The organism is Arthrobacter sp. E3, assembly GCF_017353415.1.
Taxonomy (GTDB): Bacteria; Actinomycetota; Actinomycetes; order Actinomycetales; family Micrococcaceae; genus Specibacter.
In genome coordinates this window covers 57,672-114,940 of sequence record NZ_JAFMPX010000004.1, presented here as the reverse complement: position 1 = coordinate 114,940, position 57,269 = coordinate 57,672, and the positions used below count along the sequence as shown (strand labels likewise).

General features: G+C 62.8%; 52 protein-coding genes, 1 tRNA gene and 1 pseudogene (2 of these 54 cut by a window edge). 35 read left to right on the top strand and 19 right to left on the bottom strand.

Translation table 11 applies throughout. The features are described from left to right. From JMA46_RS03350 to JMA46_RS03325, 6 genes are all read left to right on the top strand, one after another. On the top strand, positions 1 to 1,605 hold the 3' portion of the coding sequence (locus tag JMA46_RS03350) for an acyclic terpene utilization AtuA family protein (protein WP_207343879.1). 114 nt of this gene lie to the left of the window's left edge; 1,605 of the gene's 1,719 nt are visible here — the last part of the coding sequence; its start codon lies off the left edge, out of view; the stop codon is at positions 1,603 to 1,605. After that, positions 1,602 to 3,197 carry a carboxyl transferase domain-containing protein gene (locus JMA46_RS03345; protein ID WP_207343878.1) on the top strand — a complete coding sequence of 532 codons (1,596 nt, stop codon included), beginning with the start codon at positions 1,602 to 1,604 and terminating at the stop codon, positions 3,195 to 3,197. Before JMA46_RS03350 ends, JMA46_RS03345 begins: the two co-directional genes overlap by 4 nt. 16 nt (positions 3,198 to 3,213) lie before the next feature. After that, positions 3,214 to 5,238 (top strand): biotin carboxylase N-terminal domain-containing protein, encoded by a 2,025-nt coding sequence (locus JMA46_RS03340; protein WP_207343877.1) that lies wholly within the window; start codon positions 3,214 to 3,216, stop codon positions 5,236 to 5,238. 57 nt (positions 5,239 to 5,295) lie between these two features. Next, positions 5,296 to 6,453 (top strand): acyl-CoA dehydrogenase family protein, encoded by a 1,158-nt coding sequence (locus JMA46_RS03335; RefSeq protein WP_207343876.1) that lies wholly within the window; start codon positions 5,296 to 5,298, stop codon positions 6,451 to 6,453. Between the two features lies 1 nt (position 6,454). Next, a complete protein-coding gene (locus tag JMA46_RS03330) occupies positions 6,455 to 7,255 on the top strand; it encodes an enoyl-CoA hydratase family protein (RefSeq protein WP_207343875.1) in 801 nt (266 codons plus the stop codon). 89 nt (positions 7,256 to 7,344) lie between these two features. Beyond that, on the top strand, positions 7,345 to 8,235 hold the full coding sequence (locus JMA46_RS03325; protein WP_207343874.1) for an NAD(P)-dependent oxidoreductase: 891 nt from the start codon (positions 7,345 to 7,347) through the stop codon (positions 8,233 to 8,235). Between the two features lie 31 nt (positions 8,236 to 8,266). On the opposite strand, the gene JMA46_RS03320 is transcribed toward JMA46_RS03325, so the two are convergent. Together JMA46_RS03320 and JMA46_RS03315 are read right to left on the bottom strand one after the other, a co-directional pair. Continuing rightward, on the bottom strand, positions 8,267 to 8,992 hold the full coding sequence (locus tag JMA46_RS03320) for a TetR/AcrR family transcriptional regulator (protein WP_207343873.1): 726 nt from the start codon (positions 8,990 to 8,992) through the stop codon (positions 8,267 to 8,269). Next, a complete protein-coding gene (locus JMA46_RS03315; RefSeq protein ID WP_207343872.1) occupies positions 8,989 to 9,855 on the bottom strand; it encodes an enoyl-CoA hydratase-related protein in 867 nt (288 codons plus the stop codon). Before JMA46_RS03315 ends, JMA46_RS03320 begins: the two co-directional genes overlap by 4 nt. 194 nt (positions 9,856 to 10,049) lie before the next feature. Here JMA46_RS03315 and JMA46_RS03310 point away from each other — a divergent pair, with 194 nt between their 5' ends. The 11 genes from JMA46_RS03310 to JMA46_RS03260 all read left to right on the top strand — a co-directional run bounded on the left by JMA46_RS03310 (position 10,050) and on the right by JMA46_RS03260 (position 22,458). Continuing rightward, positions 10,050 to 11,303, top strand: coding sequence for an acetyl-CoA C-acetyltransferase (locus tag JMA46_RS03310; RefSeq protein ID WP_348770039.1), 1,254 nt, complete (start codon positions 10,050 to 10,052; stop codon positions 11,301 to 11,303). 4 nt (positions 11,304 to 11,307) lie between these two features. Beyond that, positions 11,308 to 13,476, top strand: a complete 2,169-nt coding sequence (locus JMA46_RS03305) for a 3-hydroxyacyl-CoA dehydrogenase NAD-binding domain-containing protein (protein WP_207343870.1) — start codon at positions 11,308 to 11,310, stop codon at positions 13,474 to 13,476. Continuing rightward, complete coding sequence (locus tag JMA46_RS03300; protein ID WP_348770038.1) at positions 13,476 to 14,339, top strand: crotonase/enoyl-CoA hydratase family protein; 864 nt, start codon at positions 13,476 to 13,478, stop codon at positions 14,337 to 14,339. Before JMA46_RS03305 ends, JMA46_RS03300 begins: the two co-directional genes overlap by 1 nt. A 54-nt stretch (positions 14,340 to 14,393) precedes the next feature. After that, positions 14,394 to 15,926: a long-chain fatty acid--CoA ligase gene (locus tag JMA46_RS03295; RefSeq protein ID WP_207343869.1), complete on the top strand. Its 1,533-nt coding sequence runs from the start codon at positions 14,394 to 14,396 to the stop codon at positions 15,924 to 15,926. 6 nt (positions 15,927 to 15,932) lie between these two features. Next, entirely contained in the window at positions 15,933 to 16,970 is a 1,038-nt protein-coding gene (locus JMA46_RS03290) for an MBL fold metallo-hydrolase (RefSeq protein ID WP_207343868.1), read from the top strand. 87 nt (positions 16,971 to 17,057) lie between these two features. After that, positions 17,058 to 18,011 (top strand): cytochrome b/b6 domain-containing protein, encoded by a 954-nt coding sequence (locus JMA46_RS03285; RefSeq protein WP_207343867.1) that lies wholly within the window; start codon positions 17,058 to 17,060, stop codon positions 18,009 to 18,011. Positions 18,012 to 18,087: 76 nt separating this feature from the next. After that, on the top strand, positions 18,088 to 19,224 hold the full coding sequence (locus tag JMA46_RS03280) for an acyl-CoA dehydrogenase family protein (protein ID WP_207343866.1): 1,137 nt from the start codon (positions 18,088 to 18,090) through the stop codon (positions 19,222 to 19,224). Between the two features lie 18 nt (positions 19,225 to 19,242). Then, positions 19,243 to 20,295 (top strand): enoyl-CoA hydratase/isomerase family protein, encoded by a 1,053-nt coding sequence (locus tag JMA46_RS03275; protein WP_207343865.1) that lies wholly within the window; start codon positions 19,243 to 19,245, stop codon positions 20,293 to 20,295. Between the two features lie 17 nt (positions 20,296 to 20,312). Continuing rightward, entirely contained in the window at positions 20,313 to 21,362 is a 1,050-nt protein-coding gene (gene mmsB / locus JMA46_RS03270) for a 3-hydroxyisobutyrate dehydrogenase (RefSeq protein ID WP_207343864.1), read from the top strand. Positions 21,363 to 21,428: 66 nt separating this feature from the next. Next, positions 21,429 to 22,205, top strand: a complete 777-nt coding sequence (locus tag JMA46_RS03265; RefSeq protein ID WP_207343863.1) for an enoyl-CoA hydratase — start codon at positions 21,429 to 21,431, stop codon at positions 22,203 to 22,205. 176 nt (positions 22,206 to 22,381) lie between these two features. Continuing rightward, positions 22,382 to 22,458, top strand: a tRNA-Met gene (locus JMA46_RS03260). Between the two features lie 91 nt (positions 22,459 to 22,549). Here the strand turns inward: JMA46_RS03260 and JMA46_RS03255 are convergent. The 6 genes from JMA46_RS03255 to JMA46_RS03230 all read right to left on the bottom strand — a co-directional run bounded on the left by JMA46_RS03255 (position 22,550) and on the right by JMA46_RS03230 (position 28,786). Beyond that, on the bottom strand, positions 22,550 to 23,614 hold the full coding sequence (locus JMA46_RS03255) for an ATP-binding cassette domain-containing protein (protein ID WP_207343862.1): 1,065 nt from the start codon (positions 23,612 to 23,614) through the stop codon (positions 22,550 to 22,552). Continuing rightward, on the bottom strand, positions 23,611 to 24,483 hold the full coding sequence (locus tag JMA46_RS03250; protein WP_207343861.1) for an ABC transporter permease: 873 nt from the start codon (positions 24,481 to 24,483) through the stop codon (positions 23,611 to 23,613). The genes JMA46_RS03255 and JMA46_RS03250 overlap by 4 nt, the downstream gene beginning before the upstream one ends. After that, positions 24,461 to 25,294 carry a molybdate ABC transporter substrate-binding protein gene (modA, locus tag JMA46_RS03245; protein WP_207343860.1) on the bottom strand — a complete coding sequence of 278 codons (834 nt, stop codon included), beginning with the start codon at positions 25,292 to 25,294 and terminating at the stop codon, positions 24,461 to 24,463. The genes JMA46_RS03250 and modA overlap by 23 nt, the downstream gene beginning before the upstream one ends. Beyond that, the gene (locus JMA46_RS03240; protein ID WP_207343859.1) at positions 25,291 to 25,701 is read right to left on the bottom strand and encodes a TOBE domain-containing protein; all 411 of its coding nucleotides are present in this window, start codon (positions 25,699 to 25,701) and stop codon (positions 25,291 to 25,293) included. Before JMA46_RS03240 ends, modA begins: the two co-directional genes overlap by 4 nt. A 140-nt stretch (positions 25,702 to 25,841) precedes the next feature. Beyond that, complete coding sequence (locus JMA46_RS03235; protein ID WP_207343858.1) at positions 25,842 to 26,618, bottom strand: PspA/IM30 family protein; 777 nt, start codon at positions 26,616 to 26,618, stop codon at positions 25,842 to 25,844. Between the two features lie 149 nt (positions 26,619 to 26,767). Then, positions 26,768 to 28,786, bottom strand: a complete 2,019-nt coding sequence (locus tag JMA46_RS03230; RefSeq protein WP_207343857.1) for a TPM domain-containing protein — start codon at positions 28,784 to 28,786, stop codon at positions 26,768 to 26,770. 278 nt (positions 28,787 to 29,064) lie between these two features. On the opposite strand from JMA46_RS03230, the gene JMA46_RS03225 reads away from it, so the two are divergent. From JMA46_RS03225 to JMA46_RS03205, 5 genes are all read left to right on the top strand, one after another. Then, entirely contained in the window at positions 29,065 to 30,723 is a 1,659-nt protein-coding gene (locus JMA46_RS03225) for a trypsin-like peptidase domain-containing protein (RefSeq protein ID WP_207343856.1), read from the top strand. Between the two features lie 258 nt (positions 30,724 to 30,981). Next, complete coding sequence (locus tag JMA46_RS03220) at positions 30,982 to 31,806, top strand: electron transfer flavoprotein subunit beta/FixA family protein (RefSeq protein ID WP_247647001.1); 825 nt, start codon at positions 30,982 to 30,984, stop codon at positions 31,804 to 31,806. A gap of 10 nt (positions 31,807 to 31,816) precedes the next feature. After that, complete coding sequence (locus tag JMA46_RS03215) at positions 31,817 to 32,785, top strand: electron transfer flavoprotein subunit alpha/FixB family protein (protein WP_207343855.1); 969 nt, start codon at positions 31,817 to 31,819, stop codon at positions 32,783 to 32,785. A 137-nt stretch (positions 32,786 to 32,922) separates the two neighbouring features. Beyond that, positions 32,923 to 33,039, top strand: coding sequence for a type IV toxin-antitoxin system AbiEi family antitoxin domain-containing protein (locus JMA46_RS17570; RefSeq protein ID WP_207343854.1), 117 nt, complete (start codon positions 32,923 to 32,925; stop codon positions 33,037 to 33,039). A 143-nt stretch (positions 33,040 to 33,182) separates the two neighbouring features. After that, positions 33,183 to 33,467, top strand: coding sequence for a hypothetical protein (locus tag JMA46_RS03205; protein WP_207343853.1), 285 nt, complete (start codon positions 33,183 to 33,185; stop codon positions 33,465 to 33,467). Between the two features lie 380 nt (positions 33,468 to 33,847). Here JMA46_RS03205 and JMA46_RS03200 read toward each other — a convergent pair whose 3' ends face one another. From JMA46_RS03200 to JMA46_RS03190, 3 genes are read right to left on the bottom strand one after another with little or no spacing between them, the layout of a single operon-like run. Beyond that, entirely contained in the window at positions 33,848 to 34,651 is an 804-nt protein-coding gene (locus JMA46_RS03200) for a class I SAM-dependent methyltransferase (protein ID WP_207343852.1), read from the bottom strand. A 52-nt stretch (positions 34,652 to 34,703) separates the two neighbouring features. Continuing rightward, positions 34,704 to 35,177 carry a tRNA (cytidine(34)-2'-O)-methyltransferase gene (locus JMA46_RS03195; RefSeq protein ID WP_207343851.1) on the bottom strand — a complete coding sequence of 158 codons (474 nt, stop codon included), beginning with the start codon at positions 35,175 to 35,177 and terminating at the stop codon, positions 34,704 to 34,706. A gap of 46 nt (positions 35,178 to 35,223) precedes the next feature. After that, positions 35,224 to 36,219 (bottom strand): DnaJ domain-containing protein, encoded by a 996-nt coding sequence (locus JMA46_RS03190; RefSeq protein WP_348770037.1) that lies wholly within the window; start codon positions 36,217 to 36,219, stop codon positions 35,224 to 35,226. Positions 36,220 to 36,372: 153 nt separating this feature from the next. On the opposite strand from JMA46_RS03190, the gene JMA46_RS03185 reads away from it, so the two are divergent. Together JMA46_RS03185 and JMA46_RS03180 are read left to right on the top strand one after the other, a co-directional pair. Further along, positions 36,373 to 37,296, top strand: coding sequence for a diacylglycerol kinase family protein (locus JMA46_RS03185; RefSeq protein ID WP_207343850.1), 924 nt, complete (start codon positions 36,373 to 36,375; stop codon positions 37,294 to 37,296). 32 nt (positions 37,297 to 37,328) lie between these two features. Next, positions 37,329 to 38,051 carry a hypothetical protein gene (locus JMA46_RS03180; protein WP_207343849.1) on the top strand — a complete coding sequence of 241 codons (723 nt, stop codon included), beginning with the start codon at positions 37,329 to 37,331 and terminating at the stop codon, positions 38,049 to 38,051. Here the strand turns inward: JMA46_RS03180 and JMA46_RS03175 are convergent. The 4 genes from JMA46_RS03175 to folE all read right to left on the bottom strand — a co-directional run bounded on the left by JMA46_RS03175 (position 38,048) and on the right by folE (position 41,761). Continuing rightward, positions 38,048 to 38,818, bottom strand: coding sequence for a pyrimidine reductase family protein (locus JMA46_RS03175; RefSeq protein ID WP_207343848.1), 771 nt, complete (start codon positions 38,816 to 38,818; stop codon positions 38,048 to 38,050). The genes JMA46_RS03180 and JMA46_RS03175 overlap by 4 nt on opposite strands. A 36-nt stretch (positions 38,819 to 38,854) precedes the next feature. Next, positions 38,855 to 39,814 carry a dihydropteroate synthase gene (gene folP, locus JMA46_RS03170; protein ID WP_207343847.1) on the bottom strand — a complete coding sequence of 320 codons (960 nt, stop codon included), beginning with the start codon at positions 39,812 to 39,814 and terminating at the stop codon, positions 38,855 to 38,857. An 8-nt stretch (positions 39,815 to 39,822) separates the two neighbouring features. After that, entirely contained in the window at positions 39,823 to 41,073 is a 1,251-nt protein-coding gene (locus JMA46_RS03165; protein WP_247646999.1) for an FAD-dependent oxidoreductase, read from the bottom strand. Between the two features lie 79 nt (positions 41,074 to 41,152). After that, entirely contained in the window at positions 41,153 to 41,761 is a 609-nt protein-coding gene (gene folE / locus JMA46_RS03160; protein ID WP_207343846.1) for a GTP cyclohydrolase I, read from the bottom strand. A 147-nt stretch (positions 41,762 to 41,908) separates the two neighbouring features. On the opposite strand from folE, the gene JMA46_RS03155 reads away from it, so the two are divergent. Beyond that, positions 41,909 to 42,652: a transcriptional regulator gene (locus JMA46_RS03155; RefSeq protein WP_207343845.1), complete on the top strand. Its 744-nt coding sequence runs from the start codon at positions 41,909 to 41,911 to the stop codon at positions 42,650 to 42,652. Positions 42,653 to 42,780: 128 nt separating this feature from the next. On the opposite strand, the pseudogene JMA46_RS03150 reads toward JMA46_RS03155, so the two are convergent. Together JMA46_RS03150 and JMA46_RS17080 are read right to left on the bottom strand one after the other, a co-directional pair. Then, positions 42,781 to 43,701: pseudogene (locus JMA46_RS03150) on the bottom strand (S8 family serine peptidase). A gap of 191 nt (positions 43,702 to 43,892) precedes the next feature. After that, positions 43,893 to 44,078 (bottom strand): hypothetical protein, encoded by a 186-nt coding sequence (locus JMA46_RS17080; protein WP_247646997.1) that lies wholly within the window; start codon positions 44,076 to 44,078, stop codon positions 43,893 to 43,895. A gap of 248 nt (positions 44,079 to 44,326) precedes the next feature. On the opposite strand from JMA46_RS17080, the gene JMA46_RS03145 reads away from it, so the two are divergent. The 10 genes from JMA46_RS03145 to JMA46_RS03100 all read left to right on the top strand — a co-directional run bounded on the left by JMA46_RS03145 (position 44,327) and on the right by JMA46_RS03100 (position 55,809). Next, the gene (locus JMA46_RS03145) at positions 44,327 to 45,547 is read left to right on the top strand and encodes an aminotransferase class V-fold PLP-dependent enzyme (protein ID WP_207343844.1); all 1,221 of its coding nucleotides are present in this window, start codon (positions 44,327 to 44,329) and stop codon (positions 45,545 to 45,547) included. A gap of 153 nt (positions 45,548 to 45,700) precedes the next feature. Beyond that, entirely contained in the window at positions 45,701 to 46,840 is a 1,140-nt protein-coding gene (mnmA, locus tag JMA46_RS03140; protein WP_207343843.1) for a tRNA 2-thiouridine(34) synthase MnmA, read from the top strand. Between the two features lie 72 nt (positions 46,841 to 46,912). Beyond that, the gene (locus JMA46_RS03135) at positions 46,913 to 47,530 is read left to right on the top strand and encodes a TIGR03086 family metal-binding protein (RefSeq protein ID WP_207343842.1); all 618 of its coding nucleotides are present in this window, start codon (positions 46,913 to 46,915) and stop codon (positions 47,528 to 47,530) included. 136 nt (positions 47,531 to 47,666) lie between these two features. Continuing rightward, positions 47,667 to 49,301, top strand: a complete 1,635-nt coding sequence (locus JMA46_RS03130) for an ABC transporter substrate-binding protein (RefSeq protein WP_207343841.1) — start codon at positions 47,667 to 47,669, stop codon at positions 49,299 to 49,301. Between the two features lie 121 nt (positions 49,302 to 49,422). Continuing rightward, a complete protein-coding gene (locus tag JMA46_RS03125) occupies positions 49,423 to 50,505 on the top strand; it encodes an ABC transporter permease (RefSeq protein ID WP_247647014.1) in 1,083 nt (360 codons plus the stop codon). 3 nt (positions 50,506 to 50,508) lie between these two features. Next, complete coding sequence (locus JMA46_RS03120; RefSeq protein WP_207343839.1) at positions 50,509 to 51,471, top strand: ABC transporter permease; 963 nt, start codon at positions 50,509 to 50,511, stop codon at positions 51,469 to 51,471. Next, on the top strand, positions 51,468 to 53,177 hold the full coding sequence (locus tag JMA46_RS03115) for an ABC transporter ATP-binding protein (RefSeq protein WP_207343838.1): 1,710 nt from the start codon (positions 51,468 to 51,470) through the stop codon (positions 53,175 to 53,177). Before JMA46_RS03120 ends, JMA46_RS03115 begins: the two co-directional genes overlap by 4 nt. Before the next feature lie 85 nt (positions 53,178 to 53,262). Beyond that, positions 53,263 to 53,754 carry a chorismate mutase gene (locus tag JMA46_RS03110; protein ID WP_207343837.1) on the top strand — a complete coding sequence of 164 codons (492 nt, stop codon included), beginning with the start codon at positions 53,263 to 53,265 and terminating at the stop codon, positions 53,752 to 53,754. Then, entirely contained in the window at positions 53,751 to 54,848 is a 1,098-nt protein-coding gene (locus tag JMA46_RS03105; RefSeq protein WP_207343836.1) for a hypothetical protein, read from the top strand. The genes JMA46_RS03110 and JMA46_RS03105 overlap by 4 nt, the downstream gene beginning before the upstream one ends. 106 nt (positions 54,849 to 54,954) lie before the next feature. Beyond that, complete coding sequence (locus JMA46_RS03100) at positions 54,955 to 55,809, top strand: SGNH/GDSL hydrolase family protein (protein WP_207343835.1); 855 nt, start codon at positions 54,955 to 54,957, stop codon at positions 55,807 to 55,809. A 36-nt stretch (positions 55,810 to 55,845) separates the two neighbouring features. Here the strand turns inward: JMA46_RS03100 and JMA46_RS03095 are convergent, their stop codons facing one another. After that, the gene (locus JMA46_RS03095; protein ID WP_207343834.1) at positions 55,846 to 57,138 is read right to left on the bottom strand and encodes a DUF58 domain-containing protein; all 1,293 of its coding nucleotides are present in this window, start codon (positions 57,136 to 57,138) and stop codon (positions 55,846 to 55,848) included. An 18-nt stretch (positions 57,139 to 57,156) separates the two neighbouring features. Then, a protein-coding gene (locus JMA46_RS03090; RefSeq protein ID WP_207343833.1) for a MoxR family ATPase crosses the window boundary here: on the bottom strand, positions 57,157 to 57,269 show its 3' portion. Its footprint extends 895 nt past the window's final position; the window shows 113 of its 1,008 coding nt (coding positions 896-1,008); its start codon lies beyond the right edge, outside the window; its stop codon occupies positions 57,157 to 57,159.

Here is a 57,269-nt window from a genome sequence, read left to right as displayed (position 1 = left end):
GAGCTGACAATGCTCATCCTGGCGCGTGACCGCGCCAAGGACCCCACCACTGGCTACGCCAAGACGTTCCTGGCAGAGATGCGCCAGAGCCTGGCGCTGGCACTGGAGAAAGGTGTGCGGATTGTTGTCAACGCCGGAGGGTTGAATCCTGCCGGCTTGGCTGCGAAGTTGCGCGAACTGGCAGAAACACTGGGCGTGGATGCCAAAATCGCGCATGTTTACGGTGACGACCTCTTGGAGCGGGCTCAGGAGCTGGGCTTTGGCACATCGGCAGAAAAGCCACTGTCCGCTAACGCCTACCTGGGCGGCTGGGGCATAGCAGCGGCACTGGATGCCGGTGCCGACGTCGTGGTGACGGGCCGGGTGAGCGATGCCTCGCTGGTGGTCGGCCCAGCAGCCTGGCACTTCGGCTGGCAGCGCACTGATTGGGACAAGATTGCCGGTGCCATGGCCGCCGGGCACGTCATCGAATGCGGGACACAGGCAACCGGAGGGAACTACGCGTTCTTCGATCGCTTGGCGGACATGCACCGCCCCGGCTTCCCCATCGCTGAGATCTCCGCCGACGGCTCCAGCGTCATCACCAAACACCCCGGGACCTCGGGCGCTGTCACCTGCGGCACTGTCACTGCGCAGTTGGTCTATGAAATAACCGGGGCCCGCTATGCCGGTCCCGACGCCGTGCTGCGCCTGGACTCCATTGACATTGCCGAAGATGGCCCCGACAGGGTGCGCCTGAGCGGTGTGCGGGGAGAAGCCCCACCGGACACGCTCAAGGTGTCCATCAACGAGCTGGGGGGTTTCCGCAATGAGGTCACGTTCGTGCTGACAGGGCTGGACATTGAGAAAAAGGCCTCCTTGGTCCAATCCCAGCTCGAAAACACCGTGCCCGAAGGGACCACCTGGACCCTGGCCCGCACCGACCACCCCGACTCCGAGCGCTGTGAGGAAGCCAGCGCGCTGCTGCACTGCGTGGCCCGCGGCCAGGACTCCAAGCTGGTCGGCCGTGCCTTCTCCAACGCTGCCGTGCAGATTGGCCTGGCCAGCTACCCCGGCTTCCACCTCACTGCCCCGCCCGGGGACGCAGTTCCCTACGGAGTCTACACACCCGGATGGGTAAACGCGGCCGAGGTTCCACACATCGTGGTGCGGCCAGACGGCAGCGAAATCCCACTGCCACCGTTGGCTGGAACGGTTGCCGCCGCCGTCGCACTGGCCGCAGTTGAGGAGCCTGAACTGCCTGCGTTCCCTGCACCAGGAACGGAGGCAGGCGCTGCGAGACGTGCCCCGCTGGGGCACATTGCGGCGGCTCGTAGCGGGGACAAGGGAGGCGACGCGAATGTGGGTGTGTGGGTGGACAACGCGCGAGCCTGGCCGTGGCTCGCCAACACCTTGACGGTGGGAAAAATTAAGGAGTTGCTGCCGGAGACTAGGGCGCTGGACGTGGAACGGCATGTCTTCCCGAAGCTGCACGCCGTCAACTTTGTTATCCATGGCCTGTTGGGTGAGGGTGTGGCATCCAACGCCCGTTTTGACGCGCAGGGCAAGGCCCTGGGTGAGTGGCTCCGTGCCCGCCATCTTGAGATTCCGGAGGAATTCCTGTGAGCGTTCTACACAGCATGATTGACCCGTTGAGCCCCGAATTCACCAGCAATGCGGTAGCCATGGCGCAGAAGCTGGCCGGCCTTGACGGGGACTACGCCAAAGTCCTGGAAAGTGGCGGGGAGAAAGCCGTGGCCCGTCACCGCAAGCGGGGCAAGATGCTGGCCCGGGAGCGGGTGGAAATGCTCCTTGACAGGGATGCGCCGTTCCTCGAGCTATCGCCCCTTGCCGCATGGGGCACTGCGTTCCATGTCGGTGCCAGCGTGGTGACGGGCATTGGTGTGGTGGAGGGCGTGGAGTGCATGATCGTCGCCCACGAACCGACGGTGAAGGGCGGCACCTCCAACCCGTACACCACGAAGAAGATCTTCCGGGCACTGGACATCGCCCGGGAAAACCGGCTGCCGGTGATCTCCCTCGTGGAATCGGGCGGTGCTGACCTGCCCACGCAGAGCGAAATCTTCATCCCTGGCGGGAAGCTCTTCCGCGACTTGACCCGGCTGTCCGCCGCGGGCATTCCCACCATTGCGCTGGTGTTTGGCAATTCGACGGCCGGAAGAGCCTACGTGCCCGGCATGAGCGACCACGTGGTCATGATCAAGGAACGCTCCAAGGTTTTCCTGGCCGGGCCCCCACTGGTCAAAATGGCTACCGGGGAGATCTCCGATGATGAATCCCTCGGCGGTGCCGACATGCACGCACGCATCTCCGGCCTGGCCGGCTATTACGCGGTGGATGAAATGGATGCGCTGCGGATTGGACGCCGGATTGTGGCCCGGCTCAACTGGGTCAAGACAGGGGCCGCGCCGGCTCCCGCCCAGGAGCCGCTGCTGGCTGAAGAAGACTTGATGGGAGTGGTGCCCGGGGACTTGAAAGTGCCCTTTGACCCACGCGAAGTGATTGCCAGGGTGGTGGACGGCAGTGACTTTGACGAGTTCAAGGCGCTGTACGGCACCTCCCTTGTCACCGGCTGGGCCAGAATCCACGGCTACCCCGTGGGCATCCTGGCGAACGCACGTGGTGTGCTGTTCTCCGCCGAATCCCAAAAAGCCGCCCAGTTCATCCAATTGGCCAATTCTGCGAACACCCCGCTGCTGTTCCTGCACAACACCACCGGTTACATGGTGGGTAAGGAATATGAGCAGGCAGGCATCATCAAGCACGGGTCCATGATGATCAATGCCGTCTCCAACTCCACCGTCCCGCACCTCTCGGTCCTGATGGGTGCTTCCTTCGGGGCGAGCCACTACGGTATGTGCGGACGTGCCTTCGACCCGCGCTTCCTGTTCGCCTGGCCCTCGGCTCGGTCCTCCGTCATGGGCGCCGCGCAACTGGCAGGCGTCATGTCAATCGTGGGCCGCGCCGCTGCAGCTGCCGCGGGGCGCGAATTTGACGAGGCTGCCGACGCCACCATGCGGGCCGCCATCGAGGGGCAGATCGAGGCGGAGTCCTTGCCGACCTTCCTCTCCGGCAAGTTGTACGACGACGGCATCATCGACCCCCGCGACACCCGCACTGTTTTGGGCTTGGCACTTTCGGCCATCGCCACCACCCCCATCAAGGGCGCCGAGGGCTTCGGCGTCTTCCGGATGTGAGCCAAGGATGACACTCATGGCACCAACCACCATTCACAAGGTCCTTGTGGCCAACCGCGGTGAAATTGCGCGGCGCGTGTTCCACAGCTGCCGCGAGCGCGGCATTGACACGGTAGCCGTGTATTCCACGCCCGACGCCGGAGCCCCCTTCGTGGCTGAAGCGGACACCGCGGTGCACCTGCCGGGCAGCAGTGCAGCGCAAACGTACCTGCGCGGGGACTTGATCATTGCAGCCGCCCTCCGTGCGGGGGCTGACGCCATCCACCCGGGCTACGGTTTCCTGTCGGAGAACGGTGGCTTTGCCCGTGCCGTGGAGGAGGCCGGGCTGCTCTGGATTGGCCCGTCCCCGGAAGCCATGGACGCCATGGGCTCGAAAATCGAGTCGAAATCACTGGTGGCCGCCGGTGGTGTGCCTGTCCTGACGAAGCTTGACCCCGCCACCGTGAGGGAGGCACAGCTTCCTGTTCTCATCAAGGCCTCGGCCGGCGGCGGGGGGCGCGGCATGCGCATAGTGCGGGCCGTGGCGGATCTGCCAGCGGAATTGGCCACCGCCCGCGCTGAAGCGGCGAGCGCCTTTGGCGACGACACCGTGTTTTGCGAACCCTACTTGGAGGCAGGCCATCACGTTGAGGTCCAGCTCATGGCAGACACGTACGGCACGGTGTGGGCGGTGGGGGAGCGTGAATGCTCCATTCAGCGCCGGCACCAAAAGGTCGTGGAGGAGGCACCCTCTCCGCTCGTGGAACGCACGCCCGGCATGCGTGAAAAACTGTTTGCCGCAGCCGTGGCCGCAGCGAAGGCCGTGAACTATGTGGGCGCCGGTACCGTGGAGTTCCTGGCCGATGAGTCGGGCCGCTTCTACTTCCTGGAAATGAACACGCGCCTGCAGGTGGAACACCCTGTCACCGAATGCACCACCGGCCTTGACCTGGTGGCCCTGCAACTGGACGTGGCCGCAGGTGCTGCGCTCGCCGACTGCGTCCCGGGCGGTGCTGAACGGGACGGGCTGGCACCCGCCCCGCATGGGGCTGCCATTGAGGTCCGGCTATATGCGGAGGACCCGGCCGCCGAGTGGGCGCCGCAGACAGGCATGGTGCGGGCCTTTGACTTTGACGGCTTAGCAGCGGCCTTTGCCCTGCCCGTCCGCGAGCGCGGCCTGCGCCTGGATTCCGCTGTGGAGGCTGGCTCCGCCGTGTCCATTCACTACGACCCCATGCTGGCCAAAGTCATTGCCTGGGCCCCCACCCGCACCGAGGCGGCACGGCTGCTGTCCCGGGCGCTGGTGCGGGCACGCATTCACGGAGTGCGTTCCAACCGAGACCTGCTGGTCAACATTTTGCGTCACAGCGCCTTTTTGGCGGGAGAGACGGACACCTCGTTCCTGGCCACGCACGGGCTTGACACGCTGGCCGCCCCCGTTGCCGGACCACAGGAAGAGCGCCTTGCCGCCCTTGCCGCAGCCTTGGCCGGAGCCGCCCTGCGCCGGCAACAAGCCGCGGTGTTGGGTGGGCTGCCCGGCGGGTGGCGGAACCTGCGCTCCCTGCCCCAACGCGCAACGCTTGCGGGCCCTGCGGGCGACCACGAGATCAGCTATGCCCTGACCCGGGCGGGACTGCAGGCGGAAGGTTTTGCGGGGGTCGTCGTCGTCCATCTGGATCCGGCAGTGGTCAGTCTGGATGTTGATGGGTTGGTCCGCACGTGGACGGTGGCGCACCATGACACGGCGACAGGGACTGTCCTTGAAGTCGACAGCGATGGCGGTGCCGTCACGTTTGCCGAGGTGGTGCGCTTCCCCGACCCCAGCTTGGCAGTGCCGGACGGCTCTCTGACGGCGCCCATGCCAGGGGCTGTCGTGGTGGTGCACGTTGCCGCCGGGGATCTCGTCACCGCCGGGCAGCCGCTGCTGGTGCTGGAAGCCATGAAGATGCTGCACACCATTAGCGCATCTGCCGACGGAACTGTTGTGGAACTGCTTGTTGCTGTGGGCGCCACAGTGAATGTGGGCACCGTGCTGGCCGTGGTGGAAGACACCAACGAATAGCCATGAAATTTGTAGTACTTTCAAGAACTTTCGGAATGATTCAAGAAGGAGCAGCACATGAAACACGTTGAAACAGAAGAGCAGCAGGCTTTGCGTTCCGCTGTGCGGGACATTGTGGGCCGGTACGGGGTTGAATACGCCAACAAGCACGCCCGTGCCGGTGAATCCATGACTGAACTGTGGCAGGAGATGGGGGAGGCAGGCTTTCTGGGTGTGGCAGTGCCCGAAGAATACGGAGGGGGCGGGTGCGGCATCTATGAACTGGCTGCGGTGTTGGAGGAAGCCTCGACCCTGGGTGCCTCGCTGATCATGATGGTGGTCTCCCCGGCCATCTGCGGCACCGTCATCGCCAAGTACGGCACGGACGAACAAAAGCAGCGCTGGCTGCCAGGTTTTGCCGACGGCTCCATAGTCATGGCCTTCGGCATCACCGAGCCCGATGCCGGCTCCAACACCCACAACATCTCCACTGTGGCCCGCCGCGACGGGGATGATTGGGTGCTAAACGGACGCAAGGTGTATGTGACCGGCGTGAATAACGCCGACTACGTGCTCATCGTGGCGCGCACTGTGGATGAACGCAGCGGCCGTCTGCGCCCGGCCATGTTTGTGTTGCCGCGGGAAACACCCGGCTTCGAATACCGGGAAGTAGACATGGACATCATCGAGAGTGAAAAGCAGTACCTGCTTTTCCTTGACGATGTGCGCCTACCCGCCGAAGCTCTGGTGGGAGGGGCGGACGCGCCCCTGGAAGCCTTGTTTGCGGGGCTGAACCCCGAGCGCATCATGACCGCGGCGATTGCTGTTGGCACGGGACGCTACGCCATCAACATAGCCGCCGAATATGTGAAGGAACGTTCCGTGTGGGGCCAGCCCATTGGCGCGCATCAGGGTATTTCCCACCCGCTGGCCAAGAGCCACATTGAAGTGGAACTGAGCCGGCTCATGATGCTGCACGCAGCGGCTCTCTACGACGCAGGGGAGGACAAGGCCGCAGGGGAGGCTGCCAACATGGCCAAGTACTCAGCCGCAGAAGCCAGCATCAACGCTCTCGACACGGCCATTCAATCCCTGGGTGGCAACGGTTTGAGCAAGGAATATGGGCTGGCTCAAATGCTGGGTCTTGCCCGCATCGGCAGAGTAGCCCCCGTCAGCCGCGAAATGGTGCTGAACTTCGTGGCCCAGCACTCCCTTGGCCTGCCGAAGAGTTACTGACATGGAGACCCGCAACGACGCCCAACCCAGCAAGCTGGTGCACTATGCGGTGGAGGACGGTATCGCCACCCTCACCCTTGACTCGCCAGCCAACCGCAACGCCTTGTCGCGGCAGCTTGTCGCCGAGCTCGTGGGGCACCTGCGGCAGGCCGCCGCGGAGGCCGCGGCCGGCGTCGTGCGCGGGATAGTGCTCAGCCACACAGGCAAGGTGTTTTGCGCCGGTGCCGACCTGTCCGAGGCGAGCGCCGCGCCGGAGACCGGTGGTGGCGTGGAGGCTGGTGCACAGGACCTGGTCCGGATTCTGCACACCATCTTGACGGTGCCGGTGCCCGTCATTGCAAGGGTCGACGGCGCCGCCCGGGCAGGCGGGCTGGGCATCCTGGGTGCGTGTGACATGGTGGTGGCCAGCACTGTGGCGAGTTTTGCCTTCTCGGAGGTGCGGATCGGCGTGGCCCCGGCCATCATCTCGCTGACCACCAGGGAACGGATGAGCAGCCGCTCGGTGTCCCGCTACTTCCTCACGGGGGAGAGCTTTGGGGCGGCCGAGGCACAAGCCTGTGGACTCATCACGTGCGCGGCGGAGACCCTGGGCGACGCCCTGGCTCCGTTGTTGGCGTCCATCCGCCTCGGCTCCCCGCAAGGACTGGCCGAAAGCAAGAAGATCGCCAACGCGTCCATGCTGGCCAGACTAGAGGCAGGTGCGCAGGAAATGACGGAGCTTTCCACACGGCTCTTCGGAACGGCGGAAGCGGCTGAGGGGATGCAAGCGTTCCAAGAAAGGCGCCCCCCGGCCTGGCACTAACTGACGCTCCTGCAGAACCGGGGCTGTTTCCACCGACGCAAAGTGGCCATTGCCTTATACGACTCAAACGAGACCCCCTGGGAGGGATCATGAACAAAGCATCAGAGAACACCGCATCCGAGAAATCAGCAGCTACCAGTGGCCAGAGCAGCCAGGCCAACTTGGCCGGGAAAACCCTCATCATGTCCGGAGGGTCGCGAGGCATTGGCCTGGCCATCGCAGAACGCGCCGCCCGCGACGGAGCAAATGTGGTTCTCGTCGCCAAGACGGACACCCCCGACCCCCGGTTAGAGGGCACCATCCACACTGCCGCAGCGGCCATCGAGGAAGCCGGGGGCAAAGTGCTGGCCGTGGTGGGTGATGTTCGCGACGATGACACCATCGCCGCCGCCGTGCAATCCGCCGTTGACACCTTTGGCGGGATAGACATTGTGGTCAACAACGCCAGTGTCATCTCCCTTGACGGGACGTTGAACGTGTCCGCAAAACGCTATGACCTCATGCAGGACGTCAATGTACGCGGCACGTTCATGCTCACCAAAGCCGCACTTCCGCACCTGCTGGAAGCTGCCAATCCGCACATCCTTTCGTTGTGTCCGCCGCTGAACCTCGCCCCGAAGTGGCTGGGCCCCAACCCGGCCTACACGCTGGCCAAGTACGGCATGACCCTGGCCACGCTCGGCTTTGCGGCGGAGTTCGCTGCGCAGGGAGTGGCAGCCAACGCGCTGTGGCCGCGCACCACGATCGCCACTGCCGCCGTCGCGAACCTCCTGGGTGGGCAGGAGATGATCCGGCGCTCGCGGCATGCCACCATCATGGCAGACGCCGCACACGCAATCCTCACCACGCCCAGCAGGGAACTCACCGGCCAGACCATCATCGACGAGAAGCTTTTGCGCGCCCGCGGGATGGTGGACTTCGCCGCCTATGCGGTGGATCCGACGGCGGAACTCATGGTGGACCTGTATGTGGACCCCTGATGCTCCGAGCCCTTCCAAGCGGGAAGCGTGGCTACGGCAATTGCAGGGCTTCCTTGGTGATGAACTGCAGCGTGCCGGTTAGCAGCGCGTGCGCCTGTGGGCGCGTGAGGGTCTGGCGCAGCAGCCACTCACGCGCCCCGCTGCGGGCCAAGTGCGCGTAAACCCGGAACATGGCGCGGATCTGCTCCCGGCTTTGTTTGCGCCCGGCCAGCCCGCAGGCCTGGATCAGTAGCTCAATGGTGTCATTTTCCGAAGCGATCAAGATTCTTTCCAGATCCGGGTCCCGACCCATACCGCCGGAGCCGAGTGCCAGCCATGAGGCCTCAGACTCCTCCAACGAGTCCAAAAAACCTTCCACGGCCAGTTCAATGCGCTCGTCCAGCGAACCTTCGGGCAGTTTGGCGATCGCCACTTCGGAAACCGTCGAGCTGATCCGGATGACCTCTAAATACAGTTGGCGCTTGTTGCCAAAGTAGTGGTTGACCAGCCCGCGCGCCACCCCGGCGGCCGCCGCAATGTCGGTCGCAGAGACGTCCTCGTAGGGGCGGGCATTGAAAAGTTTTTGCGCGCACACAAAGATTTGCCGGCGCCGTTCATCGGGGTTCAGCCGCTGTCTGCGCGGCTCGGTATCCACATTGCCAAGCACGACCTTATCCGGCACGGCACCACCGGTGGTCTCTATTCCATGTACGACGCCGGGGACCTCCTTGGCAGCGGAAGTCTGGTTTGGGTGCGGGGTCGGTTTGGGAGCGTTCATGGTGCCTCGTCTCCGTCAAGCCAGGGCAGCCACGGTGGCAGATCGGCTGGCACGGACAGGGGGAAGTGGGGTGGCCGCTTTTCCAAGAAGGAACGTACTCCTTCAACGGCGTCCCTGTGCCTGGGGATTTCAGCGATGAGCTGCGAGTCAAGGGCATGAACGGGAAGGGGCGAGTCAAGGGTGCTGAGCCGGTTGAGCATTTGCTTGATCACGGTCGTCGACACGGAAGCGGTGTTGGTGATGATGTCCCGGGCCAGTACGTACGCGGCGTCAAGGACGTCATCGGGTGCATGCAAGGACGTGACAAGCGAGGCGTCAAGCGCTTCCTGGGCACCAAAAACCCGCCCGGTCAGCATCCAGTCGGTGGCCCGGGGGATGCCCACAAGCCGAGGCAGGTACCAGATAGAACCACCCTCGGGGAAGACTCCGCGGCGGCTGAACGGGAACGCAAAACGCGAGTCGTGTGAGGCGAGCCGAAAGTCGCACGAGAGCGTGATGGTCAAACCGCCGCCCACCGCCACCCCACGCAGGGCCGCGATGACTGGTTTGTTCATGCCAAAGATGGTTTTCGAGCAGCGTCCGGCCGGCTCCTGCCACCCTTGGCCGACGTCGTCGTTAATGGACAGCTCAAAACCACCGCTGCGCAGGTCTGCGCCCACGGAGAAGTCGGGGCCCACGCTGGTGAACACCACCACGAACACCGAGGGGTCCGCGTCTGCGGCCTTAAAGGCTTTCTCCAGTTCATCGGCCATGGCGGGGGTGTAGCCGTTGCGGGCCTCCGGACGGTTCAGCGCAACTGTCGCAATGCCCTCTGCCACAGCATAGGTGATGGCTGAATCGGGGGTGGAATTCGCTGCTGCCATGGACATCGCCTTTGTGAACTGGATACCGGCTTGCATCAACCGTTGACACGCTGTCAATAATCCTGAATTATTGGCAGTATGTCAACAACTTCAATTTCTGTGGCATGGACCAGTGCTGGTCTGGGTGGTGTGGCAAGGATCTGCAAGTATCTGCACGCCCGTGTCGGAGGAATGACCATGGAAGGAAAGCTCACGTGAGCGCAAACTCTGTATCTGCGGAACCTGTTCCGGAAGCATCTGCACCGGAAGCCTTCGTCTACGACGCGATCCGTACCCCGCGCGGCCGTGGCAAGAAGGGCTCACTCCATGGCATCAAGCCCATTGACCTGGTGGTGGGACTGATCCAGGCCCTGCGTGAACGCCATCCGGGATTGGATGAAAACCTGATCGACGACCTGATCCTCGGCGTCGTTTCCCCCATCGGAGACCAAGGCGCCGTGATCGCCCGAACAGCCGTCATTGCAGCCGGGTTGCCCAACACCGTGGGCGGCATGCAGCTGAATCGGTTCTGTGCCTCAGGTCTGGAAGCGGTCAACGTGGCAGCCCAAAAGGTCCGCTCCGGCTGGGACCAGCTCATCATCGCCGGCGGTGTGGAATCCATGTCCCGCGTGCCCATCGGATCCGACGGCGGCGCATGGGCCATGGACCCGGCCACCAACTATGACACCTACTTCGTGCCGCAGGGCATTGGCGCGGACCTCATCGCCACCATGGAAGGCTTCAGCAGGGTCGACGTCGATGCCTTCGCCGTGCGCTCGCAGCGCCTGGCCGCGCAGGCCTGGGCACAGGGACGCTTCGCCAACTCGGTGATCCCCGTCAAGGATCAGAACGGGCTGGTGGTCCTTGACCATGACGAGCATATGCGTCCCGAATCCACCCCGGAGTCGCAGGCCACCTTGCGCCCGGCCTTTGCCGCCATGGGCGACGCCGGTGGCTTCGACGCCGTCGCGCTGCAAAAGTTCCATGCCGTGGAACGCATCGACCACGTCCACACGGCAGGCAACTCTTCCGGGATTGTCGACGGCGCCGCGCTGGTTTTGGTGGGCAGCGCTGCGATGGGCGAGAAGCTGGGCATGAAGCCGCGGGCCAGGATCGTGGCCACGGCAACCTCAGGCGCCGACCCCACCATCATGCTCACCGGGCCAACCCCTGCCACGGAAAAACTGCTCAAGAAGGCCGGCCTGAGCGTGGCCGACATTGACTTGTTTGAAATCAACGAAGCCTTTGCGTCCGTGGTGCTGAAGTACCAAAAAGACTTGGATATTCCGGAAGAAAAGCTCAACGTCAACGGCGGCGCGATCGCCATGGGGCACCCGCTGGGAGCCACGGGTGCCATGATTCTTGGCACCGTGCTGGATGAGCTGGAACGCACGGACAAGCGCAGGGCGGTCATCACTTTGTGCATTGGCGGCGGCATGGGCGTGGCAACTTTGATCGAGAGGGTCTAGGAACATGAGCGAGACAACGAACACCATCCGCTGGGAGCAGGACGCCGACGGGATTGTCACTTTGACCATGGATGACCCGAACCAGTCCGCCAACACCATGAACGCGGACTACAACGTCTCCATGCAGGCAGCTGTTGAACGGCTTGCCGCTGAGAAGGAGAACATCACCGGCGTCGTACTGACCTCGGCCAAGAAGACGTTCTTTGCTGGCGGGGATCTGAAGGACCTCATCGCGGCCACGAAGGCGGATGCTGCAAAGATCTTCGCATTGGGTCAAAACATCAAGGCCCAGTTGCGGACGTTGGAAACGCTCGGCCGGCCCGTGGTTGCGGCCATCAACGGTGCGGCACTGGGCGGTGGGTTGGAAATTGCACTGGCCTGCCACCACCGCATAGCCGCCGATGCCAAGGGATCAGTCATCGGTCTGCCGGAAGTCACCCTTGGCCTGCTGCCGGGCGGCGGTGGCATTGTGCGCACCGTCCGGCTGATGGGGGTGGCCGAGGCCACCATGAAGGTGCTGCTGCAGGGACAAAAATACAAGCCGCGCAAGGCATTGGAAGTCGGTCTGGTCCACGAGGTCGTTGACACTGTGGAGGAGCTTGTCCCGGCCGCCAAGGCGTGGATCAAGGCCAACCCCGACGCCGTCCAACCGTGGGATGTGCCCAAGTACAGGATTCCCGGCGGAACACCGTCAACCCCGGCCTTTGCGGCAAATCTGCCGGCCTTCCCCGCTAATCTTCGCAAGCAGCTAAGGGGTGCCAACTACCCGGCGCCGCGCGCAATCCTGGCGGCCGCCGTTGAAAGTTCCCAGGTGGACTTTGACACGGCCCTTGAGGTTGAGTCCCGCTACTTCGTGGAAGTCGTGACGGGGCAGGTTTCCACGAACATGACGAAGGCCTTCTTCTTTGACATGGGCCGCATCAGCGCTGGAGGCACCCGCCCGGCAGGATATGAAAAATACACGGCCAAGAAGGTGGCTGTGCTGGGTGCGGGCATGATGGGTGCCGGCATTGCCTACGTGTGTGCCAGCGGCGGCATGAACGTGGTGTTGAAAGACGTCTCCGTGCAAGCAGCCGAACGCGGCAAGAGCTACTCCAAGGCACTCACCGACAAGGCAGTGGCCCGGGGAAGCTCAAGCCAGGAGCAGGCAGATGCGCTGCTGGCTAAGATCACGCCCACAGCGGAGGCCGCAGACGTGGCCGGCTGTGACCTTGTCATTGAGGCCGTTTTCGAGAACGTGGAAGTCAAGCAGGCTGCGTTCAAGGAAATCCAGGACCTGGTGGAACAGGGCGCCGTGCTCGGCTCGAACACGTCCACCCTGCCCATCACCGAGCTGGCCAAGGGTGTGAAGAACCAGGAAAACTTCATCGGCCTGCACTTCTTCTCCCCGGTGGACAAGATGCCGCTGGTGGAAATCATCGCCGGGGCAAACACCTCCGATGAAACCCTGGCCAAGGCCTTCGACATTGCCCAGCAAATCCGCAAAACCCCCATTGTGGTCAACGACAGCCGCGGCTTCTTCACCAGCCGCGTCATTGGAACGTTCATCAACGAGGCCCTGGCCATGCTGGGCGAGGGCATCGCGGCCCCGTCCATCGAGCAGGCCGGGCTGCAGGCGGGCTACCCTGCCCCGCCGCTGCAGCTTGCGGACGAGCTGAACCTGTCCCTGCTGGCCAAGATCCACAAGGAGACCAAAGCCGGGCTCGAGTCTGACAACGGGGTGCAACAGTACCGCCACCACCCCGGCACCGACGTGGTGGATACCATAGTCGAAGACCTCCACCGCACCGGAAAGCTGGCCGGTGCCGGATTCTACAACTACACCGACGGCCACCGCACCGGGTTGTGGGAGGGGCTGCGTGAAACCTACGGCGGCACAAAGGAAATCCCCTTCACGGATATGAAAGAGCGCATGCTGTTCGCCGAAGCCCTGGAAACCGTCAAGTGCCTGGATGAGGGAGTACTGCGCAGCGTCGAAGAGGCCAATATTGGCTCCATTTTGGGCATCGGTTTCCCTGCCTGGACAGGCGGGGTGGTGCAGTACATGAACGGGTACGACGGCGGACTGGCTGGTTTTGTGGGCAGGTCTCGTGAGCTTGCGGGCAAGTATGGTGAGCACTTCCTGCCACCGGCTTCGCTCGTAGCCAAGGCCGAGAACGAGGACACGTTCTAGTGGCAGGCGCTGTTGCCGGGACGGCGTTCACCAGGGACTGGAATGCCTTCACCGTAGAACCGGCACCCATGGACGGGGTGACCGTCGTCAGTCTGGTGGGTCCGGGGCGCGGAAACATGATGGGGCTCGTCTTTTGGGCCGAACTCCCGCAGGTCTTCGCCGCCCTCGACGCCGATGAGTCCGTCCGTGCCGTGGTGCTCACGGGTGCGGGGACCAATTTCAGCACGGGCCTGGACGTGCAGGAGGTGCTCGGTAACTGGCTGGAGAAGCTCGGTCCTGGTGCCGCCGCGCAGGCTGCGGCACGCACTGAACTGCTCGGCGTCATAGCCAGTTTCCAAGCCGGGGTCACAGCCGTGGCGTCGTGCAGCAAGCCCGTCATTGCCGCTGTTTCCGGCTGGTGCATTGGCGGCGGTGTGGATTTGATCAGTGCCGCCGATGTCCGCCTGGCCAGCGCCGACGCCAAGTTCAGCGTCCGGGAGGCACGGCTGGCGATCGTGGCCGACGTGGGTAGCCTACAGCGACTGCGCGGCATCATCGGCGAAGGGCACCTGCGTGAGCTGGCGCTGACGGCGAAGGACATCACCGCTGAGCGGGCCGAAAGGATTGGCCTGGTCAATGACGTCCATCCCGACCAACGCAGCTTGGCGGACGCGGCCCTGGCGATGGCGGCGGAGATGGCGGCACTTTCCCCGCTGGCCGTTGCAGGGACGAAGGCGGTGCTCAACGAAGAGCGGGAAGAGCGCATTGCCCGCGGACTGCGGCATGTGGCGTTGTGGAATGCCTCATTCCTTCACAGCGAGGACTTGTTGGAGGCCGTGCAGGCCATGGGTGAACGCCGGCCCGCCGTCTTCAAGGGACGCTAGGCAATGATCCAGCAGCAGTGAAAAAGATGATGACCATACACGAAGGAGTGTTACATGTACCTCACCCAAGGCCTGCACAGATCCCTGCAGTCAGACCCCCAGGGGACTGCCACCATCTACAAAGACCGGGTCCGCAGCTACGTCGAGCACGCCGACCGCATCGCCCGGCTGGCCGGAGCCCTGCAAAATCTAGGTGTTGAGGCCGGGGACAGGGTGGGCATTGTGTCCATGAACAGTGACAGGTACGCCGAATACCTGTTGGCTGTGCCGTGGGCGGGTGCGGCTGTGAATCCCGTCAACATCAGATGGACCCCGGCGGAGATCGCCTATTCGATGAATGACTCGGACACGCGTGTGTTGTTTATCGACGACGCGTTCGTGCCCATGGCACCGATCCTGCTCGAGAAGTCGCCCGGATTGAAAATCCTCATTCATTGCGGCGACGGGCCCACCCCTGAGGGCATGCTTGCCTATGAGGAACTGGTGGCAGAGAACAAACCTGTGGCGGACGCCTACCGCAGCGGCGACGACCTGGCAGGGGTGTATTACACCGGCGGAACCACGGGCTTCCCCAAGGGTGTCATGCTCAGCCATATGAATTTTGTCAGCTCCGGCATGGGCACCGTTGCAAGCGGGGAACTGCTGAAGGCAGGATCCGTGCTGCTGCACGCGGCTCCCATGTTCCACCTGGCCGACTTGGCTGCATGGTGCGGGCTGACCATCCTAGGGGGCACCCACGTTATGGTGTCCTTCTTTGAACCGACCTCCGTGTTTAGGGCCATCGAGGAACACCAGCCCACGGATGTGCTCCTGGTTCCGACGATGATTCAAATCCTGACGGACCACCCCGACGCAGGAAACTACGACTTGTCCTCCATGAAGCGCATGCTGTACGGCGGCTCCTCCATTTCCGAAGGAGTGCTGAAGCGCACCAAGGAGCGCTTTCCCGGGGTGCGTCTGACCCAGGCCTACGGGCAGACCGAAGCCGCCCCCGTCATCACGCTGCTGCTGCCGGACGACCATGAAGGCGAGGCCATGCGCTCAGGCGGCCGGGCTGCCCCGCACTGCCAGGTGGCCATTCTGGACCTTGAAGGCAACGAAGTGCCCGTCGGAGAGGTGGGGGAGGTTTGCTGCAAGGGACCGAACGTCATGCTGGGGTATTGGAATAACCCGGAACAAAGCGCTGCCGCTCTGCGCGAGGGCTGGCTGCACACCGGAGACCTTGGCTACCTGGACACCAGAGGTTTTGTCTATGTCGTTGACAGACTCAAGGACATGATCGTCACGGGTGGGGAAAACGTGTACTGTGCCGAAGTGGAGAATGCGCTGAGCAAGCACGCCGCAGTTGCCTCCTCAGCCGTCATCGGGGTCCCGGACGAGAATTTCGGCGAGCGCGTGCATGCCGTTGTTGTGCTGGCCCCCGGGCAAACCGCCACCGCGGAGAGTCTGCAGACCTTTTGCCGCGAACACATCGCCGGCTACAAAGTACCGCGCAGTTTTGAGTTCCCTCCGGCGCTGCCCATGTCCGGGGCGGGCAAGATCCTCAAGCGTGAACTGCGCGAGAACTACACCGCAGCACAGAAATAGGACCCAATGATTACCATTACCGGTAGGGAACAGTTCAAGGCCTGGCAGGAGAAACTGCTGCCACCCGTCGAGGAGGTACGCCCGGGCGTGTTCTCCGTTCCCGTTCCCTTCATCAACAACCCCATGCGCTACACGCTGGCGTACGTGCTGGTGGGCGAGCAGGAAGTTGCCGTGGTGGACCCGGGCTGGGACTCGGACGAGGGGTGGGAGGCACTCAGGGCGGGGTTGGCAGCTGCGGGCCTCACGCCGTCGTCCGTTTCCGGGATAGTTGTCACGCACTTCCACCCCGACCACTTGGGCATGGCTGCACGGCTGCGAGCAGCATCCGGGGCATGGGTGGCGTTGGGTGAGCATGAGCCGCGGGCCGGGAGTTGGGGCAGTGAGCCGGACGCCCTTGTGGCTGCGGACAGAAAGCAATTTCAGGCTTGGGGCGTGCCTGCTGATTTCCTGGACGAGGTGACGTTTCACAACGACACATGGAATCAGATGGCCAATCTACAGGAGCCGGAACACCGCCTGGCCGACGGCGAGTTGCTCCCCGTTGCGGGGTTGCAGGTGCGGGTGCTGGCCACGCCGGGACACACGCCCGGACACATTTGCCTGGTGGACGAAGCCAACGGGCTGATTCTCACGGGTGACCACGTGCTGCCGAGGATCACCCCGCACATCAGCTTGGAGACCATTAACCAAGTGGACCCGTTGGGGGACTATCTCGCATCCCTGGAGGCCATGGGAGTTGGCGCGGATATGGAGGTGCTGCCCGCCCACGAGTACCGTTTCCGCGGACTGCCCGAACGCGTCGCGGAGCTGAAAGAGCACACGCTGACCCGTTCCGCCGAGGTTCTGGCAGTGCTGGAATCAGGCACGGCGGAAACTGTCTGGGACGTGTCCAGGAAGTTGACGTGGTCGCGCGGCTTTGTGTCTCTGCGTGGCTTTACGCTTCGCCTGGCGCTGGCTGAAACGGCCAGCCATCTGGTATATCTAGCTGCCCGGGGGACCGCCGTGGATATTGCGGTGCCACGCAGCCCTGCAGCCGTAGGATAGGCAACAGGGGAAAACGCAGTGAACTGCATCCCCGGCACCCGGACCGCGACGGTTCCGGGACGTTCTTCGAAAGAGGTTTTTTGAACCATGTCGACCCCCTTGAATAAGCAGGCCGCCGGCATCGGTGCACGCTGGAAGGCTTTGGGCCCGTGGGCACGGACCGGGGTAGCCGCCGCTGTCCTGGTCATTGTCCTGCTGGTGGCCGTCCTTGCCGCCCGGTGGCTGGTGTCCTTGGAGTCCATGCAGTCCTTTATGACGACGTACCCGGGGCAGTCTGAACTGCCTGAAACGGCGCCGGTGGGTATCCCTGCGTGGCTGGGTTGGCAGCATTTCCTGAACATGTTCTTCATTATCTTGATCATCCGTTCAGGCTGGCAGGTGCGCACCACCAAGCGCCCGCCGGCTCACTGGGTGCGCAACAACAAGGGCCTCATCAAAACGAAAAACGCCCCCACGAAAATCAGTCTTGACCTGTGGCTCCACTTGAGCCTGGATGCGCTGTGGGTGCTCAACGGCGCCATCTTCATCGTGGTGCTTTTCTTCACCGGCCAGTGGATGCGGATCGTGCCCACCAGCTGGGATGTTTTTCCCAACGCCATCTCCGCAGGGCTGCAATACCTTTCCCTTGACTGGCCCACCGACAACGGCTGGGTCAACTACAACGGCCTGCAGCTTCTGACGTACTTCATCACCGTCTTCATTGCGGCGCCGCTGGCCATCATCACGGGCCTTCGCATGTCGGGGGCCTGGCCCAAGAATGCCACCGCCTTGAACAGGATCTACCCCATCCAGGCTGCCAGGGCGCTACACTTCCCCGTCATGATCTACTTTGTGTTCTTCATCGTGGTCCACGTGACCTTGGTGCTGGCCACCGGTGCACTGCGCAACCTCAACCATATGTACGCCTCAAGCGACGCGGTGAACTGGTGGGGCTTTGGCATTTTTGCCTTGTCGCTGGTGGTCATGGCCGGGGCATGGTTTCTGGCCAGCCCACTGTTCCTTCGCCCCATCGCGTCACTGATGGGAAAGGTTACGAAATAAGCTGCGCCCCATGCTGGACCGGAGCACGGATGCCGGGCGGGGGACAAACAAGTAAACAAGCAAACCAGGAGGCATCGTGGAAAACCTGACACCGGACCAAGAGGCGGTGGTGGAGATGGTGCGCGACTTTGCCGCCGTCGAGCTTGCCCCGCACACTGCAGCGTGGGATGAGGAGAAGCACTTTCCCGTGGATGTCCTGGCCCGCGCCGGGGAACTGGGCATGGGCGGCATCTACGTAGCGGAGGACTTTGGCGGCTCAGCCCTGAGCCGCACGGACGCTGCCTTGATCTTTGAAGAGCTGGCCGCCGTGGACCCCAGCATTGCCGCCTACATCTCCATCCACAACATGGTGGCCTGGATGATTGACGCGTTCGGCAACGACGAACAGCGTGCCCGGTTGCTACCCGGGATCACCGCCATGACGGAGCTGTGCAGCTACTGCCTGTCCGAACCGGGCGTGGGCTCCGACGCAGCCGCCATTACCACCCGGGCCGTGGCCGACGGCGAGGACTACCTCATCAACGGCACGAAACAGTTCATCTCCGGTGCCGGCGCCTCGGCCTGGTATCTGGTGATGGTCCGCACCGCCGATTTAGGCAGCCGCGGCATCACCGCCGTCGTGGTTCCCCACGATGCTCCCGGGCTGTCCTTTGGCGCGAATGAAAAGAAGATGGGCTGGCGCGCCCAACCCACCCGCCAAGTGTTCTTTGACAACGTCCGCATCCCGCAGGCCAACCGGCTGGGTGCCGAGGGTGACGGGTTCGGCATCGCCATGAAGGGACTCAACGGCGGGCGGGTCAACATTGGTGCGTGCTCACTGGGTGGGGGCCGGGCTGCGCTGGAAAAGTCCATCGCCTACTTGAAGGAACGGCAGGCGTTCGGCGGCCCGCTCATTGAGAAACAGCACCTATTGTTTGAAATCGCACACATGGATACGGAACTGGAGCTTGCCCGGACCATGCTGCGCCGGGCTGCCCGGGCGTTGGATGACGGCGCCCCGGACACCGTCAAACTGTGTGCCATGGCCAAGTGGGTCGCCACGGATGCCGGATTCCATGTGGCCGACCAGGCACTGCAACTCCATGGCGGTTACGGCTACCTCAGCGAATACGGGCTGGAAAAGCTGGTCCGTGACTTACGTGTGCACCAAATTCTTGAGGGTAGCAATGAAATCATGCAACTGATCGTGGGTCGTCTGGCGGTGGAGCGCTAAGCAGTGTTTGATGGGTTCATGGAGAACAATGACGTCCTTGTCCAGCGCACGGGCCACCTGGGCCACCTGGTTTTGGACCGGCCCCGGGCCATGAATGCGCTCAATGCCGCAATGATCACCGCCGTCGCCGACGCGCTGGACACGTGGGAGGCGGACGACGGCGTTGAAACAGTTCTCATCTCAGGTGCTGGCGAGCGGGGCTTATGTGCCGGCGGCGACGTCGTCACGATCTACCACGATGCCGTGTCCGGTGAAGGAGACGCCAGCGAAGCGTTCTGGCGTGCTGAGTACCGCCTCAATGCCCGTATCAAACGCTATCCCAAGCCCATTGTGACCCTCATGGACGGGGTGGTGCTGGGTGGAGGCGTGGGAATCTCGGCCCATGCCTCGCATCGGGTGGTCACCGAACGGTCAAGGGTGGGCATGCCCGAAACCGGCATTGGCTACGTGCCCGACGTCGGTGGCACGCACCTGCTCTCCCGTGCACCCGGGGAACTGGGCACTCACGCTGCACTGACCGGGACCATGGTTAGCGGTGCGGACGCCATCGCCATGGGGCTGGCCGACCACTTCGTGGACTCGGAGTCACTTCCCGCGCTGGTAGCCGAACTGTCCGAGCGCAAGGCAGCGGCCGCCGTCGCACGTTGGGGACAGGAGCCGCCGGAGTCCGCCCTGGTACACCAGCGCTGGTGGATTGATGAGGCGTACGCTCCGGACTGCGCCGAAACCATCCTGGAACGGCTCGGACGCGTTGACGATCCGGCGGCGCAGGCGGCTGCGAAGACGATGGCCGGCAGGTCACCCACGGCGCTGACAGTGACGTTGGCGGCGCTGCGGCGGGCGCGGACTCTGCCGTCGCTGGAGGAAGGCTTGAATCAGGACTTGCGGGTTTCCTTGAGAGCGCTGCGCTGGCCCGACTTTGCCGAGGGCATCAGGGCACAGCTGGTGGACAAGGACAGGAATCCGGCCTGGTCGCCGGCCACGCTGGCGGAGGTTTCCGCCGATGTCGTGGCGGAGGCATTCGCCGGTTTGGGTGAGCGCGAACTGGCTTTGTCCGCGCCGCAGAAATGATGTGAACGGAAACGGCCATGGGCAGTTCAGCGACGAGCAGTTCAGAGACGGGCAGCGAAGCCAAAGGCAGCGACGCGAGAGGCAGTGAAGCAGCGGGCGGGACCGGGAGGAAGGTTGCCTTCATTGGTCTGGGTCACATGGGCGGGCCCATGGCCGCGAATTTGGTGGCGGCCGGTTATTCGGTAACGGGCTTTGACGTGGTGCCGGAAGCGCTCACGGCAGCACAGGCATCCGGTGTTGTGGTGGCGGAATCTGCAGCCGCAGCGGCGGACGGGGCCGACGTCATCATCACGATGCTCCCTGCTGGGAAGCATGTTTTTGCCGCGTTTGAAGGCGAGGGTCCCGGAGGAGGGGTGCTGGCTGCGGCCAAACCGGGGGCGCTGTTTTTGGAATGCTCCACGATTTCCGTCGAAGATGCCAGGGCAGCCCACTCACTGGTGGTCGCCAGCGGTCACCGCGGGCTTGACGCACCGGTCTCCGGTGGCGTGGTGGGTGCCGAGGCTGGAACGCTCACGTTCATGGTGGGTGGTGCAGAGGAAGACTTTGCCGCAGGCCTTCCGCTCTTTGACGTCATGGGAAAGCGCATCGTGCTGTGTGGCGGACCCGGCATGGGCCAGGCCGCGAAGGTCTGCAACAACATGATCCTGGGAGTCTCCATGATTGCCGTCAGCGAGGCATTCGTGCTGGCGGAGAAGCTGGGGCTCACCCACGCCGCCCTCTTCGATGTGGCAGCGAACGCCTCCGGGCAGTGCTGGTCGCTGACCACCAACTGTCCTGTCCCCGGCCCCGTGCCGGGCAGCCCGGCCAACCGTGACTACCAGCCAGGGTTTGCCGGGGCGTTAATGGCCAAGGACCTGGGGCTGGCAGTAGAGGCGCTGAACTCAACAGGAGTCGAGGCCGTGCTGGGCCGCTCCGCCGAAGAGATTTTCCGCGAGTTTGCCTTGCATGGCGGCGCCGGCACGGATTTCTCCGCCATCATCAATTCCATCCGGGACGCCTCTGACAGTGCGGGCCTAGCCAGTGCTGACCCAGACCACGCTGACACAGACGACGCTGACACCGATTAGGCGTCCGTCTTCCCGCATCCCGCCTTCTTCCACCTCTTCAACCCGCGAACGGAACATACCCCCACCATGACGCAGCCTTCCTTGATCCTGACCGAACAACGCGGCCGAGTCGGCCTCATCACGCTGAACCGGCCCGAGGCGCTGAATGCGCTCAGCGACGGCATGGGCCATGAAATTCTGGCCGCAGCCCAGGCTTTCGACGCGGATGCGGGAGTGGGTGCCATTGTCCTCACGGGCTCCTCGCGTGCCTTTGCCGCCGGTGCGGACATCAAGGAAATGGCACAGAAGTCGGCTGTGGAGATGTACTCCGCCAACTGGTTCTCCGTCTGGGATGAGCTGGCACGCGTCCGCACGCCTATGATCGCGGCCGTGGCCGGGCATGCGTTGGGTGGTGGCTGCGAGCTGGCCATGATCGCCGACTTCATCATTGCCGCGGACAACGCCAAGTTTGGCCAGCCCGAGATCAAGCTTGGCGTGATCCCTGGCATGGGTGGCTCTCAGCGGCTGACCCGGGCGATTGGCAAGGCCAAGGCCATGGAAATGGTGCTGACGGGCCGCGTCATGGGTGCCCTTGAAGCCGAACAGGCAGGGCTCGTGGCCCGGGTGGTTCCGCTTGACTCGCTGCTGGAAGATGCGTTGGACACAGCGGCAACCATCGCCTCCATGTCCAAGCCGGTGACCATGATCGCCAAGGAAGCCGTCAACGCAGCCTTCGAAACAACCCTAGCCGAGGGTATCCGGATGGAACGGCGCTCCATCTACGCCTGCTTCGCTACTGAGGACCAGAAAGAGGGCATGGCCGCCTTCACACAGAAGCGTCCGGCCGAATTCAAGCACCGCTAGCCGGGCACCTGGACGTGGGTTTTCCGCACAAACGTACCTTGGCTGCTTATACGGTGGAAAGAACGTCCGTTTATGCAGTCAAGGTGCGTTCCTGCACGGAACCTGCTGTTGGAGGCGTCCTGTAGGGTTCATCGATTTGGTGTTTGGTGGAATCAACTGTACTGTTGAGGACGCAACGCGGGGTGGAGCAGTTCGGTAGCTCGCCGGGCTCATAACCCGGAGGTCACAGGTTCAAATCCTGTCCCCGCAACCAGATGAGAGAAACCCTCGGCCAGACGGCCGGGGGTTTTTCGTTGTCCAAAGACAATCTTCCCGTCGCTAACCCGCCAGCTTCCGCCGGGTGTTCACGCCGGGTACAGCACCACTTCGGCGGCCTTGACCACAAAATACACTTCAGTGCCCGGCTGCAGGCCCAGTTCCGCCGCCGCTGCCGGGGAAATATCCGCAGACAGCGCACCGGCACGCACCCGGATCTGTTCGCCCTGGGGCTCCAACTCGCCCACGCTGACCTTGAAACAGTTGCGCGGACTGCCCTGCGGCGGTGCCAGGAACACAGACACGGCCGACGGCGCGAACGCAGCCATGCCTTCCAGCCCACCTGCCGGCTGAGGTGCTTCCGCGAACGCTGAAACGAGGCGGCCGGCGACCCGTCCGCCGTCGCGCATAAGCAGTGAGCCTGATTCCAAGACTCCCTGGAGGACGTTGAGCCCCGCCAGGGATGCGGCGAAGGCACTGCGCGGATGAGCCAGCACAGCTGCCGTGGGGCCGGACTCAACGATGCGCCCGCCGTCCATGACGATGATGCGGTCTGCCAGCAGAAGGGCATCGAGGACGCTGTGGGTGACGATGATGGCGCTGCGCCCCGCCAGCACACGTTTCAGCAGGCTGCGTAGAAATGGTGCACTGTTCACGTCGAGGGCTGCCATGGGTTCATCGAGCAGTAATAGCTCCGGTTCGGTGGCTAGGGCCCTGGCCAGCGCAACACGCTGTGCCTGGCCGCCGGAAAGCTGAGATGGGAGCCGGGTGGCCAACCCTGAGGCATCCACTTCCTGCAGCCAATGGGCAGCGGAGACCCGGCTGTCCGCCTTGCCCCGGCCCTGGCTGCGCGGACCAAAGGCGACGTTTTCCAGAACGTTCAGATGCGGGAACAGCAGCGGGTCCTGGGCCAGGACACCGAGCCCACGCTCATGCGGTGGCAGCCATTGTGCGCCGGGGGAGAGGCTGAAGAGGGCACGGCCCTGCAGAACCGCGCTGCCGGAGTCGGGCTTCAGCAAACCCGCCAACATTTGCACCACGGAGGACTTCCCTGCACCGTTCGGCCCCATGATGGCGAGTGTTTCGCCGGCGTCGAGGGTCAGCTCCAGCTTCACGTTGCGTGCTGCAATGGTGGCGTTGAACTCCAAAGTCATGGTGCAGCCTCCGGCGACATGAGTGCGCGCAGCGGGGACTTCGGTGCCCGGTATGTCAGTGCCACCACGAGCACGGCGACGGCTATGAGCAGGAATGACAGGGCGACGGCGGCCTCGGGGTCGGTTTCACGCTGCAAGTAGATTTCCAGCGGCAGGGTCCGGGTGACACCCTGCAAGCTGCCGGCAAATGTCAGCGTGGCGCCAAATTCGCCCAGGCAACGGGCGAAGGACAAGACTGCCACCGAAATGAGCCCGGGGAGCACCAACGGAAACGTGATCCGGCGCAGCACTGTGCCGGGGCGTGCACCGAGGGTGGCGGCAACGGCCTCATACTTTTGACCAGCCGTGCGCAGCGTGCCTTCCAGACTGAGCACCAAAAACGGCAGGGCCACAAAGGTCTGTGCCATGATCACGGCGGTGGTGGAGAAGGCAATGTTGATGCCCACCACCGTCAGCGACTTGCCGATCAAGCCCTCGCGGCCGAAGGTGTACAGCAGTGCCAAACCGCCCACCACTGGCGGCACCACAAGTGGGAGCAGGATCAGCGCCCGCAAAATACGCTGGCCAAAGAACTGCGCCCGGGCCAGCAGCAGTGCCAGTGGAACTCCAAAAACGATGCACAGGGCTGTGCTGGCCGCAGCTGTCTTCAGGCTCAATAGCAGTGCAGCCACAGAAGGCTCCGAGGTGATAAGCGCCCCAAACTGTCCCCAGTTGACCTGCGCCACCATCCCGGCCAGTGGAAGCAGGATGAACAAGGCCCCCACCGCCGCAACGAGGTAGACCCACCTCGGAACGCCGGTGTACTGCCATGTGCGTCCGTGCACACGGGCAGCCGGGCGGCTGGTTTTAGGGAGCACCAAAACCGGCATTCTGCAGCACCTTTTGTCCCTCGGTGCCAGTGACCAGGGCGATGAAGCCTTGTGCCAATTCCGGTACCTTCGTTGTGCTGATGACAGCTATCGGGTACTGGTTGACTGTGGGATTGGCCAAGTTCAGTGGAATGCTGATGACTTTATCCCCTGCCGTGGTCGCGTCGGTGACGTAAACGAGTCCGGCGTCAGCCTCGCCGGAGGTGACTTTGCCCAAAACGCTTGTCACCGACAGTTCCTCACTGACAGGTGACAAGGTGAGGCCTGCACCGGCGGCGTCCGCCTTAGTGGCGGCACCGCAGGGAACCTGGGGTGCGCACACCACCAGCTTTACGCCGGGCTTGGCGGCGTCGGCAAAGCTGGTGATGTTGGCAGGATTGTCCGGGGGCACTACGAGGGTGAGCACATTGCTGGCAAAGTCGACGGGGGAGTCCTTGGCCAAACCGGCAGCGCTGAGTTTTTTCATGTTCGCGTGGTCGGCCGAGGCAAACACATCGGCCGGGGCGCCCTGGGTGATTTGGGTGACAAGTGTGGAGGAGCCGTCGAAACTCAAGGACACCTTGACTTGGGGATTCTCCGCCTCAAATTCGTTGGCAAGCACAGTGAACGTCTTCTTTAGTGACGCTGCCGCGTAGACATTCAACGTGCCGGAGAGCTCGGCAGCTGCAGTTCCTGTTGTGTTCGGTTCGGCACCCGGGGCCGTCGCGGCCGGCCCGCAACCGGACAGGCTCAAAGCGAGCGCTGCGGTGCCGGCAGCAACGGCGCCAAGCCGCAGCCGTCTTGGGCGTATTGATGTGTTGAACAGTGTCATGAGTGGCTCCCGTCGCTGGGTACTTCGATGATGACGTTGGTGGATTTAACCACCGCGGTGGCCACCGACCCCGGTTCAAGCTTCAAGTCCCGGACGGCTTCACTGCTCATCAGTGACACCACCCGGAACGGACCACACTGCAACTCAACCTGCGCCATGACCTTGTCCATGACTATGGTGGTCACGAGCCCTACGAAGCGGTTCCGGGCCGAGCTGCCAACACGCGTTGGATCCTGGGGTGGTGCGGACTGTTTTTTGGCCAGCGCAGCCAGCTCAACGCCGTCGACCACCATGCGGCCTTGCTGGTCCTTTCTGCCATGCAGTGTTCCGTTCTCGAGCCAACGACGTACGGTGTCGCCGCTGACACCCAGAAAACGAGCTGCTTCAGATACGCGAATAAGTGCCATAGCCCCATGTTATATCCGCATCTGCGTAATTTTCGCTATATTTCATTCGTAGATGAGAAGTTTGAACGTGCAGTTCCGCGCGGACTTCACCAAAAAGTGCCCCGCACAGCAGCTGCTGCGCGGGGCACCCAATACTGAACTTACAGCTTGTCGAACTCGGTCTCATCCACGGTGTCGGGGGCGTTGATGGCGGCCTGCGCCGGGGCACTGCCGCTCTTCAAGGCAGCCAGCCGGGCTTCAATCTCGGTCTGTTCGCCCAAGTCTTCCAACGAGTTGAACTGTGCGTCCAGGCTGGAAGCGGCAAGTTCGTTCTGGCCGCGGACCTTCGCCTCTTCGCGGCGGATCTTCTCCTCAAAGCGGCTGACTTCGCTGGTGGAATCCATGATGTCGATGCTCTTGAGCGCGTCATGGACCTGGGTCTGGGCTTGGGCCGTCTTGGAACGGGCGATCAGCTCGTTGCGCTTGCTGGCCAACTCGTCCAGCTTGCCGTGCATCTGCTGCAAACCGGTCTTGAGCTTGTCGACAACATCGGTCTGCGCAGCGATTTGGGGTTCAGCAGAGCGGGCCTCGCTTTCGGAGGACATTTGGCGCTGCAGGGCAACTTTGGCCAGGTTGTCGAACTTCTGCCCGTCGGCGGAATTACCGGCAGCACGGAATTCGTCGGCCTTGCGGCTGGCAGCCAGTGCCTTGGAACCCCAATCCTGTGCGGACTTGATGTCCTCGTTGTAGTCATCCTCGAGCATGCGCAGGTTGCCGATGGTCTGCGCTACGGCCGATTCAGCTTCATTGATACTGGCCTTGTAATCACGCACCATCTGATCAAGCATCTTCTGTGGATCCTCGGCCTGGTCCAGCAGGGCGTTGATATTTGCCTTGGCCAACTGCGCGATCCGGCCAAAAATTGACTGCTTTGCCATTCTCTATCCCCTTATATTTGCTGGTTTTATCAGTACAAAATCTCGATGGGTGCTGCCAAGAACGTCCAGGAGTGCTGAACACCCTAGGGACCCCTCCCATTGTTGCCCTTGCCGACTTGCTTCGCAATCTTCGCCGGGCCAGTGACTGCCTAGAAGTTGCCGCCGCTGCCGCCGAAACCTCCACCGCCGCCACCGCCGCCTCCACCGAAGCCGCCGCCTCCACCGCCGCCGAAACCTCCACCGCCGCCAAAGCCTCCTCCGCCTCCTGAGAGCAGTCCGCCGATGATGCCGCCAAGGACGGCGCCGCCGATCCCGCCACCCATGGAACCGCCGCCACCACGGCCTCCACCGCCAAAGCGGTCCACGTCATTTTGAGCATATTGGATGGCCTGTTTGGCCAGTTGCTGGGCCTGCTGTGCATACGTCAACGCGTTGGCAGGATCGGACTCGGAAACGGAAACTGCGTAGTCGAAGTTGCGTTGGGCCTCCGACAATCGAGTCCTGGCCGCCGAGCCGACCCCTCCGCGACGTGCAGCAATAAAGTCCTCAGCGGTGGATATGGTCGCCTGGGCTCCAGCGAGTGTTTGTTGCAGTGCGTCCTGGGCACGCAGTGCCTGCTGTTGTTGGTTGCGCAGGCCGGTGAGCAGTTCATCGAGCTGGCCATGTGCCGCCTGCACAGCCGCCAGCTGGGCGAGTGGGTCCGGCTTGCCAGCCGAGGCGTTGGTGTGAACCTCGTTGAGCAGCGCTTCAGCAGCATGGACTGTGGGTGCATAGCGGGCAAATTGTTCCGCAGAAACCATTGACTTGGCTTGCTCCAAATCCTTCAGCGCGTCCGGCAGCGCCGTCCCCATGGTTGCGGCGGCATCCTTGATGGCCGCCTCCGTTTTGTCAATGGCCTCCAACAGCACCTTGAACTGCAGGAGGCTTTCCTGGGCAGCTTTGACGGACACCGCAGCGCCTGCCGTATCTGCGACGGTCAGCTTCGCATCGGCATCGGCAACGGCCGTGTCGACAAAATCAAGGCGGTCGGTGGCTTGCGCCACGTTATCGCGCACGGGCGCCACAGCGTCCTCGGAGTAGCGTGCCGTCAGGTCGGTCAGTTTTTGCTCAGCCCCGGCCACTGCGGCACGCGCTTCGAGCGTCTGGGCGCGGATTGTGCCCAGTACTTCAGGGGCGGTTCGTTCCAGTTCACGCAATTCGTCAAAGGCAGTCTTTTGCGCATCCAAAGCGGCGTTGGCGTCTTCGCTGCGCTTGATGATTTCACCAAGCCATTGCCGTTGCTCTTCAATGGTGTCGGGAATTTCATCGTCCAACTGCTGCTGCAGCTTGAAAGACTCCGCCAAGTGGGTTTTGGCACTGGCCAGAGCAGCCTGAAAAGGCTTGACTGCCTCATCGCCGTAGGAAGCCTGGGCAAATCCAACCTCATGCTCACTGCTCTTGATGGCGTCATCGGCGGCGATCAGCAATGAGCCAGCCTTGGTGCGCAGCTCTGGAATGGTCATGCCGGCGTTGGGGTCAAGCGGCTTCCCGTCCGCTCCGTAGCCCTTTTCCGTGGCCTCCGCCGCTAATTTCCTGCGCTTGTTGCGCAGGTACAGGGCCGTGCCTGCACCACCAACGACGACGACGCCCCCAACTCCCAGCGCCACGAATCCTCCTGTGGGGTTGGGAACGTTGCCCTTGCCTCCGCCGGCTGCATCGCCCAAGGCGGCGGCGGTGTCGATGGCTGCTTGGGCCCAGTTTCCAGCGGAGAGCTGGGGTTTGATGGCGCTCGACTGGATGGTGGAGCCTTGGGCTGCCGTCAGGAACGTGTTGGTGCCGCCAATGAATGCATACTGTTTTGTCTGAACGGAAACGGCCAGCAGGGCATCGAACTGGCCCATGTTCTTCTCGGTGGCGACTGTTTGGGCCCACGTCTCCTGGGCCTGCCCGTCAAAGGAATCGACATAGACCACGAAGAGCGTAACGCCGTGGTCCTTGCTCAATTTCGTGAGCGCGTTTTGAACCTCTGCCTTTTGGTTGCCGAGCACATTCGCGTTGTCAACGATGTAGGTACCACCGGGGATGGTCACCGGCGGTTCGGCCTGTGCCAAGGACGCCGGGCCCAGCAGGAGAATTACCAGCGCCAGCGCTGCCAGAAAGGGGGAAAATAGCCTTAAACGTGCAAACATTGCTCACCTTTTGGATGTTGGACCATTGCAGGATTCGCTCTTATCACTTCACACGATACTATGGCGTTGTTTTGATTGGTGGGCGGATTTCCGGAGCGCTGCGAACAGGTGCGGACAAGCCGGGGCAAGGTTGCTGCTGAACGGAATAGGACATAATGAAATCTGACGAACCTTCACAGCTGCCTTCCAGCGAACGTTCGTCAATGCATCAGCAGCGAACGAGAAGATGAAAGTCAATAGAGAGTTCATCACTTGGGATTTCAATGAAGGGAAAGCTGATGTCAGAGAACAACGGCGAACACACCACATCTAATGAGGGCGAGTACGAGCAGGCTCCCGTGACTCCCAAACAGACACCGGAACGGGCCGCCACGCAGCAGCCCACCGAAGCCATCCAAGCCACCGAAGCCAATGTTCAGCAGAACCCGGAAACTCAGCAGTACCCGGAATCCCAGCAGCACGCAGCTCCGAGCTACGGCGGCCCGGCTTCGTCCCAGAATCCGGCTTTCTCGCAGAATCCGACAGAGCGTATTCCCACCCACTTTGCTACCCACAACCAGCAGGGCCAGCAGCCACACACAAACGAGTACGGCCAGCCTGCGCACGCAAGTCAGGAATACGGCCCTGCCACCCACGCGGGGACGGGCCAAGCCGGACCGGGGTACCCGGCGTCGAACGCGTATCCGCACACCTTGGCACCAGCAGTCACGGCCAAGCCGAAGCAGCGCAAGAAAGTCGGCATCGGCCTGTTCTCCGCCAGCGTCTTGGCGGCGGCACTGGTGGGCGGCTTGGTAGCAGGCGGAACGAGCTTCCTGCTTGACCAACAGGGCAACAACACGGTGGCCAGTTCGAGCCAGCAAAGCGCGCCCCTTGTCATCAACAACCCCACCTCCGTCAACCAAGTCAGCGCGGCTGCAGCGAAGGCCATGCCGTCTGTTGTCACCATTTCTGCCACCAGCGGCAACTCCGGCGGTACCGGTTCGGGTATCATCTTGGACACTGCGGGCCATATTTTGACCAACACCCATGTGGTGACTCTTGACGGCGCTGCGGCACACGCGGACATCGAGGTGCAGTTGAGCAACAACAAGGTCTACAAGGCCACGATCGTGGGAACAGACCCGCTCTCCGACCTTGCCGTGGTCAAGATTGACGCCCCGAACCTGGTTCCGGCAACCCTGGGCCAGTCGAGCAAGATCAATGTTGGTGACACTGTCATTGCGATCGGCTCACCGCTGGGCTTGAACGGCACGGTCACCGACGGCATTGTCTCCACGCTGAACCGCACCATTCAGGTGGCTTCCTCAGCCGTACCGACAACGCCAAGCGACTCCTCACAAACCCCGCCCGACGGCGGCAACGGCTTCCGCTTCTCCCCTCCAGGGGGCGGGCAGGACACCCAGGCAGCCCAGGGCACGGTGAACTTAAACGTGATCCAGACCGATGCGGCCATCAACCCCGGCAACTCCGGTGGCGCGCTGGTCAACTCGGAGGGCCAAGTGGTGGGCGTGAACGTGGCCATCGCCTCCACTGGCAGTTCCGCCGGCGCTTCCAGCCAGAGTGGCAACATCGGTGTGGGCTTCTCCATCCCGATCGACCACGCTCAGCAGGTGGCGCAGCAGATCATCAAGACCGGCACAGCCACTCACGGTCAATTGGGCGTTTCGGTGAGCGGGACATCAGCGGCCGGCTCCAACGGCGCGTTCTCCAGCGGTGCCACGGTGAAGACAGTGACGCCCGGAAGTGCCGCCGCGAAAGCGGGATTGCGAATTGATGATGTCATCACCCAAATGGGTCAGCGCACCATCAGTGACCCGGCAGATCTCACCGCAGCGGTTCGTGAGCAGCCAGGTGGCGCCACGGTTAAGGTCAACTTCACCCGCAACGGAGCCGCCCAGTCAGTGGACGTCACCCTCGACACCATGCCGGCGAACTAACTGCCGCCACGCACCAACAAGAGTCCTCTTCGGCCACCGTCTTTCAACGGCAGCAGGAAGGGGACTTTTGTTGTGTGATGTGCCGTGGTACTTACGTCGTTTCGCGCAGTTTCAGGGTCGGCGTGTTCGCCACGAGTAAAGAATCGACCCAGTGGATACACGCCACGGCAGCTTCGAACTAAGCTGTTGGGGTAGGCCAAGGGCGAACCCGCCGCACCCGCCCCGACACGGGGTTGGGGAGCTGCTCACCATCCGTCCATGACACAAAGGACAGCAGTGGAAAATTCAGCACTGAACATTGTGGTACTCGTGAAGTACGTGCCAGATGCGCAATTTGACCGTCACCTCATCGGTGACGCGCACACCATCGACCGCAGCGAAAGCATCCTTTCCGAATTGGATGAATACGCCTTGGAGGCCGCGTTGGCCTTGACTGATGCCCGTGGCGGTGCCAAGGCCGGCAACGTGGTGACGGCACTGACGCTGGGCCCCGCATCCGCAGCAGTAGCCGTGAAAAAGTCGCTGCAGATCGGCGCCACCCAAGGCTTGCACGTCAACGACGATGCACTGGCCGGTTCCGACGCCTGGGCCACCTCCCTCGCCCTGGCCGCAGCCATCAAAACGCTCGGCCCGGTGGACCTTGTCATTACCGGCATGGCATCCACTGACGGGGAAACCTCGATCATTCCTGCCCAGTTGGCAGCCCGTCTAGGCTTGCCGCAGGTGACTTTCGCCTCGGCGCTGGAGGTTGACGGCGGTACCGTGACGGCACGCCGTGACGGTGATGACTACTCGGAGGAAATCCAGGCATCACTGCCTGCCCTGGTCTCCGTGACCGATCAGGCCAACGATCCACGCTACCCGAACTTCAAGGGCATCATTGCCGCGAAGAAGAAAAAGATGACCACCATGTCCTTGGCGGATCTGGGCTTGTCCGCCTCCGACGTCGGACTTGCCGGATCGCTGACCACGGTCAGTGCCGCCGCCGAACGCCCCGCGCGTACGGCCGGCACCATCATCACCGACTCCGGCGACGCAGGCATTCAACTCGTTGACTTCCTGGCCGCGCAGAAACTGATCTAAGGACCCCTCCATGACTGCAATTGTTGTTTATGTTGATCAGCTCGACGCCTCCGGCAAGATTTCCACCACCGTTGCGCAACTGCTGACGTTGGCTCGCGGTGCCGGGGAACCGGTGGCCGTGGTGGCCGGTCCGGCCAGTGCGGAACTGCTTGCCGAGCTTGGCGCGTACGGTGTGGCCCGGGTGCTGCACTCCGAGCAGGCTGAACTGGGCGAGTTCCTGGTTGCGCCGAAGGCCGACCTCGTGGCCCAGGCTGCCGCGGCCGTATCGGCCAGTGCCGTGTTGGTGGATAACAGCGCCACCGGCAAGGAAATCGCAGCGCGCGCCGGCATTGCGTTGAATGCCGGCGTCATCACCGACGCCGTGTCCGTGACGTACGACGGCGACGCGCTCGTGGCGCACAAATCCGTCCTGGCGGGTTCCTACACCGTTGAGGCACGGGCCACCTCGGCCGTGTCCGTCATCAGTGTCAAGGCGCACAGTGTCGAGGCGTCCCTGGCAAGCGAAGCGGCCGTTCCCGCCGTCGAGGTAGTTGAGGTTGCGTTTGCCGCTGCAAGCCTGGGCGCACGCGTCACCAAGCGCACCGCCCGTGCGGCTTCCGGTCGCCCCGAACTGGAGGATGCCCGCATCATTGTGGCCGGCGGCCGCGGTGTTGACGGCGACTTCTCTCCCGTGGAGGAACTGGCCGACGTGCTGGGTGCAGCGGTGGGTGCTTCACGTGCCGCGACTGATGCCGGCTGGATCTCGCACGCCTCGCAGGTAGGCCAGACCGGTAAGAAGGTCTCCCCTGCGCTGTACATCTCGGTGGGCATCTCCGGTGCCATCCAGCAAAAGGCGGGCATGCAGACCTCCAAGCTCATTGTGGCAGTAAACAAGGATTCGGAATCGCCCATCTTTGAAATTGCCGACTTCGGCATTGTGGGCGACCTGTTCAAGGTCCTGCCGCAGGCCGTCGAAGAGATCAAAAAGCGCCGCGCATAACCGAGCGCAACCGGTGTTGGGGCTTGTCGGGATCCACGATCTCGACAAGCCCCAACATTTAACGCGAACCGCCGGGGTTATCCACAGTTGGCATGATCCGGCTGTTCCGCCCATGAAACTGGTGCAAGGCTTGAGGTATGGACGCGCCCAAGCTCATCAGGTCGGCGGACTACGCCCGGCTTGGTCAGGACCGCCGCAAGCTCGCCACGCTCCACCACAGGGGCGAAATTGTACGCATACGCCGCGGTATTTAGGTGAGATCAACTGAATGGAACGGGCTCCAGCCGAAGGAACAATACGGTTTGCGCGCATTGGCCCGGGCCCAGTCAGCGGAAAACAAGCCAGTTTTTTTTGTCATGCCACAGCGGCGCTTTTGTGGCGTCTATGGATTGTGGGTATGCTGCAAAAGCTGCACTCCGTGACGGAGGTGGCCACCAGTGGACGCAGTACCAGCAGCGTGGTGCGTCATGTGGCTTCCCTGTCCAAGGGGGTGAGGCAATGCGGACCGTTCCTGCTCACCGACAAACTCACCACGACATTGCAGTTGGTCAGCACCTTTTCCTTCCCCTACGCCGTTGCGGTCCGCGACTCGAGCCTGCGCCTCCCCGAAAACCGTGGCCTTGTCAACCGATTTACGGCCCCTGGCGTAAACACGGCGGGATACATGCCGCGGTGGCAGTGATGCCTTCGTTGACTTTTGGTTCGAAGAGCAGCAGGTGGTGGCTGAATTTGACGGGTTGGGAAAGTACCTCAGGTCAGGTTGGGGTGGGGGACTTTCACTCCAAGCCAGAATCATCACTGAAAAGCAACGCGAGGATCAGATCCGCGCCCACGGCGTGGGATTTACCAGATGGGACTGGAAAGAAATGATGAACTCTGACAGGTTTACCTACATATTGCGCCAGGCTGGACTGCCCCAAACCTAGGCCCGCAGGCTCGAAGCTTCCCGGGGTGTACAAAAATGCCGCAGTTTGACGGAAATGCCACGGTACAACGGGACAAACCCTGGCCTTTTTTGGCAGACGGCGGCATTATTCACAATGTGTGGCAAATTCCAGCTAATCAGGCGGGTACCGTTCCGCTGCCAATGAGGGCGTCGGAATTCATTTCCACCTGCGGGCCCACGGAATGGATGAAGTCGCGGCGGACCCGGGCAATAGCTTCCGGGTCACGGGGAAGCAGGGTCCGCCATCCGCTGCCCATGACGAGGTTCCACGCCATGGCGTCGTCAACGGTCAGTGTCAGCGGATGAGCTGCCACCGACACATTTTCCAGCCCCCGCCCCGTCAGCCACACGGTCAGCGCGTCCGCTGAAGCGATGCGGGCCATGTTCTTGTTGGGTTCCGGGATCACACCGGCAAGGCGGGGACGTTCCTTGATGGCAGCTTCCAGGATGCGCCCGGCAAAGGGCTCCAACGCCCCTTCAACCCACGTGCTGGTGACTATGCGGCCACCGGGGCGGAGCATGGAAGCGAGGTGTTCGACCCCTGCTTCCATGTCGGCGAAGAAGAACATGCTGTAGGAGCACAGGACGGCATCAAAGGTGCGGTGTCCTCGCCAGGCAGTCACGTCGGCTTCTGTCAATGTCGTGTTGAAAATGCCTTGTTCGGCCAGGTTCGCAGCCGCAATGCGCAGCAGCCCAGTGGAAAGGTCGACGCCGTCGACCGTTCCGGTGGGGCCTACGGCCAAAGCTGCCGGGATGGTTGCAGCCCCGGTACCGCAGCATGCGTCAAGAACCTTTTCCCCTGCCTGGAGAGCGGCTGTTGCCACCACAGCCCGTCCCATGGGGTCCCACAGCTTGTCCGACCACGCCTCAAATTGCAGCGCGCCATCGGTGAATGCCAAGCCAGGATCGCGAGCGGACATGTTTTCCTCCAGTGGGTGAAATGGACCAGGCGGCGCAGGACCACCAAAATTATCAGGCGTTGATTTGCGCGCCGGCAAAACCGTTTTGGCGCCAGGCCTCGTAAACGGCGATCGAGGCGGCGTTGGCCAAATTCAACGACCGCAGCGATGGCAGCATGGGCAGGCGGACGCGGGCCGTAATGTGCGGATCCAGCTTTACCTCGGCGGGCAGGCCTGAGGATTCCTTCCCAAACATCAAAACATCTGATGGCCGGTAAGCGATGTCCGTGTAGCTGCTTTCACCATCGGAGGTGAAGGCAAAGACGCGTTCCGGGGCCAGCTCCGCCCATGCATCCTCCAACGTCTTGTGGACAGTCACCACGGCAAGGTCGTGGTAGTCAAGACCCGCCCGGCGCAACTTGGCGTCGGAGAAGTCAAAGCCCAGCGGCTCAACAAGGTGCAGTTCAGCACCGGTGATGGCGGCCAAACGAATGGCATTGCCGGTGTTGCCAGGAATCTCGGGGGTCAGGAAGAGGATGCGAAACACATTTTTATCCTACCGTCAGTGGCGTCGGTGTTTGAACCGGACGGTGCTAGTACATTCCGCCCAGCAGCCTGTCCAGAACGTGCAGGTCAACGACGTTGGGGGAGGGACCGGAGGCCAGGAACGCTTTGGCCTCGCGCACAAAACGGGCGGCGTTGGCCACGTTGATGGTGTTGGAGCCGTCGGGGTCGGTGCCCCGGGCATAGTCGATGACAGGTTCAAACAGATTTCCGGTGCTGCTGTGCACGCACACCCAAGCGGTGACATTGCATTCGGGGAAAAGCTCCTGGAACGCCCTGGCGGCAGGAATCAGCTGGGGAGGTGCAGCCACCTTGCTGCCGTGAATGAGCGTGCTGCCGTCCCAGCGGAATGCGCCGTTGGGAACGAGCATGGAACCTATGAGCGCTATGCGGTAGCCGGAGACAAGCACATGATCCACATAACCTTTGCCGCCAGGTGCCGTGAGGCCGTTGATGAGTCGGGCTGCGGGAATGCCAGGCAGAACCTGCTGCATGATCAACTGTGCCGTGCGTGCTTCTCGGGCCAGACGTGAAGACGCCCCAAAAAGTCCGCGCTTTCGCGGGGACCCATGCACAGGTTGGGCCGCTCTGATGCGCGGCATGAGTGGAGCTTCTCCGGTGGCCAGGTCTTCATACGCCGGTAGGTAGACTGCTGGATCACTTGCCGCGGAACGGGCTTTGCTATTGCTGCGGCGGGTGTTGAAGCCACCGGAACCGCTGTTGGAGGCGGCGCGGGCGGAGGAGTGGGCGGAGTATTCTCCGGATGTGCCGGCAGCCCGTGAACCCGATCCGGCCGGGGCGGTGCTGCGTCCGGCCGCCCCGTAGGACCTGTCGTATGCCTGCCGGCGTGCCGGGTCCACAAGAACCTCATATGCTTGCGTGATTTGGCGGAACAAGGCAGGGTCCCCACCCCTGTCAGGGTGAGCGATCCGGGCTGCCTTGCGGTAGGCGATCTTGATCTCGCGTTCAGTGGCCGTGCGTGCAAGCCCGAGGACTTGATAATGCGTGAGGAACTTCTCGCCCACCGGGGACCTTTCGTTAGCCAGGCAGTGCCAAAAGCTCAGTCTAGCCGCCCGCGCCGGGCCGCAATTCCGCAGGGCACACACATCCGCTGGCATAATTGCAGGAGCCATGAGAACCATCCCCGCCACCGTCCACCGCAGCTGCGCAGCCCTTCGATGAGGGCGCCCGAGCCGTTGCGGATCGTAGTGGCCATCAACCCGCGGGCGGCCTTTGGCGGGCAAGGGATGAACTCGCCAGGACGCATCGGGGAGATGGCAGTGGCCCGCATGCGTAGCGCCGGGCACTATGTCAGCGTTTTGCGGCGCCGTGACTACGCAGCCCTGCGTGAGGCCGTCGAAGCCGAGCTTGCCGCCGGCGCCCAAGCCCTTGTGGTGGTGGGCGGGGACGGCATGGTCCACCTTGGCGCCAACACCTTGGCCCACACGGCCGTTCCCATGGGCATCATCCCGGCCGGGACGGGCAATGACGGCGCCCGCGGACTGGGCCTGGACCCCAACGACCCGCGCGCCGCCGTCGAATGCTTCCTCGAAGCCTGCCAGCGGGCACCCCGCACCGTTGACTTGGGCCGCATTGAGCGTGAAGGCCATCCGCCGGTTTGGTTTATGTGCGCGCTGTCAGCTGGCTTTGATGCACTGGTGAACGAGCGGGCCAACGGCTGGCGATGGCCACGCGGTCCCATGCGCTACAACCTGGCGATTTTGCGTGAGCTGGCCACCTTGAAACCGTTGAGCTATTCACTGGTGGTGGATGGCGACGTACGCAGGCAGCAGGCCATCTTGATGTCCATTTCCAATTTAGTGTCCATCGGCGGAGGTATGAAAATCACCCCCGACGCCAAGTGCGACGACGGCCAGCTGGACTTGTTCGTTGTCTCGCCGGTGTCGCGGTTGGCGTTCCTGCGCATCTATCCCAAGGTGTTCTCCGGCCAGCACACCAGCCATCGGGTGGTGAGCATTGAACGCGTGCGTGAAGTGTTCATCGATTCACCCGGCATGGTGGCCTACGCTGACGGGGAGCGGATTGGTCCGCTGCCGGCCACCGTCAAAGTGGACCCGTCAGCCCTGCGGTTGTGGGTTTAGTGGCGGCCGCAGCGGTAGGTACAGTGGATCCTGTGAATCTAAGGGGACGCTCAACGAAACGAGTAGGGGCAACTGTGGGGCTTGCCATTGCGACGCTTGCCGCCTTGAGTGGGTGCAGCATTGCCATTCCCTCGTCCGTGCCGGAAACGTCGGCGCAGCCCGCCCCTCCAGCCACCTATGTGGCGCCCACGGTGGTGGCCGGCCATGACGCCGCCGCCGTGGCAGCATCCCCGATGACGTTTGCCGCCGGTGCAACTCTATCGTCGGGAGTGGCCGTTGAATTCAGTGACATCCTGGGGCAGCCGCCGCAGGATTATGCACAAGCGCCTGGCCCGCCTGACTGGAAACTACTGAAAAAGAACGTGGCCGGCCGGACGCAGTACAACAACGACGCTGGCTGCCAGCTGGCCTATTGGACCACCACCAACCAGGGCCCGCTCATCACGCAGGGCGACGACAAAACGTCTTCCACAGCGCTGCTGAAATACCTGATTCCCTCCGTCATGGATTCGTCACTGACGGAGTCGGCCCTGCCGTGGGTTGCCGATGCCGGCAAACCCGGGCCAAAGATTTCCTTTCTGGCTTTCAATACCAAGGCAGCCAAGGGTGTCATGGCCAGCACGGTGTGGGCGCGGATGCTTGGCACGGCGAACACCGGCTTGCTGGTCACCTTGGCGTGCCCCAGTGACGTGCTGCTGGCTTCCACGACGCCTGCGGTGATGGAGAAATTGTCGGTGGCTCCGCCGTCGAACTAGCCGACGGTGGGGCGCACATAGCGCAGAAAAAGCATGGAATCCGCTTTCATGATGCGGGTCAGGGTCATGCCTGCGGCAACCGAAACATGCTCGACGGCGGGACCGCTCGCTATGCGCCCGGCCGAGCCTCCCACGAGCATGGGTGAGATGGTCAAGCACAGCTCATCCACCTTCCCGGCTGCGGCGAACGTGCCCAGCAGTGTAGGCCCGCCCTCGGAATGAATCTGGGTGAAACCCCGTGCGGCGAGCTCGGAAATGACGAGCGGGACATCCATGGAGTCTGTGCCCACCGTGATGACCTCAGCCACCTCGGACAGTGCCTCCCGGCGCTCCTTGGGGGCTGATTCGAGCGTCAAAATGAGTGGCCGCACCGGCGTGTTCTGAAAGACTTCCAGATCGGTGTCCAAGTTCAAGGTTCCGGAGACAATGGCCAAGGGCGGGTGTGCAGAGAGCCAGTTCTCCTCCCGCCACTTCTGTGCGGTTTTGCTCAGCAGCTCGCCGCCGTAGCCTTCGGACCTGATGGTTTGGGCACCCACCACAATGACGTCAGCACTTTGCCGCAGTAGCGAGAAAACGCGTTGGTCCCAGGCGTTGCCCAACTGTCCAGAGCGGCCTTCCACGGAGGCGGCACCGTCAATGCTGGAAATGAAGTTGAAACTCACCCATGGCGTTCCGGCTCGTCCGCGCTCTGGGGGCGGCACCAGGAGTTCGTGCTCCAAGGCTGAGGCCGAGAGTACGGCAGGGTCGGGGAAGATTCTCTCAATCATGGGGGACGTCCTCCACTGAATCGTTGGGTGCAGCCCTTACCAGCTGGCTGAACTGGTGGATGGTGCAGGGTAGTTGACGTCGCCCATGTTGTGCTTGAGGTACGCTGGCGCGCGCCACCCCAGAACCGCCTCCGTCATGTTGATGGCCGACTTCGCCGCCGCCACATTGTGCATGCGCAGAATTCGGGCCCCACCGAGAATGCACACCACTGCGGCCGCCAGCGAGCCTTCAAGGCGTTCGCCCTTGGCCTGATCCAGGGTTTCGCCAATGAAGTCCTTGTTGGAGACTGCCGCCAACGTTGGGAAGCCAAGGGCGGCAATCTCATTGAAGCGGCGCGTGATTTCCAGCGTGTGGAGGGTGTTCTTGTTGAGATCATGCCCCGGATCAACCATGATCTTCTCGGCCGGGACGCCCAGTGACATTGCCAGTTCCACCTTCCTTGCCAGGAATGCAGCGACCTCCGCAACAACGTCCTTATAGTGCGGGTGCGGGTATGCGGTGCGGGGGCTGGCCAGTGAATGCGTGATGACCAAATGCGCACCGGACTCCGCCACCACTGAAGCCAGCTCCGGATTGGACAAGCCGGTGGTGTCGTTGATGACGGTGGCCCCTGCGGCAATGCTGCGGGCGGCCACCTCGGGCAGGAACGTGTCAACGGAGATGATCACGTCGCTGGCGGCAGCCACGGCAGCGACGACCGGCACCACCCGATCCGCCTCTTCCCCGGCGCTCAGCGCCGGCCCCGGCGCAAACGGCACCCCGCCAATGTCAAGCCAGTCGGCGCCGTCGTCCACGGCCGCCAGCGACGCGGCAACCGCAGCGTCAAGGGCAAACGTGGCACCGGCGTCGTAAAACGAATCTGGGGTCCTGTTGATGATGGCCATGAGCGCCACCTGCCGGCTGAAATCAATGGTGCGTGTGCCGAACCGGTGAACTGGGTGGAGCAGCGGCGGCGTGTAAAACGGCGCTGCCGTGGCAGGGGCGGAAGTGGTCATACCCACCATCAAATATCTTCCAGCGGGGTTTCCGGGTCAGCCAGCTTGGCCGTGTCGACGGTGCGGCCGGAGGAGATGAGAGCCTTGATGCCGTCCTGAACGTCCCAAATGTTGACGTTCATGCCGGCCACCACGCGTCCTTCCAACACCCAGAACGCCACAAACTCGCGTTTCTCCAGGCTTCCGCGGATAACGACTTCGGCATCCTTGGTCAGTGCGCCGAAGCCTGAATATTCCATGCCGAGGTCAAACTGGTCGGTGTAGAAGTAGGGGATGTCATCGAGCACGGCGGTCTGCCCCAGCATGGACTTGGCTGCGACCTTTCCGCTGGCAATCGCATTGGCCCAGTGTTCGGAGCGGGCGTAGGCGCCGGTGACGGGGTGCATGGCGTTGGCAACGTCGCCCGCAGCAAACACGTCCGCAGCGGAGGTTTGCAGGCTCGAGGTGACTTCAATGCCGTTGGTGATGGTCAGCCCGGCGTCCTTGGCCAGCGCAACGTTGGGCACCACACCGACGGCCACAATGACAATATCCGCCGGCAGGGTGACGCCCGTGGTGGTGAGGACGGAGGTGACGGTGCCGTCGGTGCCCTGGATTTCGGCGGCGCTGGCCGGGAGCACAAACTGCACGCCTGCTTCCTTGTGGCGGTCGGCAAACACCGTGCCCAGCTCATTGCCGATCGCAACCGACAACGGCACGTCCTCAAGGCCCATCAACGCCACCTTGTTGCCCAACTCCGTGGCTGTGGCGGCAATTTCCATGCCGATCCAACCAGAGCCGATCATGACCACGTTCTTGCCGCCGCCGGTGAAGAGCTCCTTCATGGCCAGGCTGTCTGCCTTGGTCCGGAACGTGTAAACACCCTTGAGGTCGACGCCGGGAAACGGGATGTGGCGCGGGGCGGCACCTGTTGCCAGGAGCACCTTGGCATACGGCAGTGTGGTGCCGTTGCTCAAGCCAACCGTGTGGGCGGCGGGGTCAAGGGTGGTGGCGGCCGTGCCGGTCAGCACCGTGACGTTGTTCTCCGGGTACCAGCTCGCAGGCAACGGCAACAGGGCGTCCTCGCCTTCCTTGCCGGCCAAAAACCCCTTGGACAGGGGCGGACGCTGGTAGGGGATTTCCGGCTCGTCGGCCACGATCGTGACGGGACCGGTGAAGCCTTCCTTGCGGAGTGTTTCGGCGGCGGTGGCTGCGGTGAGGCCGCCACCGATGATGACCATTCCTGCGTCTGCGGCGGAAGGTGTGCTTGATTCGCTCATGATCGAAACTCTTTCCTCGGAAATTTTGTGTCTCTTGTATGAATGTAGGCCCACGGCACCGAAGTGCCTAGTGAAAGTGCTAGTGGGGGAACTGCTCGCGCAAGGGGCCGGCGTCGGACAACAGGCCGGTAAACACTGAGGTGCGCGTCACGGTGCCGGAGGTCTGCACGCCGCGCAGCGACATGCAGGTGTGTTCGGCCTCCATGACCACGCCCACCCCGCGCGGGGCCAGCGTGTTCTCAAGCCAGTCGGCGATTTGTTGGGTGAGGCGTTCCTGCACTTGGAGGTCGCGGGAGAAGAGTTCAACGCCGCGGGCCAGCTTTGAGAGCCCAAAGAGCCGGTCGCCGGGCAGGTAGCCAACATGGGCCACGCCCCGGAACGGCAACAGATGGCGCTGACACAGTGAATGGAAGGGAATGTCCTTCACCAGCACAAGACCTTGGTATCCGTCCTCGTTGGGGAATGTGGTCCATGAAGTTTCACGAGGGGTGAGCATTTCTGCATACGCGGCGGCCACCCTGCGGGGAGTGTCTAAAAGGTGGGGGTTGGTTTCGTCACGGCCCAGTGCCCGGAGGAACTCGGCAATGGCTGCTTCGGCTCTCGGAAGATCGATCGTGAACGGGAGTGTCAACGGTTCCGATTCTTCAAAGGTGAGCAAGTCAGGCAGCGCTGCACTGGTGAGGGACATATCCAACCCTTTCTAAAGATTGTATTATTGACTTTAGAAGCGCAGACTCAAAGCGTCAAGCAAGCATGTCATAAACAACGAACTGTCAGGCATAGGCGGCCAGTACTGCCGATGCGACATGGCAAGAGAGCACATAGGCCACTAGTCATGAATCAGCCCGTGCAGCAACATGGTGTACTCCAGCACTCCGACCACACCAAAGCGGGCCGCCTGGCACCCAGCCGCACGGGTTTGAACGAGCACGAGCGCCTGCGCGCGATGGCATCACTGGGGGATCCACTGCGAAAAAGACTGTTTGAATTGGTGCGCGATTCCGCAGGAGCCGTGAGCCGTGACGAATGTGCATCAACACTGCGCCTGCCCAAAAGCACCGTCAGGGCACAATTAGACCGCCTGGTGGAAGAAAAGCTGCTGCGGGTGGAATTTCGAAAAATGGGTGACAAGTCCGGGCCCGGCTCTGGCCGGCCTACCAAGCTGTATACGGCGGCGCGGAGTGAAATCAGTGCGTCGGTACCACCACGCCACTATGACCTGGCGGCAAGTCTGCTGGCGGCGGCTGTGCAGCGTTCCATCGATTCCGGGGAAGGCATCCAGCAGTCCGTGTCCGAAGTGGCCTTCGAGGCGGGCAAGCTTATGGGGGCCGAAGCCGGCAACATCCACCAATTGTTGGCCAACACCGGCTACAGCCCCGAGCCCGACGGCGACGGCGGCACGATCATGGCCAACTGTCCGTTCCACCAACTGTCCAAGGAACATGCGGGTGTGGTGTGTTCGCTCAACGGTTCACTGCTCAGCGGTGCGCTGGAAGGCTGCGCCGACTCATGCCACAACCTTGAACCCGACGCAGAGATTTCGCACTGCTGCGCACGCCTGGTCCTGAAAGAGCCTTAAAGCGTTTCCGGCGGCCGCCTGGAAGGGCAGCCGCCGGAAAAGTGGCAACGCATGTTCGGGGAATCCAGCGCCCTGCTGTTCTTGCCTGGCGCTTCCTGCTTGGCAATTCGTGCTTGGCAATTCGTGCTTTACAGCACCGCCTGCAACGCGTCTGCGATGCCTTCGCCGTAGTAACTGTTGTTGGTCATTTTGCCGATGCACTCGGCACTGGTCGGCGTTGCTGACGGCATGCAGATGTGGTCCTCGGCTTGCTTGCGCAGTTGTGAGATCAGGTGTTTTGGCTTCCAGCCCGGGTGTTGGGACTTCATCAGTGCCATCACGCCGGCAACTTGGGGTGAAGCCATCGAGGTGCCGCTGAGCAAGCCGTAGCCGTTGTTCGGCAACGTGGACAGAATCCTGGATCCGGGAGCTGCCACGTCAATGACGTTCAGTCCGCGGTTGGAGAAGGATGAGAGCTTGCCGGCCTGGTCCGTGGAAGAGACCGTCACCACCCCCTTCAGCTAGGTGGGCATGTCCTTGCATCCAGTGTTGATCTGGCGCTCAATCCCGGCTATGTCGTTGGGGCTGACATCATCGGTGGTCTTGTTGGCCAAGTCATAGGAGGCGTTGCCAGCGGCGGCAGCATGGACCACACCTTGCCTCGTAGACCATTCGACCGCTCGTTCAACGGCAACGCGCACGGCCTTCTGGTCCGGCTGGTCATCGCACCAAAATTGCATCGGGTCAACGTAGTATCTGTTGTTGGTCACAGCCATGCCCTTCATGCCAGCCCACATGAAACCGCAGGTGGCGTATTCGGGGTGGATCGAGCCAGCATCGTTGACCACCTTGCCGGACGCCATGCGCACATTGGGGGCAATGCCGACAGTGCCCGCGCCGTTGCGAGAGGCACCGATGATGCCGGCCACGTGGGTGCCGTGGGATGAGGTGGTGGCATTCCATCCCGTCGGTGAGGTGTCCGGTCGCCCGGCGTTGGAGCAGTTGACCGAGTTGGCCACGTCGATATTCGATTGGAGGTCCGGGTGGATCGGGTCGATGCCGCTGTCCAAGACGCGAACCAGGATATCGCGGGAACCATCAGTGACCTGGTGGGCCTTGTCCGCCTTGATCTGGATCTGGCTCCATTGCTCAGCTTCGCGCGGATCGGCGGCGGCACCGTCGAAGGTGGCATCGCCATAGAAAAGGTCCGTGTCGGCCAGCTGCTTTTTGCGCTGTTGCGGAGCCTTCTCCCACGGGGGTGTCAATTCCGTCCGGTGTTCCCTCCGCCGCCGGCTGCCGTGACAGCCTGTACCGCATCCCGGGTCTTCTTGGCGTTGCCGGCTTTCGCATTGACCACGTAACTCATGAGCTCGCCGTCGGACGCGGGAAAGTCCACGGGCGTGGATTGCTGATGCGGTGGTGCGGCCATGGCGCTTCCGCCGAGCATGGCGGTTGCGCCATGGCGACTGAGCACACGGCAGCCGCGGTCGTGCGTCGGAATAGTTCATTCTTCCGGTGCGTGACCCTTCGGAACAGTGGTGTGATGGAAACCATCCACATCCTGACAGCGCAGGTGGAACCCTAACAAGGGTGTCAGTGGCGATATGTGGGAATTGACCGGAAACTCTGGCCGTTCGGACAATGTTCACCAACCCCGCGGACGGCCGAACTGTCCCAATGGCGTAGAATCAACAGGTGCCCGTGTACTTAGATCACGCGGCGACCACGCCAATTTCGGCCCCGGCCCTCGCCGCACTCACTTCCGTTATTACCCGTAGCGGCAATCCGTCCTCGCTCCACGGATCGGGCCGACGCGCCCGCGCCACAGTGGAGGCGGCCCGTGAAACCATTGCCGCCGCCGCCGGCGCCCACCCCACCGAAGTCATTTTTACTTCCGGCGGCACCGAGGCGGACAACCTTGCTGTGAAGGGACTGTTCTGGTCCCGCAACGCAGCCGACCCGCGACGCACACGCATCCTTGTATCGGGCATCGAGCACGCCGCCGTTCAAGACACCGTTGAGTGGCTTGAGAAGCACGAGGGTGCAGACGCGGTCTGGCTGCCCGTTGATGAACACGGCACCGTCAGCCTAACGGCCCTAAAAAAGGAACTGGACGACGGCGGTGCGGACTCCGTTGCGCTGCTGAGCTGCATGTGGGCCAACAATGAAGTCGGCACCATCGAGCCCATCGCCGCGATCGTGGCGCTCGCATCCGAATACGGCATCCCCGTGCATTCGGACGCCGTCCAAGCCTTCGGCTCGATTCCGGTGAACTTCAAGGACTCCGGCCTGGCGGCCATGTCCATCAGCGGCCACAAGATCGGCGGCCCCGTTGGTGTGGGCGCACTGCTACTCGGACGTGCAGTGAATCTCACGCCAGTCCAGCACGGCGGGGGACAGGAACGAACAGTTCGCTCCGGCACGCTGGACACCGCGGGGATAGCCGCCTTTGCTGCCGCAGCCCAAGACGTCACGGAAAACATGGCGACCGAAAGCAACCGCATCGCAGGGCTGCGTGACCAAATCATTGACGCCGTTCGCCAGGCGGTCCCCGACGCAGTTCTGCGCGGCACGGACCCGGCAGACCACCCCAACGCCCGGCTCCCCGGCAACGCCCACTTCACGTTCCCCGGCTGCGAAGGCGACTCCCTGCTGTTCCTACTGGACATGGCCGGGGTCGAATCCTCCACCGGCTCGGCCTGCACCGCCGGCGTTCCACGGCCGTCCCACGTTTTGCTGGCCATGGGCCTGGACGAAGACACCGCACGTGGCGCACAACGCTTTAGTCTGGGGCATACATCGAGCCAACAAGACGTTGATGCCTTTGTGGCGGCGCTGCCACAAGCCCACACCATGGCCAAACAAGCTGGTATGGCAGGGCACCCATCGAGAATCCAAACCGCCAGCACTTGGTAGTCATGCGACGTTCCTTCGCCTTGCATGGCCCCGCCCGTCCCCAGAAGCTCCCAATGCTCGCAAGCTCGCATCGGGGCCCTCGCTTCCGGGGGCCCATCGCGGACGCTGTGGAACGCTGTAAGAATAGTTTTTAGTTTCAATGAAAGGTAAGTAATGCGAGTATTGGCCGCCATGAGTGGTGGAGTCGACTCTGCCGTAGCCGCAGCCAGGGCAGTGGATGCCGGGCACGACGTCGTCGGGGTTCACCTGGCGCTTTCGCGCATGCCCGGGACTCTGCGCACGGGAAGCCGCGGTTGTTGCACCGTGGAAGACTCCAACGATGCGTGGCGCGCCTGTGACTTGCTTGGCATCCCGTACTACGTGTGGGACTTCTCCGAGCGCTTCAAGGAGGACGTGGTCCAGGACTTCATCGACGAATACGCCGCCGGGCGCACCCCCAACCCGTGCATGCGCTGCAATGAGCGGATCAAGTTCGCGGCCCTGCTGGAAAAGGCCATTGCGCTCGGCTTCGACGCGGTCTGCACGGGCCACTACGCCAAGGTCATCACCGACGCCGACGGCAACCCGGAGCTGCACCGCGCCGCCGACTGGGCCAAGGACCAGAGCTACGTCCTGGGTGTCCTGACCCACGAGCAGCTCAAGCACTCCATGTTCCCGCTGGCGGACACCCCCTCCAAGGCCGAGGTCCGCGCCGAAGCCGAGGCACGCGGGTTGTCCGTGGCGAAAAAGCCGGACAGCCACGACATCTGCTTTATCTCCGACGGCGACACCGCCGGTTGGTTGGCGGAGAAAATTCAGATGCACGACGGCGAGATCGTCGACGAGTCCGGCGCCAAGGTTGGCGATCACACCGGCGCCAACCAGTTCACTGTCGGTCAGCGCCGCGGCCTGAAACTGGGCACCCCCGCCGCCGACGGTAAGCCCCGCTTCGTTCTGGAAATCCGCCCCAAGGAAAACAAGGTCGTGGTGGGTCCCTACGCGCTGCTGGCCATCGACGAGCTCAAGGGCATCAAGGTTTCCTGGGCCGGGCTGCCCATCGCCGAGGTCGCCACCGGTGCCGAATTCGACTGCCACGCCCAGGTCCGCGCTCACGGGGATCCCGTCCCGGCCCGCGCCTTTGTCACTGAAGTAGTGGACGACGGCGTGTCCCGACAAAACTTGACGGTCACCTTGGGCGAGCCGCTGCGCGGTGTGGCCCCGGGTCAAACAGTGGTTTTGTATCAGGGAAGCCGTGTGCTGGGACAGGCCACGATTGATTCTGCACGGTCCTTGGCGCGGCCGGAGCTGCCGTAGCAAACCCGAGGGCTTGCCCCTCTGGCGTAAACTTCCATTAAAGGTGACTTGGATCACGGAAGGAATACGCACATGCCCCCGCATACAGTTCCCAACCCGCTTCAGTTCTTGGAGAGTGCGCTCGATCAGTGCGCCGAAGTCATCGGCGCCATACCGGCCAACCAGGCGGAGTGGGCCACTCCCTGCGCGGATTGGAATGTACAAGACCTCCTGCACCACCTAGTGGTGCAGGATTTGCACAGATACACCATTATGGCCCGTGGCCACAATGTTGACCCGCTCGCCGCAGACGCCACCGTCGGCGCGGACTGGTCCACGCGGTTCAGCGACGGCGCCACTTTGTTGATGCGGGCCTGGCTCACTGCGGACCTAAGTGCCCAAGTGGCCCTGCCCGGTGGCGGCGAGGCGCCGCTGCGCAGCCGCATTGGGCTGCAAATCACCGAATTCACGGTCCATGCCTGGGACTTGGTACGGGCCACTGGAGTGCCCATCGTTTTGGACCCCGCTTTGGCTGAACAGTCGCTCGCGTGGTCCCAACGGATGGTAAAACCTGAGCATCGCAGCGTGGAACGCGGCATCGGACCGGAAGTTAGGGTTCCGTTGACGTCCGATTCCTACGCCCGGCTGGCCGGATGGTTCGGCCGCAGCCCCTATTTTCGCACCGGCCCCCAGGTCGCCTCCCTTAGATAACCTTCTGGTTTCAACTTCCCCACTAGTGCAACAAGATACATGGAAGTCTGATAAAAATATAAGCATCAAAGGCGTGGTTCAGCTCACACGAGGACGTGTGGGCTGTTCTGTGCGAACCACAACAGAAAGTTTGCTGATGGCTAAGAATTTGTTCGGAATGCGGTCGGTGGTCGCCGTTGCAGGCATCTCCGCACTGGCATTGACAGCGTGCACGGGTACCACAGGCGGTGGTGGAGGCACCGAAGGCGGCTCCACCGGCGGACCTGTTGTTGTTGGCACCACTGACAAGACAACCTTCCTTGACCCCGCCGGTTCCTATGACAACGGTTCCTTCATGGTCATGAACCAGATCTACCCTTTCGTGCTGAACTCGGCACCGGGCAGCGCCGACCCCAAGCCGGACCTGGCTGAATCGTCGTCGTTCACCACCCCCACCGAATACACGGTCAAGCTCAAGCCCGGTTTGAAGTGGGCCAACGGTTCCGAGCTTGACTCCAAGGACGTGAAGTTCTCCTTCGATCGCCAGCTGAAGATCAACGATGTCAACGGCCCGGCCACCCTACTGGGCAACCTGGCAAGCGTTGACGCCCCGGACGCCACCACCGTCGTGTTCAACCTCAAGCTCGGAAACGACCAAACGTTCCCGCAGGTGCTGACCAGCCCAGCAGGCCCAGTCGTGGATGACTCCGTGTTCAGTGCCGATGCCATCACCACTGATGCAGACATCATCAAGGGCAAGGCCTTCGCCGGACAGTTCACCATTGACTCGTTCAAGCAGAACGAACTGATTGCCTTCAAGAAAAACCCTGACTACAAGGGCCTGCTGGGCCCGGCCAAGTCAGAGTCGGTGACCATGAAGTACTACACCGATTCCAACAACATGAAACTCGACGTGCAAAAGGGCAACATCGACGTTGCCTGGCGCAGCCTCACGGCCACGGACATTGAAAGCCTGAAGTCTGACAAGAGCGTGAAGGTGGATATTGGCCCCGGTGGTGAAATCCGCTACATCGTCTTCAACTTCGACACCATGCCGTTCGGCGCCAAGACGGCGACCCCGGATGCCGCGAAGTCGCTGGCAGTGCGTCAGGCCATGGCTGATTCAGTTGACCGTGCCGCCATTGCGGAACAGGTTTACAAAGGCACTTACCTGCCGCTGTACTCCTACGTTCCCGCAGGCTTCACCGGTGCCATTGAGCCGCTGAAGGCGGACTACGGCGACGGAAACGGTGGCCCGGATGTTGCCAAGGCCACCGCGGCGCTGAAGGATGCCGGCGTAGAAACGCCGGTGACGCTGGATCTGCAGTACAACCCGGACCACTATGGTTCCTCATCAGGCGATGAGTATGCGGCCATCAAGTCCCAGCTTGAGGACACCAAGCTGTTCAAGGTCAACCTGCAGTCAACTGAGTGGGTTTCCTACTCGAAGCAGCGCACAGCTGATGCATACCCCATGTACCAGCTGGGCTGGTTCCCGGACTACTCCGATGCTGATAACTACCTGACACCTTTCTTCAGCACTGACAACTTCCTGAAGAACCACTACAGCAACCCGGCCATTCAAAAGATGATCACCGAGCAGCTGACCATGAACGACCCCGCGAAGCGCACAAAGCTGATTGAGGACATCCAAACAGCTGAAGCGAAGGACCTCTCCACGCTGCCGCTTCTGCAGGGCGCGCAGGTGGCGGTTTCGAACGTGGACGTAAAGGGAACGGCGGACACCTTGGACGCCTCCTTCAAGTTCCGTTTGGGCGTTTTGTCCAAGTAATGCCCATACGGCAATTACCCAAGGCATAACAAGTCGGCAATGAGGCGGGGCTTTCTTACAAAGGATGCCCCGCCTTTTGCACGGCACCTTCTCACATAAGAAGTAGGCGCACATGACCGCAATGATTGACCTGCCGGTGGACGGACCCGCCGAGCAGGCACCCAAAAGCAAGAACAAGTCCGGCGGCAGTCTGGGCAAATACCTTGCCATCCGATTCGTCTTGATCTTCCCCACCATTTTCATTCTCGTCACCATGGTGTTCTTCCTGATGCGGCTCACCGGTGATCCGATCACCGCTGCACTCGGCGGGCGGCTGCCACCGGAGCAGCTGGCCGAACGCATCCACCAAGCCGGTTACGACAGGCCCATTTTCATCCAGTACTTCGAGTACCTGGGGCAGATGGCCACCGGCAACTTTGGCCGCACCATCTCAGATAACATGCTGATCTCCGACTTGCTGGCCACCTACGGCACTGCCACCCTTGAACTGGCCATCAACTCCCTCATCGTGGCCCTTCTCATCGGCATCCCGTTCGGCATCATTGCAGCCTACAAGCGGGATAAGTGGGAGGATGCCGTCTCGCGTGTGCTGGCCATCTCTTTTTACGCCACTCCGGTGTTTTTCGCAGGGCTTTTGTTGAAGCTGGTCTTCTCCGTCTGGCTTGGCTGGCTCCCCGTGGCTGGGCGTGCAAGCATCCCAACCGAAATTTTCATGACACAGATTGAAGCGCCAACAGGCATCTACTGGCTTGATGCGCTGCGCAGCGGCAACATGGACGCGTATTGGGATGTTGTCCAGCACTCCATCCTGCCAGCGGTCACCCTGGGCCTGCTGACAGCCGGCATCTTCCTGCGGCTGGTCCGCACCAACGTCATTGGCACGCTGGGCAAGGACTATGTTGAAGCCGGGCGTTCGCGCGGCGTCAGCGAATACCGCCTGCTGACCAGGCACGCGTTCAAGCCGGCGCTGATTCCCATCATCACCGTCATGGGCCTGCAGATCGCCCTGCTGTTGGGCGGGGCCGTCCTGACGGAAACCACCTTTGAATGGAAGGGGCTGGGCTTCCAGCTGGCCCAATATCTGACGGCGCGTGACTACGTCGCGGTGCAGGGCATCGTTGCCCTGCTGGCCGTCATTGTGGCACTGACCAACTTCATTGTGGATGTCATTGCCGCGCTCATCGACCCGAGGGTGAGGTACTAGGACATGGAGACTAAAAAGTCGCTCTTTTCCCGCCTGCCCATCATTTCCCAGCTCAAGAAGAGTATGGGCCTGCAGCGCGGCATGCTCGTGGCCGGCATTGTCCTGACAGTGCTGTTTCTGCTCACGGCCGCGCTCGCGCCGTTGATTGCACCGTACGGGGCAACACAGCGCTTCGACGTGGCCCAGGGGCCGCCGTCGTCCGTACACATCTGGGGTACGACGGCGGGAGGTTACGACGTCTTTTCCCGCACCATCTGGGGTGCCCAAACGGCATTCCTGGTGATTGTGGTGGCGGTGGTGCTGTCCATCTTCCTCGGCGTGATCCTGGGACTGCTCTCCGGTTATATTGGCGGCTGGCTCGACCGGATCATGGTGGTGGTGGCCGACGCCATCTACGCGTTCCCGACATTGCTGCTGGCCATGGTCATGTCCATTGCGCTCAGCCAGGGCCGCTCGACTGTTTGGTCGGGAATCCTGTCCGCAGCCATCTCCATCACCGTCGTGTTCATTCCGCAGTACTTCAGGGTGATCCGCGCCGAAACCATCCGATTGAAGGCAGAACCCTTTGTGGAATCCGCCCTTGTGGTGGGTGCCTCCAGCGTACGAATCATGGCCCGGCACATCTACAAGAACGCCACAAGGACGCTGCCGCTGATCTTCACGCTGAATGCCTCCGAGGCCATTTTGACACTGGCCGGATTGGGCTTCTTGGGCTTCGGTATTGAACCTTCCACTGCGGCGGAGTGGGGCTATGACCTCAACCATGCGCAGTCGGACGCCACAGCCGGGATCTGGTGGACAGGGGTGTTCCCCGGTGCCGCAATTGTGCTGACCGTGTTGGGCCTGACACTGCTGGGCGAGTCCATGAACGACCTCAACGATCCGCGTCTGCGCGGACGCAAAAGGTCCGGGAAAAAGATCCGAAAAAAGAACAACACGACCCAGGATGAGGTGGTGGACGCATGAGCCGCGCCATGAAGAACACCACTGCGGAGGCGGGCGAAACGCAGCCCGTGCTGAGCATTGAGAAGTTGAAGGTCACGTTCGCCACAGACGTGGGGGATGTGCAGGCCGTGAAGGATGTCAGCTTCACGGTGGCCCCGGGGGAGATCGTGGCCATTGTGGGTGAGTCAGGTTCCGGCAAGACCGTCACGGCCAAGGCCATCCTGGGCCTGCTGCCGGAAACTGCGCTCAGCAGCGGGGCCGTGGTCATCAGCGGCAATGACATCATCACTGTCAGCCAACACCAGTTGCGCCAGATCCGCGGGCGTGACGTCGCCATGGTGTTCCAGGAGCCCTCCACGGCCCTGAACCCCGTCTACACGGTGGGCTGGCAGATCGCCGAGGGTCTGCGTGCCCACCGGCCTGAAGGAAAACGGGTGGGGCGCAAGGAGGCGCGCAAACTTGCCATTGAGGCGCTGGGCAAGGTGGGGATCCCCGAGCCGGAAACGCGGGTTGACTACTACCCCCACCAATTCTCCGGGGGGCAAAAGCAGCGTGTTGTCATTGCTGCAGCGTTGGCACTGAACCCGGGGCTGATTGTGGCGGACGAGCCCACCACGGCCCTCGACGTGACGGTCCAGGCCGAGATCCTTGAACTGTTGCGGGATCTGCGCGACCAATATGGGACCTCCATTGTGCTGATAACGCACAACATGGGCGTGGTGGCGGACCTGGCCGACCGCGTTGTTGTCATGTTCCAGGGCGACGTGGTGGAACTGGCCAGCTCAGAGGTGTTGTTCTCCGCTCCGAAGCAGGTGTACACCCAGCAGCTGTTGGCCGCAGTGCCGCACCTTGGCCGAAACTCGGCATCTGCCGGCTTCACCGAGAGGGCGTTCCAGGACAAGGAAGTGCTGGTGGAGGCGCGGGACCTGGAAATTGAATACCCGGGGCGCCTGGGCAGCCCCGCCTTCAAGGCGGTGGACAAGGTCTCCTTCACCATCAGCTCCGGGGAAGTCTTTGGCTTGGTGGGGGAGTCTGGCTCCGGAAAGACCACCATTGGCCGGGCCATCGCCGGACTCAACCGCACCACGGGCGGTTCGCTGAACGTGCTTGGCTACGAGATGCTGAACTTCAAGGAACGGTCCTTTCGCCCCTTGCGCAAGGACATCGGATTCGTGTTCCAGGACCCGGCTGCGTCCTTCAACCCGCACCTGAGTATTGGCGAGTGCGTGGCTGAGCCGCTGATCATCCACACGGACCTCTCCGGGCCCGCCATTACGGCGAAGGTGGAGGACCTGCTGGAGTCGGTGCAACTGCCCCGGGCCTATGCGAAGCGTTTCCCGCATGAGCTTTCGGGCGGACAGCGCCAGCGCGCGTCCTTGGCGCGTGGATTGGCGCTCAAGCCCCGGCTGCTGATAGCCGACGAGCCAACCTCCGCCCTTGACGTGTCGGTCCAGGCCAAGGTGCTTGAACTGTTCCGCGAGATCCAAACCGAGCTGGGGTTTGCGGCTTTGTTTATCAGCCACGACCTGGCCGTGGTGGACATCCTGGCCGAATGGGTCGGGGTGCTCTACAAGGGCAGGATGGTGGAACAGGGGATCGGCAACCAGATCATGGGCAACCCGCAGGACGACTACACCAAGCGCCTGCTTGCCTCCCTGCCCGTGCCGAACCCTGCCGAGCAGGCCGAGCGCCGGGCCATCCACCAGGCACTCCTGCGGGGAGAGTAGACGGCGGAAGTGCCGCTGAAGTAAAGGCGGTACCCGGGATGGACAAGAGTTTTTTCTTCCCGGTGCACCGCCTAAACTTATCCCTATGACCGAACCGAGCCACGCAGAGCACTTATCCGTTGAAGACTTCGATCCGGCCGCCAGTTCCCTCACAGGTGCCGTCGATCCAGCAGTCATGGCGGAATTGCTGAACATCCGCTCCAGCATCGACAACTTCGACGCCACTCTGGTGTACCTGCTCGCTGAACGTTTCAAGGCAACCCAGCGCGTGGGCATCCTCAAGGCCAAGTACCAGCTGCCGCCAGGGGATCCCAACCGTGAGCTTGCCCAGATCCAGCGGCTGCGGGCCCTTGCCGAGTCTGCACATCTGGACCCTGCCTTTGCCGAAAAGTTTCTGAATTTCATTATCAGCGAGGTCATCCACCACCACCAGGCGATTTCCAAGAGCCATTCAGCCGTCGCCGCCACCGGGGCGATTCCCGTGGAGCGGGCGGACGGCCAAGGCTTCGAGGGCCATTCCGAAGCGCGGTCCGCCACCCCCACAACCATGGACGACGGCGGCACGCAGCTTCCGTGAGCCGCTCACCTGCACCCGTAGTTGAGACTACGGCAACGTCCCTCGGCGGCTGGCCGGGCACCGACCCGGTGGAAGCCGCGAAGGTCTCCCTGGGCCTGTTCACCGACCCGCACCTGCCGTCCCTGCCGGACCTCCCCTCCCGAGGTGTGGGCTCGGACGCCATTGGCCGCACCGCAGCAATGCTCGTGGAACTGCCGGTGGACGTCCAACCCTACGGCTGGCGCTTTGCCGACCGTCCGGGCTTGGACCAGCGCCGTGCCGTGTCCGCTCTGTCCACGGACATCAATGTGCTGGCCGATGTTGCCGGCGCGGGGGAAATTATCCCGCCATCCCTGAAAGTGCATGTTGCCGGGCCTGTGGCTCTGGCAACGGCAATTCACCTGCACTACGGGGAGCGGGCGCTTCGCGACCACGGTGCCAGGCGGGACATTGCGCAGTCACTGGCAGCAGGGCTGGCCATCCACGCCCGCAAGGTGGCTGCCGCCGTTCCGGGAGCGGCCCTGACCTTGCAAATTGACGAGCCCCAGGTGGCGGCAGCCCTGGCTGGCACCATCCCCACCGCTTCGGGCTACAGGACACTGCGCTCCATCGCGGCGGCGGAACTACGCCACACCTGGACGGACCTTGTCACTGCTGCCCGTGAGGCAGGCTTCGCCGCAGTGGCGCTGAACCTTGCCAGGACCGGTGAAGGCCTGGGCCCGGAGTCTACAGACGAGTCCCCGGCTGCCGAAGACGATGCGTGGCGCACTGCCTTGGAGACGGCCCTTGATTGCGGCGTTGACGCGGTGGCCGTACCGCTGCCCCGCCTCGACACGCGGCACTGGGAACAGCTGGCCGGGGCTATTGAATCGGGCCTTGGTGTGTGGGCGGGGACTGTCCCGGTGGCTGGAGGCCAAGCACCGCCGTCGTACTCGATTTTAGTGGAGCGGATCATGCGCCCGTGGCGGGGGCTGGGGCTGGCGGAGTCGTCCTTAAACCAGCTGCGCATCACACCGGAAGCTGGGCTCGCCACGCTTACACCGCAAGAGGCGCGGGCCGTGGTGACACGGGCACTTGAACTGGCTGACGCGCTGAGTAATATTCGCAACAGCTAGTTCCTACGTATGTGGCTGGTATCGGTAGAATTAAGTTTTCAGCAGCATGTAACAGGGGCTGGTGGTCATGGTTCGACGCGGGCTGGTTCGTTGCGGAGTTGCAGTCGTGGCACTGGCCACAGCCTTGGCCGTGGCCCCCACAGTCCCCGTTCCGGCAAATTCGCCGGCGGCCGCAGTCGAACTGTTTCCGACCACCGTGCCTACCGCCGTGCCGATTGTGCGGACCATCCCTGTGCTAAACCCGGTTCCGGACGGCGCCCGGGCCATGGATCCCACAAGTAAAGCTGAAGCCGCGACGGTCTGGGACTTGCCGGCAGGATCGATGGTGTTCAATCCTGTGTCCGGCCGCCACGAAGTCATTGATCCTTCGGTAGCGCAGCAGGCGGTATTGTTCGGAGACTCACAATCCAGTGGAATTCGCGGGATGAAGGGTATCGACACCTGGGTGGAGGCCGGCCTTGCCGCCCGAGGGTACAAGGTGCGTTTTCTGGGAGCGCCGGGTACAGGATACGTGGCCAGCTCACCATCGGGGATGAACTACCTTGACGCCGTTTCCAGCGGCAGGGTTGTGCTGCCCTATGGCAAACCTGCACTCGTGGTTGTCCAGGGCGGTGGGAACGACGCCGCTCAGGGAGTCTCCGACGCCCAGATTCTGGCCAACGCGGACGGGCTGCTGCGTGAGTTGAAGGCCAGCTACCCGAACTCGAAGTTCCTGTTCATCGGCATCCTGTCCAGGGGTGGGGCCTCCGGCGGGCGGCGCAGCCAGGTGGACACCCTGCTGGCTGGTTTCGCGAAAGGCAATGGCGTGAACTTCCTCAGCCCCAGTGACTGGCTCACCCGCTATGGCACGGCCACTACAATGATCGACGGCGTGCACCTCACCGCATCTGGTCACAAAGGTCTCAGTAAGGTGCTCGCGGATCAGCTGGCGGCCATGCACTTTGACGGTCCGGCGCACTGATGGTTCCGGAGCCTTGGTGTCCTTTGAGCCAATGCGCTAGAGCCGCCCGGCTGCCTTGAGCTTGATGTACCTGTCCGCCAATTGTGGCGGGAGGTCCTCGGGAGCGGCGTCAACCACTTCCACTCCTGACTGCTTCAGGACTGCCGTGATGGCTGAACGGCGGTTGAGCGCGTGCTCGGCGGCGGCAGCCCGGTAGGCCGCCGTCGTGCTTGAACGATCAAGGTGTGCCGCATCCACGGCTGGATCACGCACCGCAGCTACCACCACAACATGCCTTTGCGCCAGTGTTGCCGCTAGCGGGATGAGGCCCTCCTCGGCAGCCCCGGCGTCGAGGGATGTCACCAGCACCACGAGAGCCCGGTGCGCCGTGACGTCGCGAACCTGGCGGGGAATGTCCGCCGTGTTCAGCTCGATGAGTTCGGGTTCCAACGGCGCAAGCGCCTGCACCATGGCGTTGAGCATATTGCCCTTGCCGGTGGAGGAAACCTTGGCCCGGACGCGGCGGTCGTAGGCAATGAGGCTGACCCTGTCCCCGCCGCGCTCAGCCAAGACGGCCAGCAGCAAGGAAGCCTCAATGCCAGTGTCCAGGGCCGTCTCATCCTCGATCCTCGCAGCCGACGTGCGTGAAGTGTCCAGCACAATTACCACGCGGCGGTCCCGCTCCGGCCTCCACGTGCGCACCACCACGTCTTGGCGCCGGGCCGTGGCGCGCCAGTCGATGGAACGCACATCATCGCCGCGCACATAGTCGCGCAGTGAATCAAATTCCGTGCCGGCGCCGCGGATCTGCACGGCCGCCCTGCCATCCAGCTCACGCAGTTTGCGTAATTTGGAAGGCAGGTGGCGTTTGGAATTGAACGGGGGCAGGACACGCAGCGTCCCGGGGGCGGAAATAGTGGTTTGCCGGGCTGCCATGCCCAAGGGGCCAAAAGAGCGGATGGACACATGCTCCGTATGCAGGTCCCCGCGCCGGGAGGGGCGCAGGGTGATGCTCAGGGCGGCCCGTTCCCCGGGCCGAATCTCCAGGGTTTGCAGTGCGTTGGCGGCGCCAGCTGAAGGCTGCCAGCCGTCCTTGACTTGGCCTCGCAGCATGCGCGGCGACTCGTTGGCCAGCCGCAGCAAAGCCGTGGCGGGTTCACCTAAACGAACCCCCGACGGCAGGCTGCGTTGCAAGGCCACCTTGCGCGGTGACGCGGCGAGAACCGTGTCAACGATCAGAATCAGTGCCAGCACAGCGACGGCCAGCAGCCAGGTCACGGGGCCGGGCAGGGCAATGATGGGCACCAGCGCCGCGAGTGCCAGGAAGAAGAACCTGCCCGAAATTGCCATGTTGACGTGTGCCCGCCCTTAGCGTGGAACCGGCACGGTGGCCAGGATGGAGCGCAGGATGTCATCCACGGCCACGCCGTCCATTTCAGCCTCGGGACGCAGCGCAACCCTGTGCCGCAAGGTGGGTAGTG

Bases quoted from the DNA above. Each gene is read 5' to 3' on its own strand.
- JMA46_RS03340 (WP_207343877.1), top strand. From the start codon at position 3,214: ATGGCACCAACCACCATTCACAAGGTCCTTGTGGCCAACCGCGGTGAA.
- JMA46_RS03335 (WP_207343876.1), top strand. From the start codon at position 5,296: ATGAAACACGTTGAAACAGAAGAGCAGCAGGCTTTGCGTTCCGCTGTG.
- JMA46_RS03330 (WP_207343875.1), top strand. From the start codon at position 6,455: ATGGAGACCCGCAACGACGCCCAACCCAGCAAGCTGGTGCACTATGCG.
- JMA46_RS03325 (WP_207343874.1), top strand. From the start codon at position 7,345: ATGAACAAAGCATCAGAGAACACCGCATCCGAGAAATCAGCAGCTACC.
- JMA46_RS03320 (WP_207343873.1), bottom strand. From the start codon at position 8,992: ATGAACGCTCCCAAACCGACCCCGCACCCAAACCAGACTTCCGCTGCC.
- JMA46_RS03315 (WP_207343872.1), bottom strand. From the start codon at position 9,855: ATGGCAGCAGCGAATTCCACCCCCGATTCAGCCATCACCTATGCTGTG.
- JMA46_RS03305 (WP_207343870.1), top strand. From the start codon at position 11,308: ATGAGCGAGACAACGAACACCATCCGCTGGGAGCAGGACGCCGACGGG.
- JMA46_RS03295 (WP_207343869.1), top strand. From the start codon at position 14,394: ATGTACCTCACCCAAGGCCTGCACAGATCCCTGCAGTCAGACCCCCAG.
- JMA46_RS03290 (WP_207343868.1), top strand. From the start codon at position 15,933: ATGATTACCATTACCGGTAGGGAACAGTTCAAGGCCTGGCAGGAGAAA.
- JMA46_RS03285 (WP_207343867.1), top strand. From the start codon at position 17,058: ATGTCGACCCCCTTGAATAAGCAGGCCGCCGGCATCGGTGCACGCTGG.
- JMA46_RS03275 (WP_207343865.1), top strand. From the start codon at position 19,243: ATGGAGAACAATGACGTCCTTGTCCAGCGCACGGGCCACCTGGGCCAC.
- mmsB (WP_207343864.1), top strand. From the start codon at position 20,313: ATGGGCAGTTCAGCGACGAGCAGTTCAGAGACGGGCAGCGAAGCCAAA.
- JMA46_RS03265 (WP_207343863.1), top strand. From the start codon at position 21,429: ATGACGCAGCCTTCCTTGATCCTGACCGAACAACGCGGCCGAGTCGGC.
- JMA46_RS03255 (WP_207343862.1), bottom strand. From the start codon at position 23,614: ATGACTTTGGAGTTCAACGCCACCATTGCAGCACGCAACGTGAAGCTG.
- JMA46_RS03250 (WP_207343861.1), bottom strand. From the start codon at position 24,483: ATGCCGGTTTTGGTGCTCCCTAAAACCAGCCGCCCGGCTGCCCGTGTG.
- modA (WP_207343860.1), bottom strand. From the start codon at position 25,294: ATGACACTGTTCAACACATCAATACGCCCAAGACGGCTGCGGCTTGGC.
- JMA46_RS03240 (WP_207343859.1), bottom strand. From the start codon at position 25,701: ATGGCACTTATTCGCGTATCTGAAGCAGCTCGTTTTCTGGGTGTCAGC.
- JMA46_RS03235 (WP_207343858.1), bottom strand. From the start codon at position 26,618: ATGGCAAAGCAGTCAATTTTTGGCCGGATCGCGCAGTTGGCCAAGGCA.
- JMA46_RS03230 (WP_207343857.1), bottom strand. From the start codon at position 28,786: ATGTTTGCACGTTTAAGGCTATTTTCCCCCTTTCTGGCAGCGCTGGCG.
- JMA46_RS03225 (WP_207343856.1), top strand. From the start codon at position 29,065: ATGTCAGAGAACAACGGCGAACACACCACATCTAATGAGGGCGAGTAC.
- JMA46_RS03220 (WP_247647001.1), top strand. From the start codon at position 30,982: ATGACACAAAGGACAGCAGTGGAAAATTCAGCACTGAACATTGTGGTA.
- JMA46_RS03215 (WP_207343855.1), top strand. From the start codon at position 31,817: ATGACTGCAATTGTTGTTTATGTTGATCAGCTCGACGCCTCCGGCAAG.
- JMA46_RS17570 (WP_207343854.1), top strand. From the start codon at position 32,923: ATGGACGCGCCCAAGCTCATCAGGTCGGCGGACTACGCCCGGCTTGGT.
- JMA46_RS03205 (WP_207343853.1), top strand. From the start codon at position 33,183: ATGCTGCAAAAGCTGCACTCCGTGACGGAGGTGGCCACCAGTGGACGC.
- JMA46_RS03200 (WP_207343852.1), bottom strand. From the start codon at position 34,651: ATGTCCGCTCGCGATCCTGGCTTGGCATTCACCGATGGCGCGCTGCAA.
- JMA46_RS03185 (WP_207343850.1), top strand. From the start codon at position 36,373: ATGAGGGCGCCCGAGCCGTTGCGGATCGTAGTGGCCATCAACCCGCGG.
- JMA46_RS03175 (WP_207343848.1), bottom strand. From the start codon at position 38,818: ATGATTGAGAGAATCTTCCCCGACCCTGCCGTACTCTCGGCCTCAGCC.
- folP (WP_207343847.1), bottom strand. From the start codon at position 39,814: ATGACCACTTCCGCCCCTGCCACGGCAGCGCCGTTTTACACGCCGCCG.
- JMA46_RS03165 (WP_247646999.1), bottom strand. From the start codon at position 41,073: ATGAGCGAATCAAGCACACCTTCCGCCGCAGACGCAGGAATGGTCATC.
- folE (WP_207343846.1), bottom strand. From the start codon at position 41,761: ATGTCCCTCACCAGTGCAGCGCTGCCTGACTTGCTCACCTTTGAAGAA.
- JMA46_RS03155 (WP_207343845.1), top strand. From the start codon at position 41,909: ATGAATCAGCCCGTGCAGCAACATGGTGTACTCCAGCACTCCGACCAC.
- JMA46_RS17080 (WP_247646997.1), bottom strand. From the start codon at position 44,078: ATGCTCGGCGGAAGCGCCATGGCCGCACCACCGCATCAGCAATCCACG.
- mnmA (WP_207343843.1), top strand. From the start codon at position 45,701: ATGCGAGTATTGGCCGCCATGAGTGGTGGAGTCGACTCTGCCGTAGCC.
- JMA46_RS03135 (WP_207343842.1), top strand. From the start codon at position 46,913: ATGCCCCCGCATACAGTTCCCAACCCGCTTCAGTTCTTGGAGAGTGCG.
- JMA46_RS03130 (WP_207343841.1), top strand. From the start codon at position 47,667: ATGGCTAAGAATTTGTTCGGAATGCGGTCGGTGGTCGCCGTTGCAGGC.
- JMA46_RS03125 (WP_247647014.1), top strand. From the start codon at position 49,423: ATGATTGACCTGCCGGTGGACGGACCCGCCGAGCAGGCACCCAAAAGC.
- JMA46_RS03120 (WP_207343839.1), top strand. From the start codon at position 50,509: ATGGAGACTAAAAAGTCGCTCTTTTCCCGCCTGCCCATCATTTCCCAG.
- JMA46_RS03115 (WP_207343838.1), top strand. From the start codon at position 51,468: ATGAGCCGCGCCATGAAGAACACCACTGCGGAGGCGGGCGAAACGCAG.
- JMA46_RS03110 (WP_207343837.1), top strand. From the start codon at position 53,263: ATGACCGAACCGAGCCACGCAGAGCACTTATCCGTTGAAGACTTCGAT.
- JMA46_RS03095 (WP_207343834.1), bottom strand. From the start codon at position 57,138: ATGGCAATTTCGGGCAGGTTCTTCTTCCTGGCACTCGCGGCGCTGGTG.